We start from the raw sequence: 57120 nt of genomic DNA, 5'->3' as shown, positions 1-57120 counted from the left end.
ACGCCCGCTTTGACGAGTCCGTCCGCGGCGACGACGTCTTCTTCATCCAGTCCCTCTCCGGCGCGAGCGTGAACGACCTCCTCATGGAGACGCTCGTGGTTGCAGACGCCGCCAAGCGCGCCTCGGTCTCCAAGTTCACCGCCGTCCTCCCCCACTACTGCTACGCCCGCCAGGACCGCAAGGCTGCGGCGCGCGAGCCCATCACCGCCCGTCTCGTGGCCAACCTCCTCGAGGCCGCGGGCGTTGACCAGGTCATCACCGTCGACCTCCACCAGGGCCAGATCCAGGGCTTCTTTGACGTCCCCGTGACGCACCTCACCGCCCTCTACCTCATCGGCGACTACTTCAAGGGCAAGGACTTCGACTGGGACAACACCGTCGTGGTCTCCCCCGACATGGGCCGCGCGAAGGTGGCCAAGCGACTCTCCGACTACCTGGGCTGCGAGGTGGCCATCGCCCACAAGAGCCGTCCCAAGCACAACGCGTCCGAGGTCATGGGCATCATCGGCAACATCGAGGGCAAGACCTGCATCGTCAACGACGACATGATCGACACCGCGGGCACCCTCTGCAACTCCGTCCGCAAGCTCAAGGAGATGGGCGCGGGCGACATCTACGTCTCCGCCACGCACGGCATCTTCTCCGGCGAGGCCATCCAGCGTCTCCAGGACGCCCCGCTCGTGGAGTGCGTGGTCACCGACATCATCCCATGCGAGGCCGCCAACAAGCCGGGCTCCAAGATCAAGACCGTCTCCGTTGCCAACGAGCTCGCCGAGGCCATCAACAGCGTCTACATGCGCCGCTCGGTCTCCGAGATCTTCGGTGGCACCGGCGCCGAGATCTAGTCTGTAAATTGGGGACAGTCCCCAATTTACAGAAACGTTCGATGTTGCAGCGGGGTCGCCTTCGGGCGGCCCCGTTTTCTTGTGCGGCGGGGCGGAAGGCGCCGCGTCACGCTATTTCGACCGAGGGCAGATAATCGGCCCGCCCCGTTGCGGATAATCGAGCCAGGGCAGCCTGGGCGGCCGCGCCGTCGCCTACGAAGCCCCGAGCGTTGTGGAAATCCCGGCTGGGGCAGGCGCGAAGGGCACCGCAGCCCTTCTCGCCACACCCACGCTCACCGCAGCGCTGCCCTGGCTCGCGTTTTCACAACGCCCTCCGGCAAAATCGTGCCCTGTCCCCAAAATGCGCGACGCATCCTCCCGACCGCTCCGACCGTCCGCAGCCCCGCAAGCCCTACAATGGTGCGCACGCCAACGTCAAAGGAGGCCCATGCCCGCCCAGAAGCCCGCGGCCAAGCCCGCCGTCATCAAGATCGTCTGCGGCCTCGGCAACCCCGACGCCGAGTACGCGCGCACCCGGCACAACGCCGGCTTTGCCACCATCGACGCCGTGGCGGCGCGCCAAGGCGTGCGCTACTGGAAGTCCGAGGCCGGCGCCCAGGTCGCCGCGATAACGGTTACGGACAAGGACGGCGAGAAGCGCGAGGTCCTTCTCGCCAAGCCCATGAGCTACATGAACACCTCGGGCGGGCCGCTCTCCAAGCTGGCGCGCGCCCACCACGTGCGTCCCGAGGAGATCCTCGTGGTCCACGACGAGGTGGACCTGCCCGCAGGCGAGGTCAAGCTCAAGCTGGGCGGTGGCCTCAACGCGCACAACGGCCTGCGCTCCATCGCCGACAAGCTCGGCAGCCGCGACTTCGCGCGCGTGCAGTTTGGCATCGGACGGCCTCCCGGACGCATGCAGGTCGCCGACTACGTGCTCCGCGAGCTCAAGGGGAACTTCCTCGAGGACTTCGAGCTCACCGTCGAGCGCGCGGCGGACCTCGTGGAGCAGACCCTCTAGGTGCGGTCCGCCCCCTGTCGCGCCCGCCACAACCGCCCGCCGCTCTTCTCGTCTGCCCACGTTGGAATGCACCGGCACTCGGGTACAATGAGGGGTGTTGGAAAGGCCCTGTTCGGGGCCACCAAACCTTGAGAGGGAATGCAGGAGAGGAGTGCTGTTAATGTACAAGATCCTCGAAAAGACGCAGTTCTCGGAGAAGGTGTTCAAGTTCCGCATCGAGGCGCCCCGGATGGCCAAGCACGCTCACGCCGGCCAGTTCCTGATGGTGCGCGCCAACGAGACGGGCGAGCGCGTCCCGTTCACGCTCGCGGGCTGGAACGCCGAGGAGGGCTGGGTCGAGTTCATCTTCATGGTGATCGGCAAGACCACGGAGATGCTGTCCACCTACAACGAGGGTGACTCCATCAAGGACGTCACCGGCCCGCTGGGCGTCCCCACCGAGATGGCGGACGGCCCCTGCGCGGTCATCGGCGGCGGCGTCGGCCTGGCCATCGCCTTCCCGGTTGCCCGCCACCTGGTGGAGACCGGCCACGAGGTCCACGCCATCATGGGCGCGCGCACCAAGGACCTGCTGCTCCTCGAGGACCAGTTCCGCGAGATCCTCCCGGACGACCACATCCACATCACCACCGACGACGGCTCCTACGGCGAGAAGGGCGTGGTCACCGCACCGCTCGAGCGCCTGCTCCAGGAGAAGGCGGTCAGCCAGGTCTTCTGTGTCGGCCCCGTTCCGATGATGAAGTTCTCCGCCCTCACGGCCGAGAAGTACAACACGCCGATCACCGCATCGCTCAACCCCATCATGGTCGACGGCACCGGCATGTGCGGGTGCTGCCGCGTGGAGGTCGACGGCCAGACGAAGTTCGCCTGCGTCGACGGCCCCGACTTCGACGCCACCAAGGTCGACTGGAACGACCTTCGCGCGCGTCAGGCCGCGTATCTCACCGAGGAGGGCCAGTCCCTCAAGGCCTATGAGGAGGCGAACTGCGCATGCCACAGGTAAACGGTCGCTTTGTTCCGGACATGAAGTCCCCGCGCACGCCGGACAACGAGGAGCCGGCAGCCGAGCGCGCGTGCGACTTCCGCCCCGTCGACAAGGGCTTCACCAAGGAGATGGCGCTGGCCGAGGCCGAGCGCTGCATGGACTGCAAGAAGCCGTTCTGCGTTGACGGCTGCCCCGTCAACATCAACATCCCCAAGTTCATCGAGAAGATCCGCGAGGAGAAGTTCGGCGAGGCGCTGGACATCATCCGCGAGGACTCGATGCTCCCCGCAATCTGCGGTCGCGTGTGCCCGCAGGAGAACCAGTGCGAGGGCAAGTGCATCCGCGGCAAGAAGGGCGACCCGGTGGCCATCGGCCAGCTGGAGCGCTTCCTCGGCGACCAGCCCGAGCTTGCCTCCAAGCCCAAGATGGCCCCCAAGAACGGCAAGAAGGTCGCCGTCGTGGGCTCCGGCCCGTCCGGCATCACCTGCGCCGGCGAGCTCGCCCGCAACGGCTTTGACGTGACCGTCTTCGAGGCCTTCTTCACCGGCGGTGGCGTGCTCGTCTACGGCATCCCCGAGTTCCGTCTGCCCAAGGCCGTCGTCAAGCGCGAAATCGACGGTCTGGAGGAGATGGGCGTCAAGTTTGAGTACAACTCGGTCGTGGGCCGCATCACCGACGCCGAGGAGCTCTTTGAGGAGGGCTTCGACGCCATCTACATCGCCACGGGCGCGGGCCTGCCCAAGTTCCTCAACGTCCCGGGCGAGAACCTCCCCAACGTCTTCTTTGCCAACGAGTACCTCACGCGCGTGAACCTCATGAAGGCCAACCGCTTCCCTGAGTACGACACCCCCACCAAGCACGGCAAGAACGTCGTGGTCTTTGGTGGCGGCAACGTCGCCATGGACGCGGTGCGCACCGCCAAGCGCCTGGGCGCCGAGCGCGCGATCATCGCGTACCGCCGCACCGAGGACGAGATGCCCGCCCGTCGCGCGGAGCTCCACCACGCCAAGGCCGAGGGCGTCGAGGTCATGCCGCTCGTGGCTCCGCTGGAGTTCGTGAAGGGCGAGGACGGCGCCGTCTGCGCGGTGCGCGTCCAGAAGATGGAGCTCGGCGAGCCCGACGCCTCCGGGCGCCGTCGCCCGGTGCCCATCGAGGGCGCCGTCGAGGAGATTCCCTGCGACGTGGCCATCTCCGCCATCGGCACCAACGCCAACCCGTTTGCCAAGATGATTGGCGACATCAAGCTCAACAAGTGGGGCTACATCATCGCCGACGAGGACGGCCGCACCTCCGACCCGCGCATCTGGGCCGGCGGCGACATCGTCACCGGCGCGGCCACGGTCATCCTGGCCATGGGCGCCGGCAAGACTGCTGCGGCAAGCATCACGAGGACGCTCGTCGGGTAGCGAGAAGAACGTCTGGTCGTAGCTGACGGCCCTCCCGGTTTCCACGCGGAAGTGCGCTTCGCGAAACTTCCGCTTAGGAAACCGGGAGGGCCTTTTGCTGCCGAGGTTGAGATTCTTCTCGTCTGGGACCGCCGAAGGGCGTCTACCGGGTTTGGCGGGGTGTCGCCCGCACTTGGCGGCGCCCGCCGAAGCGCCCCGCCATCGAGTGCGGGCTAGAGCGCACTCGATGCGCGCACTTGAGCACAAGACTCGAGAGGCAGGTCGCACTCCCCAGTCCATCACCGAAATACTGCCCGCACTTGATGCCCGCACTTATGAGTGCGGGCCGCATAATCCGTCACTCCCAGCCGAGGTCCTCGAGGTTGCGGAGGCGGAGACACTCTGTCAGGCGATGGGTCGCGGCTCCCCCGAGTCGAGCCCCTCGCAGAACTCCTCGTATGTGTGCGGGCTCGTGATGGGCGCATCGACACTCAGCACGTTGCCGCGCTCGGCAAAGAGCAAGGCGCCGAGACCCTCCCTGGCCCACGTGAGAAAACGCGTGTCCAGCTTCGGCACGAGGCCGTTGTCCGCGTTGGCGAGAAACGCGTCGAGGACGCCGAGGATGGTCTGGGCCGCTCCCGGGAAGTTGCCGCACCCAAGGCTGGCATAGACGTCCTCGAGAAGCCGATAGTCCTCAGCCGGAATCACCTCGTTGATCTTCTTCAGGCCGAGAAACGCGTAGCGCCGGTCGTAGAGGCTGCGCACCAGAACCGAAAGCTCCCCCACCGCGTCGCTCATGATCTTTGCGGCCCAGGCGTCGTTCCCGCGACCGTACGCTGAGCTCGCCTCCACAAGGCAGTAGAGCACAGACGAGAAGTGCCGGCAGAGCTCCTCGTCCGTCACGTCGGAACGCACGGGCGCCACGTCCGCGAAGAGGCTCGCCGGGTCGTACGCCGCAACGACGGGGTCAAGGCTGCCGACCTGCTTGGGCTCGGCCACGTAGAGGTCCACGTGGAGGGCGTCGGAGAAGATGGCCACCTTCTGCGGCAGGCCGAAGTCGACGTCCTCGACGAACACGACGTCACCATAGGCGCTGAGGTACTTCTCGCGCCGCTCCAACACGGCATCGCGGTTCTGGGGAGAGACGACGAGGTAGAGATCGATGTCGGAGAACTCGTCCGCGTCTCCGCGGGCGATAGAGCCCTTGAGAAGAACCGCCTCGCATAGGCCGTCGGCGACCGCCGCGCCAGCAATACGCGTAATTGCCACGTCAAGGCGTGCGATGCCCGTGATGCGCTTCTCGTCCAACGTCGCTCCTCCCCTAGGTCCGTGCGCTACTCCAGCGAGATGACAACGTGGTCGCCGTCACCGCCGTCGACCTCGATGAGCGTGCCCTTCTCGCCGTGCTTGATCGCCTCCGCGACGAGCGTCATGTCGACGTCGGCGTCGTTGAGGTTCAGGTTGACGACGCCGGGAAGCTTGGAGCTGGCACCGAGCACGGCGCTCGCCATGCCCAAGGGGACGTTGTTGTTCACCACGTCACCGTCGCTGCTGTCCACCTGGATGTGGAGCTTCTTGGGCTTGGAGCCATCCGTGCGCGACGGCTCCGGCTCAGGCTCCGGCGCGGGCTCCGCCAGCGCAATCTCCTGACTCTTGCGACCCTCCAGCAGCTCGTCCACGGTCACGCCGAGCGTCCGCGCGAGCTCCGGCAGCAGCATGATGTCGGGCGCGCTGAGGTCGTTTTCCCACTTGCTCACCGCCTGCGCCGTCACGCCCATCTTCATGGCGAGGCGCTCCTGCGTCATGCCGTACTCCAGGCGCAGCCGCGCGATGCGACGTCCCAGCGTCTCGTTCTTCTCGTCCATTGATGGTCCTTTCCTCGGGTTTCTGCGCGCGGCTCCCACTGTGACATCCCCCTCGGTTGAGTTCCACCAACCATCCGACGAGTTACGATTCTACCCGTTTACCAGCAAGAACAACTGTTGGTTGCGCGGCGTGCTATCGTTTTGGTAGAGCCGAGGTCAGGAGGACGCATGGGTGAGACGACCCCGAAAAAGCCCGACTGCAGGGAGTGCTACGAGAAGCAGATGCGCGAGCTTGCCGTGCTCTGCGGGCTTGACGACGCGACGCTCGACAGGATGCTTGCGATAAAGGACGAGGTCCTCGCCGGCATGGGCGGCGAGCGCATCCGCCCGGACCGCATGGGCGAGCTGCTCGGGCGCGTGACTCCCCTCCTGGGCACGGACGACCCCTACCGCGACATCAAGCGCGAGTACAACCAGCTCATGCTGGACCGGGAGCAGGAGTGCGTCGCGCGCATCGAGGCGGCCGGCGAGCCCTTCCAGCTTGCCCTGCGCTACGCCGTGGCCGGCAACCTCGTGGACTTTGGCGGAAAGAACGCGTTCACGCGCGACGACGTGACCGCGCTCATCGACCGCGTGCCCGAGATCTCATTTGCCGTGGACGACTCCGCGGCCCTGCTGGATGCCGTGCGCTCCGCCCGCGCGATCATGTACCTGGGGGACAACTGCGGCGAGATCGTCCTGGACAAGCTCATGATCAAGGAGATTGCGCGCGAGAACCCCGACGCGCAGGTGACCTACGGCGTGCGCGGCGGCCCCGCCATCAACGACGTCACGCTCGAGGATGCGGCGCAGGTGGGCATGGCGGACGTCGCCCGCGTGCTCTCCAGCGGCGTGGCAACCCCCACAACCGTGCTCTCGGCCAGCACCGAGGAGTTCCGTCGCACGTTCTATGACGCGGATCTCGTCATCAGCAAGGGCATGGGCAACTTTGAGGTGCTCGTGGACGGCTGCGGACGCGAGGACGTCTACTTTCTCCTCATGACCAAGTGCGGCCACGTTGCGAGCCTCGTAGACGCGCCCCTCATGTCCTTCGTCTGCAAGCGGGGGTAGCAACTCGGAAATCGGGCTCCGCTCGCGAGTTCAAGCGCGTCCCGCGCTTGCGACTGGAAGACTGGGACAAGATCGTCGCCTAGGTGTCCCGCCGCAAAACACGCCACCCAACTCCAGCTTTTCTGTACATTGCGAGGGCACTCGATGGGGCGAGAAGAACGTGCGGTCGTCTGACCTGCGCAGATGTGAGGTTCTTCTCGGCCCCTCCCATGAGGCGGGGCAACAATGTACAGAAAGCCCAGCCTTTCAAAACGCGGTCGAGGCCGCGCACGTGAACCAACGAGAAGAGGCCCCGGGTTTCCAAAGAGGAAGTTCCGCATAGCGCACTTCCTCGTGGAAACCCGGGGCCTCGCCGAGTCAGGTTAGTTCAGGCGCGATCCTAGTACATGCCGCCCTGGCCGCCCTGAGCAGCCGCCGCGGAGATGGCCTCCTCGATGGTGGTGTTCTTGGGCTCGTCGGAGACGGTGGCCTCGGTGATGAGGATGAGCGACGCCACGGAGGCGGCGTTCTGCAGGGTCACGCGGGCAACCTTGACCGGGTCGAGCACGCCCATCTCGATCATGTCGCCATACTCGCCGGTGGCGGAGTCGAGGCCCTGGCCGGCGGGCAGGCTCTTGATCTTCTCGGCCACGACGGAGCCCTCGTAGCCAGCGTTGTTGGCGATGGTCTTCACGGGAGCCTCGAGGGCCTTGCGGACGATCTCAACGCCGATCTTCTCGTCGGAGTCGACGGTCTCGACGGTGTCGAGGACCTTGGAGGCCTCGAGGAACGCCACGCCGCCGCCGGCGACGATGCCCTCCTCCACGGCCGCACGGGTGGCCTGGAGGGCGTCCTCGATGCGGTGCTTGATCTCCTTGAGCTCGACCTCGGTGGCCGCGCCGACCTTGATGACGGCCACGCCGCCGGCCAGCTTGGCAAGGCGCTCCTGGAGCTTCTCCTTGTCAAAGTCGGAGGTGGTCACGTCGTACTCGGCCTTGATCTGGGCGATGCGCTCGTCGATGGCCTCCTTGGAGCCGGCACCGCCGACGATGGTGGTGTCATCCTTGGAGATCTTGACGGACTTGCAGCGGCCGAGCATCTCGGCGGTGACGTCGGTGAGCTGGACGCCGAGCTCCTTCATGGCAACCTGGCCGCCGGTGAGGATGGCGATGTCCTCGAGCATGCGCTTGCGGCGGTCACCGTAGCCGGGGGCCTTGACGGCGCAGACGTTGAGGACGCCGCGGAGCTTGTTGAGGATGAGGGTGGCCAGGGCCTCGCCGTCCACGTCCTCGGCGATGATGAGCAGCGGCGCGCCCTGCTTCTGGACGGCCTCGAGGATCGGCAGGATGTCCTGGATGTTAGAGACCTTCTGGTCGGTCATGAGGATGTACGGGGAGTCGAGCTCGGCCGTCATGGTCTCGTTGTTGGTGGAGAAGTACGGGGAGATGTAGCCCTTGTCGAACTGCATGCCCTCGACGGTGTCGATGTCGATGCCAAAGGTCTGGGACTCCTCGACGGTGATGACGCCGTCCTTGCCCACGACCTCCATGGCGTCGGAGATCTTGTTGCCGATCTCGGGGTCGGAGGCGGAGATGGTGCCGACGGAGGCAATCTGCTTCTTGGTGGAGACGTCCTGGGCGTTCTTGCGCATCTCCTCCACGACGGCGTTCACGGCCTTGTCAACGCCGCGACGAATGGCGATGGGGTTGGCGCCGGCGGCCACGTTGCGCAGGCCCTCGTTGACGATGACCTGGGCGAGGAGCGTGGCGGTGGTGGTGCCGTCACCCACGGCGTCGTTGGTCTTGGTGGCGACCTCCTTCACGAGCTGGGCGCCCATGTTCTCGATGGGGTCCTTGAGCTCGATCTCCTTGGCCACGGAGACGCCGTCGTTGGTGATGGTGGGGGCGCCGTAGGAGCGCTGGAGCGCCACGTAGCGGCCCTTGGGGCCCATGGTGGTGGTCACGGCGTCAGCGAGGGTGTTGACGCCCTTGGCGAGCTTGGCACGAGCGTCGGTGCCAAAAAGAATGTCCTTAGCCATTTCTTGTTCCTCCAAGTTTCTGCGAATGATTCAAAAGGGGTCTATCCCCTTTTGGATCAGTTAGTCCTCGATGACGGCGTAGATGTCGTCGGCGCGGAGGAGCAGGAAGTCCTCGCCGTCGATCTTGACCTCGTTGCCGCCGAACTTGCCGTAGTAGACCTCGTCGCCGACCTTGACGTCGATGGCGATGCGCTCGCCCTTGTCGTTCATCTTGCCGGCGCCCACGGCCACGACCTGGCCGCGCTGCGGCTTCTCCTGCGCGCCACTCGAGATGTAGAGGCCCGTAGAGGTCTTCTCCTCCTTGGGGGCCGGCTTCACGAGAACGCGATCACCCAGCGGCTTGAGAGTCATGTTCAAGAACCTCCTTCTTGCGCCCGTTCGGGCGGGATTTCCGCGGTGCCGATGATGTCTCGCACCGCGCTAGCCAACGTTCAGAATCATACCCAGACAGGCGGACTTATACCACCTCGCGTAAAAAAATCTTCCAAGACGCACTTAGATTTTCTGAGGCGTGCCGGAGCATGCGAGCCGGGTTGACAGGGGGACAGTCCCTTTGTCATGTTATGTGGTCGCATAACATGACAAAGGGACTGTCCCCCCGTCAAGCAGCGAAAAACCTATGAGCCTCGCTTAAAGCCCGCTGACAAGGGGAACACTCTTACAACAGGGCAACCGACCACGGGAGGGCAGACCCATGACGAGCCGCAAGCCCACCGTTCTTCTCGCCACCGCGCTTTCCGCCGTTCTTGTCATGCCCCTTGCCGCGTGCTCCAAGAGCGAGCCGCCCACGGGCACCGTGCGCCTCGAGGCGGAGGAGGCCGTGGTCAACGCCGCTATGCTCACGCACGGCTACTCGTGGGACAACGCTGCCGTAGACCCGGTGCCGCCCACGGAGCTCGCCGATAACGACGTTCCCGACGTCGAGGTCTCGGGGGCGGCCGAGGTGAGCGCGTCCTTCTCGCAGCCGGCGACGGAGGTCGAGATCGTGCGCTACGCGGAGGACGGGACGCTCGAGGGCGTCGAGTGCTCGCTCGAGGACGGCGCCGCCTCCTTTGAGATCGAGCCCGGCTGGCGCTACTACGTGGGCGCCTGGTTCGAGGGCGGAGACGCCGGGTACCTTTTTGACGCCAAGGAGTATGTTTGACCCGGAGGGAGCCGGAATGAGCGAGGCGGGTGAGTTCGTCTCCACCGCGATGGTCGTAACCTTTGGTGACGGCGAGGTCCTCTTTGTGGACCAGGACACCGGGACCCCCTACTACCCCACCAGCCTGCCGGCAGACGCGCCCGAGCTCACGGTCGGCAACATCGTGCGCGTGACCGGCAACGGCATCATGCTGGAGAGCTACCCTGCGCAGTACCCGGGCATCACGCGCGTCGAGGTGATCGAGGAGGGAACGCCGGCGGATGCCGAGAAGTACGACGAGCTGGTGGCGGAGATCTGGCAGCCGAAGGACCCGACCGAGCCGCCGCTGGCCTCGCTCGACTACACCACGGATCTTGCCGCGACGTCCGTCATGCTCGAGACGTACGGCTACACGTGGAGCTACGAGGAGGGCGACGTGGGCCAGACCGTGACCGTGGACGCGCCGCACCCAACGCAGCTGGCGGCGGACGAGCTGCCCGACGCGCGCGTGGACGGCCCCACGGAGGTCACCGTGAGCTTTGACGTGCCCTGCACGGCAGCAGGCATCGTGCGCTGGCCCGAGGACGAGCTCGAGGCGGCGGCGGAGGCAGCGGGGTCTGCCCAGGCGGTCGAGATCGACAGCGTCGAGGGAGACGTCTGGACCGTCGACGATCGCAAGATCGTTGACGGCAACGTGGTATTCACCGTGGAGCCGGGCTGGCGCTACGCCGTCGAGGCGTACTTCGACGCCGGCGAGGCCACGTACGTCTTCACCGTCCGAAGCTGACGGAGGTTGACAGGGGGACAGTCCCTTTGTCATGTTATGTGGTCGCATAACATGACAAAGGGACTGTCCCCCTGTCAACCACCCTACAGCGTCTCGAGCTCGGAGAGCCAGAGGGCGGAGCAGGCGTCGGACGGCATGCGCAGGTCGCCGCGCGGGCTCACCGCCGCCGAGCCAACCTTGGGGCCGTCGGGCAGGCAGCTGCGCTTGAACTGCTGCGCGAAGTAGCGCCGGTAGAAGACCTTGAGCCAGGCGAGGATCGTGGCGTCGTCGTACTTCTCGCCAAGGGCGTAGCGGGCGAGGCGGTAGACCTTTGCCGGATTGGTGCCGCGGCGCAGGACCTCGTAGAGGAAGAAGTCGTGCAGCTCGTAGGGGCCCACGAGGTCCTCGGTCTTCTGCGCGATTTTGCCGTCGCCCGTGGCGGGCAGGAGCTCCGGCGAGACCGGCGTGTCCAGGACGTCCAGAAGGACCTCGGACTCGGCCGCGTTTCCGCAGGTGTCCGCCACATAGCGCACGAGGTGGCGCACCAGCGTCTTGGGCACGCTCGCGTTGACGGCGTACATGGACATGTGGTCGCCGTTGTAGGTGGCCCAGCCCAGCGCCAGCTCGGAGAGGTCGCCGGTGCCGATGACCATGCCGCCCTCCTGGTTGGCCACGTCCATGAGGATCTGCGTGCGCTCGCGGGCCTGGGCGTTCTCGTAGGTGACGTCGTGGACGGACTCGTCGTGCCCGATGTCGGCGAAGTGCTGGCGCACGGACGGGCCGATGACGATCTCGCGCAGCTGCACGCCGAGCGCCTGCGAGAGCAGCGTGGCGTTGTCGTGCGTGCGATCCGTGGTGCCAAAGCCCGGCATGGTGACGGCGATGATGCCGCCGCGGTCGAGGCCCAGCAGATCGAAGGCGCGCACGGTCACGAGCAGCGCGAGCGTGGAGTCGAGGCCGCCGGAGACGCCGATGACGGCCGTGCGCGAGCACGTGTGCGCGAGGCGCTTGGCGAGGCCGTGGGCCTGGATGGCAAAGACGTCCTCGCAGCGCTCCGCACGACGGGCGGGGTCGGACGGCACGAAGGGGTGCGGGTCCACCCAGCGCGTGAGCGGGGTCTCGCGGGAGGCGGCGTCCGCGCCCAGCGAGAAGGGCACGGTCACGTAGCCGACCTCCTCGGGCGCGGCGGCGCACTCGAAGGTGGACATGCGCGTGCGCTCCTGCGCGAGGAAGCGGACGTCGACCTCTGAGACCGCGCGGCCGTCGCCGAAGGGCCTGCCCTCCGCGAGCAGGCGCCCGTTCTCCGCCACGAGGTCGTGCCCGGAGAAGACCAGGTCCTGCGTGGACTCGCCGGTGCCGGCGCTCGCGTAGACGTAGCCGCACACGAGGCGAGCGCTCTGGCCGGTCACCAGGCTGCGGCGGTAGTCCGCCTTGCCCACCACGGCGTTGGAGGCGGAGAGGTTGCAGACGAGCGTGGCGCCGGCCTGCGCGTGCGCGACCGAGGGCGGCGCGGCCACCCAGAGGTCCTCGCAGATCTCCGCCGCCACCACGAGCTCGGGGAGCTCCAGGCACGAGAAGAGCAGGTTGGTGCCCATGAGCACGTCCTTCTCGCCGCCCGCGGAGACGAGCACGGGGTCCACCGGGCCGGAGACGAAGTGACGGCCCTCGTAGAACTCGTTGTAGGTGGGGATGTGGGTCTTGGGCACGAGGCCGAGGACCATGCCGCGCGAGACGACGGCGGCGCAGTTGTAGAGCTTGCCGCCCGCGCGCACGGGCACGCCCACCAGGAGGAGCGCGTCGAGGTCCGCCGTGCGGGCGGCGAACTCGCCGAGGCCGGCGTCGGCGGCGCGGATGAGGGCGTCCTGCCAGAAGAGGTCCTCGCAGGTGTAGCCGGTGAGCGCGAGCTCGGGCAGCACGATGACGACGGCGCCGTCCTTCTCGGCCGCCTCGCGCGCCGCGGCAACGCAGGCCTCCACGTTGAAGGCGACGTCCGCGACCCGCACCTCCGGCGTCACCGCCGCGACCTTGACGAACCCGTCTCTCATCTCTGCCTCCTCCTTGACAAGGGGACAGTCCCTTTGTCATGTTATGTCGCCCTGAATACTGAAATCGTATCATGCTGCTACCTCGACTTGACAAAGGGACTGTCCCCTTGTCAAGTTCTGACTGCGGCATGAACGGTTCCGCGGCCGATGCCCGTAAGGCGCTCGATCTGCCGTACCGAGAGCCCCTCCTCCCAGAGCCTCCGGAGAAACGCGTTGCGACGTCCCCTATCAAGCGCCTTGAGCTCAGACGCCGGCATCGCACCGAGCACGTCTCCCGCAACACTCCCGACCATGGCGTCGGGCACTCGGGGGCGACCGGGGAGACGGTACGCCCCCTCCCAGCCGCGCGCTGAGAACTCCGCAAACCTCTCCGGCCCTCCGAGCATCTCGAGCAGGAGCCCTGTGTCCGCATATTCCGACGTCCCGACATACTCGTGATAGCTGCTCCAGGGATACTCGTCCGCGGGGCATACGCCCGACTCGGCAGGATTGTCGTGAATGTAGCGCATGGCCTGAAGAAGATATGCTTCGTCCTCGATGGGATTGCTGTAGAAACGCTGCTGGAACACGTGGCCAGCATGCCCACCGCGCCTGTTGAAGCGCAGCGCGTAGCTCGTCGCGAGGGAGCGCATCATCTCGCTCAGATTGTCATCTCGATCCTCGAGCAGCAGGTGAATGTGGTTGGACATGAGACACCAGACCAGGACGCGCACGCCGAACCTCTCCGCGTCCCCTCGCAGGTAGGAAAGAAACGAGCGACGGTCGGCATCATCCTCGAAGAGGTTCTGCCGACCGTTTCCACGCATCACTACGTGATAGAAGCCAGATGCTGACTTTCTTCTTTCTGTTCTTGGCATAGCTATTCCCGTTCATAGTTCTATTAATGGGATAGTTATACCACAGCAAACACAACATAACATGACAAAGGGACTGTCCCCCTGTCAAGTTACCCCTCGAGATAGCGGGCGAGGAACTCGCGGGTGCGCGGGTGCTCCGGGGACGTGAAGAGCTTGGAGGGCGCGCCCTTCTCGGCGATGACGCCCTTGTCCATGAAGACGACCTCGTCGGAGACGTTCTTGGCAAACGCCATCTCGTGCGTGACCACGACCATCGTCATGCCCTCCGCCGCAAGGCGACGCATGACCTCGAGAACCTCGCCCACGATCTCCGGGTCGAGCGCCGAGGTGGGCTCGTCGAAGAGCATGAGGTCGGGCTGCATGCAGAGGGCGCGCGCGATGGCGACGCGCTGCTTCTGGCCGCCCGAGAGGTTGTTGACGTCCGCGCGCGCAAAGTCCGCCAGGCCCACGGACTCCAGGTGGCGCATCGCGACCTCCTGCGCCTCGGCCTTGCCCATCTTCTTGAGCGTCACGGGCGCGAGCGTGCAGTTGTCGAGCACGTTCATGTTGTTGAACAGGTTGAAGCCCTGGAACACCATGCCGATCTTCTCGCGCAGGCGGTTCACGTCCACGTGCTCGGCCGCGAGGTCGGCGCCGTGGAACCACACGTGCCCGGCGTCGGGCGTCTCGAGCAGGTTGATGCAGCGCAGGAGCGTGGACTTGCCCGAGCCCGAGGCGCCGATGATCGTGACCACCTGGCCGGGCATGACGTCGAGGTTGATGTCGCGCAGGACCTCGAGGTCGCCAAAGGACTTGCGCAGGCCCTCGATGCGGACCATGGGCTCGACGGAGCCGGGGGCGGTACCAGCGGAGCCGGGGGCGGCCGCGACGTTAAGGTTCTTCTCGCTCATGGCTTACTCCTCCACCTTCACGGGCGTGTCGGACGTGCTGCCCACGGCCTCGACCCTCACGTCAAACCTCCGCGCAAAGCGCCCGAGCAGCCACGACGCCACCATCGTGAGGATGAGGTAGGCCACCGTGGAGATGAGCGCCGTCTGGAACTGCTGGTAGTAGATGCCGGCCACGGTGGTGGTGGCAAACATGAGGTCGAACGTGCCTATGACGGAGAGCACCGAGGAGTCCTTGATGTTGATGACGAGCTCGTTGGAGAGGCCGGGGATCGAGTACTTGATGCCCTGCGGGAAGACGACCTTGGCCATGGCCTGCCACTGGGAGAGGCCCAGCGAGCGCGCCGCCTCGGTCTGGCCCTTGTCCACGGACTCGATGCCGCCGCGCAGGACCTCCATCATGTAGGCGGTGGAGTTGAGCGTGATGGTCACCAGACCGGCGAGGAAGGTCGTCCAGATGCCGTTGATCTGCGTGGTAGTGAGGCTCGTCATGCGGAAGATGCCAAAGACGCCGTAGTAGATGATCATCGCCTGGACCATCATCGGCGTGCCGCGCACCACGGTGGAGTAGACCTTGGCAAAGCCCGAGCCCACGACCTTCCAGAAGCGCACGAAGTCGTTGTCGGGCCGGTCGATGGTCTGGATGCGCGCGAAGACCAGCAGGAGCGCCAGGAAAAACGCGATGACGGTGCCAAAGACCGCCAGCTCGACGGTGGTGACAAGACCGGTGAAGAAGGTGTCGCGGCCCTGGTAGAGGATGTAGCACATGCTCTCGAGCATGGGCTCGGGGCGCTTGGGGTCGGCCATGCTTGCCGCCGCCACCGCCACGTTCCAGGCCGAGGCCACGCCCATGACCGCGCGGTCGACAAAGAGCACGAGCACGATCGCCCACACCACGTACGAGGCGTAGCGCAGCGCGCGGCGGACGGCGGGCTTGGCAAAGGGCGAGAAGGACGCGTAGTCGCGCCACTTTGCGAGCTTGGTCACGAGGGCGACGGCGCTCACCACGAGCCAGGCGACGAGCAGGTAGTACATCACGAGCTCGACGGTGAACGCCTGAGAGAGGAAGCTCATCGCCGGGCGGGGCGAGCTCGAGAGCAGCATGCCCACGAACGCCGCAGCGCTCGTGCCGAGAAGAACGTAGCGATGGTCGTCGAGGAAGAACGAGGCCACGCGACCACGCGTCATTCTCGCCGTCTGCTCGCCGGAGGGAGCGGAGCTCATCTTGTATCTCCTTTGTATTTCATGCGTGCGGGCGCGCGCCCTCGTATGCGGCGCGCGCCCCTATCTTACGCAACGTTGCGGGGGACTACCCCTTCTTCACATTAGGCCGGCTGACGGTCCATGCAGTCGTTCCACATCTGCTGGCGCTCGTCCTCCGGGATGGCGTTGATGACCTCGTTGATCTCTTCGAGGATCGCCTCCTGGCCCTTGGCGATGGCGGCGTTGTCCGGCATGACCGAGCCCTCGAACTTGTCGGTCATCTCGAGCTCCACGAAGTCGGGGTAGGTCTCGAGCAGCTTGGGCACGGAGAGCATCGAGTAGGTGATGACGTCGCTCGTGCCGGAGGCGAGGCTCTCCACGACCACGGGCACGGTCTCGCCCGGCGTCATGTGGTTGATGTCGGGGATCTGCTCGATGACGTTGTTGAACATCGTGGCCGCCTGGCCCATGATCGAGGCGCCCGCGAGGTCGGCGAACGTGGTGGCGCCGGCGTACGGGGAGTCCTTGGTGCTGATCATGACGATGTCGTCGTCGATGTAGGAGTCGGAGAAGTCCGCGGACTGGGAGCGCTCCGGGTCAACGGACATGCCGGCGCAGACGATGTCGATCTGGCCGTTGTTGAGGGCGTCGATGAGGCCGGTGAAGTCGAGCTTCACGGCCACGGGCTCCATGCCCAGGGCCTCGGCGATGCGCTTGGCGACCTGCACGTCGTAGCCGTCGGCATAGGCGCCGGAGACGTTCTCGATGGGGATGGTGAACTCGGACTCCTCGGAGACCTGCCAGTTGTACGGGGCGTAGGCGGCCTCCATGCCAACGCGGAGGGTCTTGCCGTCGCCGAGCGTGGCGGCCTCGGTGGTGTCGGCGGCGTCGTCGGCCGCGTCATCGGCGGTGTCCGTGGTGGAGTCCTGCGCGGCGGGGCCGCAGCCGGAAAGGACCATCACGCCTCCCATGCCCGCCACGAGGCTCGAGAGCTTGAGGAAGTCGCGGCGAGAGACTCTGTCAGATACGTACACGTGCGGGGTGGCCTTCATGGTGGTTCCTTTCCCTTTTTGAGTAATCCCCTTCCGCGCGACGCAACCGGAGGGGACCCATTCCCCTCCCCCTTGCAACTTAATGCGAGAAAGTTACGCGCACGTCGGCAGGATACCGCGGGGCGAGAAGAACCACAAGCTGCTACCATTCTGGAAACACCGCCGTAACGGGTGGGACGGTTGACAGGGGGACAGTCCCTTTGTCACGTTATGTGGGTGCATAACTTGACAAAGGGACTGTCCCCCTGTCAACCGACTGCCCGGAAGAGGGAGCGCCATGGACCAGGAGACCTACGACGCCTACGTCGCCATCCTCGAGGAGGAGCTCGTCTGCGCGATGGGCTGCACCGAGCCCATCGCCGTGGCCTACTGCGCCGCGCTCGCGCGCCAGACGCTCGGCGCGCTGCCGGAGCGCGTGGACGTGGCGGCGTCCGCCAACATCATCAAGAACGTGAAGAGCGTCGTCGTGCCCAACACGGGCGGCGCGCGCGGCATCGAGGCCGCGGCGGCGGCGGGCGTGGTGGCAGGAGACGCCGAGGCCAAGCTCGAGGTCCTGGCAGGCGTGACCGGCGAGGAGATTGCCGAGATGCGCGACTTTCTCGCCACGCACGAGGTCACCGTGGTGCCGAGCGAGCGCCCGTGGATCTTTGACATCCAGGTGCGCGTCTCGGGTGCCGGCCACGCCGCCTTCTGCGAGATCGCCGGCTCGCACACCAACGTCATCCACGTGGAGCGCGACGGCGAGGTTCTTCTCGATACGCCCTTCGAGGATGCTGCGGGCGAGAGGGACGCTGGCGTCGACCGCAGCTGCCTCTCCATCGAGAAGATCGTCGAGTTTGCCGACGAGGTGGACCTCGAGGACGTGAAGCAGCTGCTCGGCCGCCAGATCGCCTGCAACATGGCCATCGCGCGCGAGGGACTGGACGGAGCGTGGGGCGCAGGCATCGGCAAAGTGCTGCTCGAGGCGTACGGCGACGGCGTGGCCAACCGCGCCAAGGCCTGGGCGGCCGCCGGCTCCGACGCCCGCATGGGCGGCTGCGAGCTGCCCGTGGTCATCAACTCCGGCAGCGGCAACCAGGGCCTCACGGCCAGCGTGCCCGTGATCGTCTACGCCCAGGACCTGGGCGTCTCCCACGAGGAGCTGCTGCGCGCGCTCGTGGTGTCCAACCTGGTGACCATCCATCTCAAGACCGGCATCGGGCGCCTCTCCGCCTACTGCGGCGCCACGAGCGCAGGCGCGGGCGCGGCGGCCGGCATCACCTACCTCTACGGCGGGCGCGCGAACGAGATCGCGCACACCGTGGTGAACGCCATCGCCATCGACTCCGGCATGGTCTGCGACGGCGCCAAGGCAAGCTGCGCGGCCAAGATCGCGAGCGCGGTGGAGGCGGGCCTGCTGGGAATGCAGATGCAGAAGCAGGGCAAGCAGTTCTATGGCGGCGACGGCATCGTGGTCAAGGGCGTGGAGAACACGATCCGCAACGTGGGCGTTCTGGCCGCTCAGGGCATGCGCGAGACGGACCGGACGATCATCGAGCTCATGTGCGGGTCCGGCGCGTGCTAAGGCTCCCTCCGGCGCGAGGACGGTTAGGGACGAGTTGTGGACGGCCCCGTCTCGGACCGACCACAACTCACCTAGAGCTATGCCAAATCCGCTCCGCTACTAGCAATGACCTTCTGATACCAGTAGAAACTGTCCTTGCGATAGCGGTTGAAACTGGGCTCTTCGGAACTTTTAGTGGGTAGCGCACCCAGCCCCTCGTGACCGCGTGACCCCGAGCGGTACCATTCTGTCGTCGGGCGGCGACGGGAGGTGCCCACATGGACGCGCAGGCCGGGATGCTGGCGAGGCTCTTCGAGCGCTCGATGGGCCTGGGGCCCGAGTGGCGGGTCGAGGACGTGTGGTTCGAGTCGACCGAGTCCGGCGACGAGGAGCCGCACATCCGCGTGGGCAGGGCGCCCGGGGCGGCCGTGGCGTGCCCGGAGTGCGGCGCCCGCCGCGGCGTCTACGACGCGCGCGAGCGAACCTGGCGCCACCTCGACATCTGGCAGCTCCGCACCGTCGTGCACTGCCGGGTGCCCCGCGCCGACTGCCCGGAGCACGGCCCCGGGACCGTGAGGGTGCCCTGGGAGGTGCGCCCGAACTCGCGCTTCACGGCGCTCTTCGAGGCGCGGGTCCTCGTGATGGCGATGTCGGGGATGGCCGTCAGCGCCATATCGGCGCAGGTGCGCGAGTCGGACTCGCGCGTGTGGGCGATGCTCGGGAGGGCCGTGTCCGAGGCGCGCGAGGGCGCCGACCGCTCCGGCGTGACCGGGGTCGGCGTCGACGACACGGCCCGCGCCGGGGGCCAGCGCCACATATCGGTGATGGCCGACGTCGACGGCAGGCGCGTGGCCGCCGTCACCGAGGGCGGGGACCGCGGCGCGCCCGGCAGGCTCTGCGGCCGGCTCGAGGCGCGGGGCGGCGACCGCCCGGCGGTCGCCGAGGTCACGCGCGACATGGCGAGCTCCTGCTCGCTGGACTGCGCCGAGGCGATGCCGGGCGCGGCCCAGACCGTGGACCGCTTCCACGTGATGCAGCTGCTGACGAGGGCGCTGGACAGGACGAGGCGCGCCGAGGCGAAGAGCTGCGAGGAGAAGAGGCGCCTGCTCGGGGGCACCAAGTACGTGTGGCTCAAGCGCCCCGAGAACCTCGCCGGGCGGCAGGCGGCCAAGCGCGCGCCGCTCGTCTCCGAGCACCTGCTGACGGCGCGCGCGTGCGCGATGGTCGAGGCGGTGCGCGCGGTCTACTCGTGCGAGACGAGGGAGGAGGCCGCCGCCGGGCTCGACCGGGCGCTCTCCTGGATCACGCACTCCGACGTGCCCGAGACGAAGAGGGCGGCGAGGAGCATCGGGGCGGAGCGCGAGGGGGTCCTCAACTGGTTCCCGGCGCGCGCCACCAACGGCTTCCCGGAGGGCATGAACTCGGTCATCCGGTCGCTCAGGCGCGCCTCGAGGGGCTTCGGGAACGTCGGCTACTTCACCACGATGGTATTCCTCAGGCTGGGGAGGCTCGACTTCTCGGCCCAGCTGGCGTCAGGATGTGCTGCCCACTAGAAACGCCGAAGAGCCGAAAAAGGGCGGGAGGGGCAGACTTCTCCCGCCGTGGAGCTAGCCGCGCCGATACGCGCGAGTCATGAGCTCGGCGTGGCGCTGCAGCGCGTCGAACGCGCCCAAATGATCGCCCGCGGAGATGGCGTCGAGGATGGCCTGGTGACAGTCGAAGACCGCGCGCCGAGTGACCTCGCCGTCCGCGCGCTGGAGCTCCGGGTGCCCGTAGAAGCCCAAGTGCGAGCTCTTGAAGCCGCTGAATTGCGCGTCCCCGAGAGAGTCCAGCAGCTCCGCATGAAAGCGCTGGTCAAGCGAGAAGTACGCCGAGAAGTCCGAGGCTTCGTCGAGCAGCTCCGCCATTGCGGCCTGGATGCTCGCGAGGCGCGCCACGCACTCGTCGCCCTCGCCCGCCGCTTGGCGCTTGGCCAGCTGGCAGGCGCAATAGCCCTCGACGGCACTACTGAAGTGATAGTGCTGCGTGAGCTCGGCCTCGCTCATCTCGTGCAGGCGGATGCCACGGCTGGGCAGCACGTCCACGCGGCTCTCGTCCGCGAGACGCTGAACCGCATCGCGAACGGGCGTGCGGGACATTCCCATATCTGCCGCGAGGGCGTTGAGCGAGTAGGTGACTCCTGGCTCGAGCGCTCCGCTTTTGATGAGCCCGGAAAGGCGCTCGTAGGCTTCATCTCGCAGCAGGTTTGCCATCGTGCGCTCCCTCACGTCCCGGTATACCGCCTTGTACCAACCATTATTTCACGACGCTGCCGCCCGGACAACGGGGCCGCAGGGCGGCCTTCCCGGGACGCGGCGGAGGATGGCCGCGCCCCGGGCGGGCACGCGAGGGCTACTCGTGCCCCCAGGACTTCACGCCAGGCTCGTAGCCCTCCTCCTTGAGGACCTCCTTGAGCTTGCCGATGCAGCTTTCGTCCCACTCGCCGTAGACGGTCACCTTGGAGAGCGACTCGTCCACACGGGCCATGTCCTCGGGCGTGAGGACGATGCTCGGAATCTCGAAGTTCTGGCGCACGATCTCCTCGCTCATCATGCCGGGGATGGGCACGATGAAGTCCTCCTTGTGCATGAGCCACGCGATGGCGAGCTGAGCGTAGGAGTATCCCTTTTCCTTGGAGAGGGCGTCCAGGATCTCCAGAATCGGCTGGTTGCGACGGATGTTCTCGTCCGAAAAGCGTGCGGCGAAGCGCTTGGCGTCATCGTTCTTGTACGTCATGCCTGGCTTGTATTTGCCCGTGAGGAACCCGAGGGCCAGCGGCATGTACGGAACGAAACCGATGCCCAGCTCCTTGCAGGTGGGCAGCACCTCGGCCTCGGGGGCACGCTCCATCATGGAGTACTCGTTCTGCACGGCGGCGAGCGGCGTCACTGCGTGCGCGGTGCGAACCTGCTCCGCGGACGCGCGCGAGACGCCCCAGGCGCGAATCTTACCCTTGGCAATGAACTCGCCCATGTAGCCGGCGACCTCCTCCAAGGGAACGTCATCGGTGATGCGGTGCATGTAGTAGAGGTCCACGTAGTCCGTGCCCAAGCGCTTGAGCGAGTCGTCAAGGCGACCCTCAATCTGGTCCTTCACCGGACCGTTGGCGGGGTCGGTCACCGGGCGGAGCTCCGGGTTGTACTTGGTGCAGATGCACACCTCGTTGCGGATGGGCGCGAGGGCCTCCCCCACCAGCACCTCGTTGTGGCCGTCGGCGTAGGCATCGGCCGTGTCGTAGATCGTGCAGCCCAGCTCATGCGCAAGGCGCATGAGGCGGATGCACTCCTGACGCGGGGGCGGATCACCGTGTCCGTGCGAGAAGTCCATGCAGCCCATGCCCATGGCAGAGACCTCCAGGGTCCCCAGCTTCCGTGTTTGCATCGTTCCTCCTTCGTGGTCCGGGCATCTGCTGTCCCGTTGGTGTTCCAGTATACCGGTATGTCGATTGAGAAGCCGACGATTGGCGGAGCATCGGCGAGCGGGACGCTGACGGTCGCGAGCGGTTAGGCCATGAAAAGGAGCAGTCCTCCTTTACGGCTAACAGAGCCAAGAGGGGCTATTTCCCTTTTGGCCCACTCTTCATGTAGAGCAGGCAGCTCTCCTCATTGCTGCGGTTTGTCTGAATCTGGCTGCTCAGACTCATCATGTTGGGCTTGAGCGGGGCAAACGTACTGATGACTTTAATGAGTATCTTGAGCTTTCTGCCCGTCGCTGCGATCGTGCTGGCGTACTGGGGAATGTCCGTCTCGAGCGCCCGCGTGATATTGCACTGTCATAGTGCGATATTCCAACTGAATCGCACTATGACAGTGCAAATTAGACTCTTCGGATATGCGTCGAAATCCCCCGAGGCGGCACGCCAGCCAAGTCCACCCGTCAGGTCCATGTGTCCTCCAGCGCGAGCAGCGCCTGCTTGCGCTCGAGGCCACCGGCGTAGCCGGTGAGGGAGCCGCCCGCGCCCAGGACGCGGTGGCACGGGACGATTACACTGACGGGATTCTTGCCCACGGCGGCTCCAACGGCGCGCGGTGAGGAGCACAGCACAGCTGCAAGCTCGCCGTACGTGCGAGTCTCTCCGTACGGAATGGCAAGAAGCACGCCCCACACGCGGCGCTGGAAGGCAGTGCCGCGCAGAGCAAGTGGGACATCAGTCACGGACGGACGGCCGCCGGCAAAGTAGGCATCCAACCAACGGCGTGCGGCGAAAAGAACCGGCGAGTCAGCAGAGGCATCTGTCTCCGCGCTCTTCTCGGCGTCCTCCAGTCCAAACGCAAAGTAGCGCTGACCGTAGAACCACGCGCCCGCCAGACCGGCGTCGTCGGCAGCGAGCAACATCCTCCCGAGTGGAGACTCGTAGTCGCAGGTGAACACCCTGCCTCCCTTCTGCGGAGCGAGCGGTCCTGTCATGCGAGTCCGCAGATCTGCGCAAAATCGCCCCTCGTGCCACAAACGGACGACTCGCTGTGCAGAAACCTCACTCGTGCCACATGTTTTGGGGGTCCGACCGAGTAGCCTGGCAAGGTTTTCCCAGTTAAGTATATAAGTTATGGAATCGGAAATCCATTTTCACGCTATTTGATGTGGCACGAGCGGCCATTTTGCACAACAGCTCGTCCGTTTGTGGCACGGACGCCGCTTTTGCGCAAAACAGACGCTGCGCCAAATCAACCCAAAAGCAAAATGTTACGAAGGGACTGTCCCTTTGTATCATTCCCAGGTGGGAGGGACGGGGGCGTTGGGGGTTGACCAAGTTCCCAGGGCGGCGTTGGGGTCGGCGTCCAGGGTGAGCGGCGAGAAGGACCCGGCGTTGTAGCTGCGCAGCGCCGCAATGCCAATCATCGCCGCGTTGTCGCCGCAGGCGCGCATGGGCGGCACGGTCACGCGCACGCCACGCTTCTCGAGCGCCTTCTTGTACGCCGCGCGCAGACCCGGGTTGGCCGCCACGCCGCCGCCGACGCAGAAGTCCGTCACGCCGGTTTCCTCCACGGCCGTCACGGCCTTGGCCACCTGCACGTCGATGACCGCGGCCTCGAAGCTCGCCGCCAGGTCGGGCAGGTTGATCGCGCGGCCGGCGCGGTTCTCGCCCTCGATGTAGGTGATGACGGCGGTCTTGAGGCCGGAGAGGCTGAAGCTGTAGTCCCCGCTGTGCATCATCGCGCGCGGGAAGTGAACCGCGCGCGGGTTGCCCTGGGCCGAGAGCTTGGAGATCACGGGGCCGCCGGGATATCCCAGGCCCAGAGCCTTGGCAACCTTGTCGAAGGCCTCGCCCACCGCGTCGTCAATTGTGGCGCCAAGAAGCACGTAGTCGCCCCAGGCGCGCACGTGCACGAGCATGGTGTTGCCACCGGAGACGATGCTCGCCACGAAGGGCGGCTCGAGGTCCGGCGTCTCGAAGAGGTTGGCCATGAGGTGACCCTCGAGGTGGTGCACGGCAATGAGCGGCAGGTCAGCGGCCGCGCAGAGACCCTTCGCAAACGCCACGCCCACCACGAGCGCGCCAACGAGACCCGGTCCTGCAGTGACGCCAACGGCGGCCAGGTCAGACGGCGTGAGCGTGTCCACGCCGAAGTGCTCGCCGGCGCGGGCGAGCGTCTCCTCGAAGACGCCCACGATGGCCTCGGTGTGCTTGCGCGAGGCGATCTCGGGCACCACGCCGCCGAAGCGCGCGTGGAAGTCGATCTGCGTGGCCACGACGCTCGCGCACACCACGCCGTGGGAGTCGGTCACGGCCATGGCGGTCTCGTCGCAGGAGGACTCGATCGTGAGGATGAGCGGGCCGGCGGCAGCGAGCGCGGCCGCGGCCTCGGGCGTGCGCTCGCCGGGCACAATCGGCCACGGGCGGATGGAAGGCGCCGGCTCCGGGCGACCGGTTGCGATCACGGCGTCCGCCGCGAGCGGCAGCGGGGCGCGCAGGATGAGGGCGTCGTGCGCGGGCTCGCCGGCAGCCGCCGGGTAGTAGCCGGGGCGCCGCCCCTCCTCCGCGAGGCCGAGCGCACCGTAGAGGGCGCGGGCGCCCTCGTTCTTCTCGTCCACCTCGAGCGAGATCGTCTGCGCACCGAGCATCTGCGCGTCGTAGGCCACGCGGGCCACGAGGCGCGTGGCGATCCCCTCGCGCCGGCGCGCCGCGTCCACGACGACCTCCTCGACCTCGAAGTCCGCTCCCGCGAGCACGCCGCCCGCAAAGCCGATGACGGTCCCCTGGTCGTGGGCGACCCACCAGCTGCGGCCGGGCTGGGAGAGCTCCTCGTAGAACATCTTCTCGGTCCACGGCGTGTGCGCCGCGCCCTCGTAGGTGGCCGCCTCAAGCGCGGCCACGGCGGCGGTGTCGTTCACCGTCATCGGACGCAGCTGGAGGTGAATGCCTGCGAGCGCGTCGTCGACGCCGGTGAGCTCCACGGATGCCGGCTTCTTGAGGCCAAGGCGCGTGCGCTCGGCCTCCTCAGCGTCAGAGAGGCGCGTGTAGATGGGAAGAACCAGCGCCGGGTCGCCGGGCTGAGCGTCGGACCCGTCAAAGACCCCGGCCTCCACGGCCGCGCGCAGCAGCCCCTCGCCCGTGGGATACCACGCCTCCTCGGGCGAGAAGGACGCGAGCCCAGCGACCTCGAAGCGTGCGCAGTACTTGACCAGGCCGTTGCCCGAGAGCGTGAGCTCGTCCGCGTCCGCCCGCTCGGCCCATGCCGCAACGCAGGCATCGGCCTTGAGGACGGTCTCGGCCGGGAACATGCGGTGCGCGCCGGCGTCGTCCAGCTCGTAGATGCCCGGGTAGACCTCGCCGCGCATGGCGTCGCCCGCCACTGCGAGCGTGCCGTGGGCGCCCGCGTCCCACGCGGACCATGCCATCGCGTCGAGCGCCGAGGTGCCGTACAGCGGCAGCCCCGCCCCGCAGGCGAGGCCCTTGGCCGTGGCGATGCCAATGCGCACGCCCGTGAACGAGCCGGGGCCGCGCCCCACGAGCACGGCGTCGAGGTCGCCCATGGCAAGGCCCGCCTCGGCGAGCGCCTCCTGCGCCGTGGTCACCAGCTCAACGTTGGCCTGGCGGCGGCACATATGGTCGCGCGCGGCCAGCACCGTCACGGCGCCGTCCGCGCCCACGCGCCCCACGGCGCACGCCAGCATGTCCGTGGACGTGTCTACGGCAAGGATGATCTTCTCGGCAGATGCGCTCATGACGGCCCTTCTCGCTTGTGATGCAACCTTTTTAGTGTAGCGCTCGCAGGGCGAGAAGGACGCGCCGTTAACGTGACAAGGGGACAGTCCCTTTGTCACGTTATGCGAGCTCGCCGATGAGGCATGCCGCATACAGGGGGGACGTTTCGCACCTCTCCCATGGCGCCAAAGTTCTTTCCGGTGACGCGCAGCACGTACGGGCACCCGTACTTCTGGGCGAACCTCTTTGCGCTCGTGGACCTGACGTGCGTCCCGCTCTTTACCTCGATGGGCACAATGCCGTCGCGCAGGCGCAGCACGAACTCAACCTCGTAGGTCGACTGCGCGCCCCAGTAGTACGGCCTCTGGCCCGAGGCCACGAGCTGCTGCATGACGTAGTTCTCCGCCATGCCCCCGCGGAAGCGCGCTGCGGGTCCCCCTGTCGTCCAGATCTGCCGGAACGGCGTCGTATGCGTTGGCGAGCAGGCCCGTGTCCGCAACGTACAGCTTGAACGAGGACTCGTTCTCGAAGGACCTGAGCGGAGACACGCCCTCGGAGACCTGCGTGCACTTGCTCACGATTCCGGACGCCACGAGCCAGTCGACTGCACTGCCGTAGCGCTCCGCCTTTGCCCCGCTCGCAACGTAGCGCCAGACAAACTTGGTCGAGCCGCTCTCCTTTGCCAGCTGCGCGGGAATGCTTTCCCAACAGGCGGATATCTTTGCAGCATCTGCGGAGGTCACGTATTTCACCATGTCCGCGGCGTACGCCACGCGAATGCCACGCTGCACGCCGGACACGTCCGCAATCCGGCGCTCCCGCGCGAACTCCCCCACCGCCTCGGGCATGCCTCCAACCAGCAGATGGTTCCGGTAGAGACCCATGAAGCGCTCGTGCAGCGCAAAGGGGAAGCCACCCTCTCTTTGAATTAATCTCCCTTGTAGGAGATTTTTTCTAGAAATAATCTCCGGTTTCAGAGACTTTTTCACACCACGATGACGCCGGCGAGAAGAACGCGCGGCCCGGGACTCACCCCGAACCGCGCGTTCTTCTCGCTATGGTGCAAAAGTGCCTGTCCCCTTAGGAGTTGGCGGCGTGCTCGGCGGCCACGGCCTCGATCAGCCGCACGAGCGGCCAGGCGCGGTTTGCTGGCGTGAGCAGCGCCTTGGGGCCCACCACGCACGAGGCCTCGCGGCTTCGCGCCAGAAACTCGTTCACCTGCGCATCCGTGAGCCCGCAGAGCAGCACGAACTCGTCGGCAGCGGGCGCGGGCCCCGCGTACGGCAGCGGCGCCGGCCTGAAGCCGGGCAGCCGCGCGAAGGCGCCCGCTGCGTCCCCCAGGCGCTCCGGCAGCGCCGTGCGAGCCACCACGCCCATCTCGCGCAGCACCCCGCGCACCGCCGTGCCCTTCTCGGAAGAGGGGTCAAGCCCCCAGAGCACCGCGCACGCCGCGGGCCCCGAGGGCTTGACCTTCTTGCGGGCAGCCTTTTTCTGAGGCTTGCCGGCCATTAGCCGAAGTAGCGCTCGAGCAGGCCCTTGAGAGCCTTGCCGTGACGAGCCTCGTCGCGCGCCATCTCGTGGACGGTGTCGTGGATGGCGTCGAGGTTGTTCTTCTTGGCGCAGGTGGCAAGCTCGACCTTGCCGGCGGTGGCGCCGAACTCGCAGTCGACGCGCCAGGCCAGGTTGTCCTTGGTGGTGGCCTTCATGTTGGGCTCGAGCTCGGTGCCCAGGAGCTCGGCGAACTTGGAGGCGTGCTCGGCCTCCTCGTAGGCGGCCTTCTCCCAGTAGAGGCCGATCTCGGGGTAGCCCTCGCGGTGCGCGATGCGCGCCATGCAGAGGTACATGCCCACCTCGGAGCACTCGCCGGTGAAGTTGGCCTTGAGCTGCTCGAGGATGTAGGCCTTGTCCTCGTCGGAGATGTCGGGGTTGTCCTTGACGGTCTTGTCGTAGATGCCGTACTCGTGCTCGGCGGCGAGCTTGAGCTCACCCTCGACCTTCTCGAACTGGCTGGCCGGGGCGTGGCAGACCGGGCACTCCGCCGGCGGCTCGGCGCCCTCGTAGATGTAACCGCAGACCTTGCAGACCCACTTGTCCATGGTGACCTCCTTGTTGTTTGTGTACGGCGGGGCAATGCGCCCCGCCGCCCTCTCCTATGCACTCGGCGCTAGGCCGGAGATGCCTCGTTCCTCTGACACGCGGGGCAGATTCCGTCGAACTGCAGCGAGTGACTGGTTATCTTGTACCCAGATGCCTTCTCGGCCGCCTCGTCGACGTTGTCCAGGAGCGGAATCATCACGTCGTCCACGCGCCCGCAGCTCGTGCACCGCACGTGGTAGTGCGCGAACGACTGGTGGTCGAAGCGGTCCGCGCCGTTGTTGATGCGCACCCGCCCGATCTCCCCCTCGTCCGCGAGCCTTCCCAGCGTGCGGTAGACGGTCGCTCGCCCCACGCTGGGATGCTCCTCGTGAACGGCGTCGTAGACCTCGTCCGCGGTGGGATGGTTGGCAAGCGTGCGCAGCGCGTCCTGGATGATCTGCCGCTGCACGGTGTTTCTCGCTGACATGTCCCACCTCCCTTGTGTCTGAGAGCATCATATCATATTGAGACTAAGTATCAACTGAGAATTTTTCTCAATTTTGGCGAGAGGATAGCACTCACGGTTTGCTTCGATATTCTATATGATCAGTTGGCGAAAACGCACTTTGCAAACTGTGAGTGTTATCCCCAGGAAGGGAGAACGGCGCACGGCGAGAAGGACCGGCGCGTTCTGACAAACCACCCTGTCCCTTTTGTCATATGGCGCGCTACAGCGCGGCAAGAAGCTCCTCGCCCCGCGCGTCGTGCGCGACCAGGCGCACCTCGCGCGGCGGCTCCTCGCCGGGCGCGGTCTCGTCGTCCAGGCGCGTCACGTAGACGTCCACGCGCGCGTCGCCGATCTCGTCCGCGAACTGCTCGCCCCACTCGATGGAGCAGACGCCGTCCGCCCCCAGCACGTCGAAGATGCCCGTGTCCTCCAGCTGGTCGGGGTCGTCCAGGCGGTAGAGGTCAAAGTGGTAGAGCGGCATCTCGGCGCCCTTGTAGACCATCTCGATGGTGAAGGTGGGGCTCGTGACGTCGTCGGTCACGCCCATGCCGGCGGCCATGCCCTTGGTGAGCTGGGTCTTGCCCGCGCCGAGGTCGCCCGTCAGCACCAGCACGTCGCCCGCGCGCAGCGCGCGCCCCAGGCGCTCCCCCAGCGCGATGGTCTGCTCGCGAGACGCGGTGCGGAAGCTCTTCTCGCTCACTGCGCACCTCCCTCGGCGGGCACGGGGTGGTCGGCCAGCCACGCGCCCACCATGCGCAGGTCCGCCTCGAGCAGCGGCTGCCAGTCGGAATGGTAGATGCAGGCGGCGGGGTGGAAGGTCGGGCACACCACAAAGTGACCGGTCTGGTAGAGCTGGCCGCGCAGCGACGTCACGCCCTTGTTCGTGCGCAGCACGAACTGCGAGGCGAAGTTGCCCAGGCACACGATGACGTCCGGCCAGATGGAGCGGATCTGCTCGCGGAGGAACGGCGAGCAGGCCTCGATCTCCTCGGGCTTGGGGTTGCGGTTCCCGGGCGGGCGGCACTTGACCACGTTGGCGATGTAGATCTCCTCGCGCGTGAGGCCGGCGCAGGAGAGCAGGGCGTCGAGCTTGTGGCCGGCGGCGCCCACGAAGGGCTCTCCCTGGAGGTCCTCGTTGCGCCCGGGGCCCTCGCCCACGAACATCACGCGGGCGTGCGGATTGCCCACGCCAAAGACGAGGTTGGTGCGTGTGGCGCCCAGAGGGCAGAGCTGGCAGTTGCCCATGAGGTCGCGAATCTCCTGCAGCGTGACCTCCCTCGGCCGCTGGTGCTCGTGGCCGGGAATGTGCATGACGGACATGAGGTCGAGTCCCCTTCTCTCTGCCGCGCTCGGGCGGCCGGCGGAGCCGCTAGGTGTAGATCTTCTCAAGGCGCATCCCAAAGTCGCAGACGACCTCGTAGTTGATGGTGTTGCGGCGCGTTGCCATCTCCTCGACGTAGATGTGCTCGTCGCCGTCCTCGCCAATGAGTGTCACCACGTCGCCGTACTCCACCGGGCGGTTGGGCCGATAAGAACGGGCGCTGTTCACGTCCACGGCAAACATGAACTGGTCCATGCAGATGTTGCCGACCTGGCGGCAGCGGAAGCCGTTCACGAGCACGTCCATGTTGTTGGAGAGCTCGCGCGCGAGACCGTCCGCGTAGCCAATGGGCACCGTGGCGATCTGGATGTTCTGCTTGGGCACGCGATACGTGAGCCCGTAGCCCACGCCGTCGCCCACGTTGGGGTAGAGGGCGCGCACCACGCGGCCGCGCACGCTCATGACGGGCTCGAGGTCGATGCGCGGGCGCGTGACGTCGGCGGGGTGGAGGCCGTAGAGGCCGATGCCCACGCGACACATGTCGAAGTGGCACTCCGGGTGCATGATCGTGCCCGGCGTGTTGTCGCAGTGGACGAGGCCCGTGTCCAGACCCGCGCCGCGCAGCGCCTCGATTGCCTCCTCGAAGCGGTTGAGCTGCAGGGCGAAGTCCCAGTCGTCGAGCACGTCCGCCGTGGCGAAGTGCGTGAAGGTGCCCGCGCACTCGAGGCCGCGGTGGAAGTCGATGGTGCGCCTGAGCTCGACGACGTCCTGCCTCCGCACGCCGATGCGCGTCATGCCGGTGTCGATTGCCAGGTGGTAGCGGGCCACGCGGTTTCGCGCGGCAGCAGCCTCGCCAAGGGCGAGCGCGAAGTCGGCGGTGTAGACGGCGGGCATGAGGTCGTAGGCCACGAGCGTGTCCACGCAGTCCACGGGGGGCTCGGAGAGGATGAGGATGGGCCACTCGATGCCCGCCTCGCGCAGGGCGACGCCCTCGTTCACGGTTGCCACGGCAAACTGGTCCGCGCCCGCCGCGCGCATGGTCTTCGCGCACGGGACGGCGCCGTGACCATAGGCGTCCGCCTTGATCACGCACATCATCTGGACGCCCCGGCCGATCTGCCTTCTGAACGCGGCCGTGTTCCTCCGCAGGGCGGCGAGGTTCACCTCAACCCACGACCAGCGCGTCTCCGGGCTCTCGACTCTTCCTCTCTCCACCATGGTCACCTCCACGCTACCAACTCTACGCCCTACGCGACGTCCTGGTCGCCCTGATACGTCACGTGCTCCTCAACGGCGTCAACGGAGAGGCCGATGACGTCTATGAGGTCGCAGGCCATCACGGCACGGGACCCCACGCGCTCGGCGGCGAGGGTGCCCGCGTAGCCGTGGACCTCGCACACGTACGCAGCGAGCAGCGTGAGGTCGGTCTCCTCGCCGTGGCGCTGGGCAAGAGCCGAGGCCATCATGCCGGCGAGGACGTCCCCGGAGCCTGCGGTGGCCAGGGCGGCCGGTCCCGGCTTGGGCAGGACCGCCTGCTCGACGCTCACGCACCCCGTTGCCGTGCCCTTGGTCACGATGACGAGCTCGGAGCCGCCGTCCGCCCAGACGATCTTGCGAGCCGCCTCAAGCTGGTCGACGAGCGAGGCGGGCGGGTTGTCCGGCTGGCCCACGAGCCTGCCGAGCTCCCTGCGGTGCGGGGTGAGCACGAGGGGCGCGTTGCGGCGCGTGACCTCGGGAAACTCGGGCAGTCCGCCGTTGGTGAGACGCGCGAGGCAGTTGAGCCCGTCCGCATCCACGACGAGCGGGACCTCGGTGGCGAGAAGCGCGGAGACCACGGAGGCGGTGGCAGTGGAGACGCGCATGCCGGGGCCCACGAGCACGGCCGACTTGCCCTCCGCGAGCTTGAGGACGACGTCCGCCGCCTCCGCGGAGAGGGTTCCGTCGGAATCCTCGGGCAGGGGCACCACGGGAATCTCCAGCAGGTGCGACTGCGCGACCAGGGCTGCGGAGGCGGGAACGGCGAGCGTCACGTAGCCGGCGCCCATGCGCGCCGCTGCGCGCGCCGCCATGATCGCCGCGCCGGGGAAGCGGCGGGAGCCGCCCACCACGAGCACGGACCCGCGGGAGAACTTGTCGACGGACATCGTGGGCGCGGAGAGCACGTCGAGGTAGTCGGCGAGGTCGGTGCGCCACGCCACGGGGTCGGCCTCGACCACGAGCCGCTCGGTCTGCTCCGCGAGCGGGGCCACCACGATGGCGCCGCAGACGTCGCGCCCGTCGTCCGCGAGGAGACCGGGCTTGAGGGCGAGCATGGTGACCGTCATGTCCGCGATCACGCAGGCGCTCCCGGCGTGGCCCGTCTGGCTGGACAGGCCGCTCGGGACGTCGACGGAGATCACGCGCGCCGGGCACGCGTTGACGCACTCGATCCATATGTCAAAGGGGGCGCGGACGTCACCGTGGAAGCCCGTGCCGAGCATGCAGTCGAGCACCACGTCGCAGGTGGCGAGCAGGGTCTCGAGCTCGTCGCGGGAGGGGCCCACCACCGTGGGGACGCCGGACTTGATGGCCGCCTGGGCCACCTGCCTTGCCAGGTCTCCGGCCAGGCCGTCGGGCTCGATGGGCGTCACCACCTTGACGTTGGCGCCCCGCGAGCGCAGCGCCTCCGAGGCGACCCAGCCGTCGCCGCCGTTGTTGCCCAGGCCGACGAGCACGACGACGTTGTCCACGTCACCCAGCTCCAGCACCTCCTGCGCGGCGGCGTACCCGGCGCGGTGCATGAGCTCGGACACGCTCACGCCCTCGCGCGTGAGGGCAACCTCGACGCCCTTGACGTCTTCGTTGTTGAGTACGGGCTGCATATGCGATCACTCCTCGGAAGAAGGTTGTCCAGCGGTGTGGTCCGTAGCCCCCGACGGGGCCGACGCGGCGGGGCCCAGCCCCTCGAGGGCCGCCTCCTGCACGCGCTCGAGCTCGTCGAGAACGGACCTGGCCTCCTTGAAGGAGGTGGCGAGCGCCCGCGCGGCCTCGTCGCGCGCCGGCGGGGCCGGACGGACGTCGTCGGTCACCGCAAGGGCGTTTGCCACCGCTACGTCGTGGGTGTGCGAGATGGAGAGCGCAATCTCGCGGACGCCCTGCTCGCGCGCCACCTCCGCCGCGCGCCCCGTGAGAAGCGCCCGCGGCCGGCCGGACTCGTCGCGCGTGACCGAGACGTCCCTCAGCCCGATGCCGCCCGAGAAGCCCGTGCCCAGCGCCTTGAGAACGGCCTCACGCGCCGCGAAGCGCGCCGCGTAGTGCTCCGCCGGTCGCGCGGTCCTGTCGCAGTACGCGCGCTCCTCATCCGTGAAGACGCGCCGCGCAAAGTTGGGGCGCCTCTCCAGCACGCGCTCCATGCGCGCGATCTCGAGCATGTCAACGCCAATACCAGCTGCCATGGCTACTCCACCGTCACAGACTTGGCCAGGTTGCGCGGCTTGTCCACGTCGCAGCCGCGCGTCCGCGCAACGTAGCGCGCGAGCATCTGCAGGTGCACGACGGCCACGATGGGCACGAGCAGCTCGTCTCCCACAGGCGGAATCCAGAGCACGTGCTCCACGAGCGAGGCCACATCCTCGTCTCCGTCCGTGGCAACCGCGACGCAGACGGCGCCGCGGGCGATGACCTCCTGGATGTTGGAGACCGTCTTGTCGTGGACCCGGTCCGCCGGCACGATGGCCACGACGGGGAAGCCGGGCTCGAGAAGGGCGATGGGGCCGTGCTTCATCTCGCCCGCGGGATAGGCCTCGGCGTGGAGGTAGCTGATCTCCTTGAGCTTGAGGGCGCCCTCGGAGGCAGTGGTGGCGTTGACGCCCCTGCCCAGGAAGAGGGCGGAGTGTGCGCGGCGGAAGACCGCGGCGGCGCGCTTGTCCTGCCAGGAGCGGGAGATGACCTCGCGAATGAGGCCCGGGAGCGCGCAGAGGTCGCGGTAGTGCCGCTCGACCTCGGGACGGCCCATCTCCCCCTTGGCCTGCGCGAGCCGCAGGGCCAGAAGCGCGCTCGCCACCATCTGCGCCGTATAGGCCTTCGTGGAGGCGACGCACACCTCCGGGCCCGCCTGGACGTAGAGCACTCCGTCAGCCTCGCGCGCGGCGGTGGACCCGAGCACGTTGGTGACCGCAAAGACCTTGCAGCCCATCCCCCTCATGCGCCGGGCGGCCGTGAGCGTGTCCGCCGTCTCGCCGGACTGCGTGATGACCACGCAGAGGGTGTGCGGCGTCACCAGGACGTCCTGCTCGTAGTTGAACTCGGAGGCAAAGTCGCAGATGACGGGCACCTTCGCCCAGGTCTGGATGAGGGTGCGGGCGATGAGGCCCACGTGATAGGACGTCCCGCAGGCAATGAGGTAGACAAGGTCGACGTCCGCGAGGTCCTTCTCGCTCATGGAGAGCTCGTCCAGGAGGATGCCCTTCTCGCCCAGGCGCCCGGAGAGCAGGCGCTCGAGGGCCTCGGGCTGCTCGGCGATCTCCTTGGCCATGAAGTCCGCGTACCCGCCGAGCGTCGCCGCCGAGGCGTCCCAGTCTATCTCCATGACGGCGGGGGCGTCTACGGGGGCGCCCTCCTCGTCGAAGACCGTCACCTCCCCGGACGCGCGGAGCCGGGCGAGCTGCCCGTTCTCAAGCTGGATGACGCGGGACGTGACGCCGGCGAGCGGGGTCACGTCAGAGGCGGCAAAGGCGCCATCGGGCGTGGACGCCACCACGAGCGGGGAGCCGTTGCGGGCGCAGACGATCTCGCCCGGGGCGTCCGCGCAGACGACGGCGATGGCCCAGGAGCCCCGAAGCCTGCGCACGGCATGACGGACAGCGGTCACCAGGTCGCCCCTGCAGGGACCCGCCCAGGCGTCCTCGATGAGGTGGGCGATGACCTCGGAATCCGTGTCCGACGCCAGCGCGTGGCCGTTTCGAGCAAGATAGGAGCGCAGCTCGCGGAAGTTCTCGATGATGCCGTTGTGCACGATGGCTATGCGCCCCGTACAGTCGCGGTGCGGATGGGAGTTCCTGTCCGTGGGGGCTCCGTGCGTGGCCCAGCGCGTGTGCGCGATGCCCGTGGTCCCCACGAGGTTGGCGGTCTCGCAGCGCTCCCTCAGCACGGAGACGCGGCCCGCGCACTTGACGCCGTGGAGGGCGCCGTCGGTCCCCACGACCTCGACGCCGGCGGAGTCGTAGCCGCGGTACTCGAGAGCCGAGAGGCCCTCGAGAAGATAGCCGACGGCCTGGTCCCTACCGGTATAGCCAACGATTCCGCACATGCGGCCCTCCTCAAGACGGGTACGTTTGAGCTGCGCTTGAGTCACGTGCTCTGATTGTACCAGTGCGGGCGACGCGGCCCCTACGGCCCGACCGGAAACCACGACATGTTGTAACCCTTGCCGAGACTTGGCAGTCTGCCCGCATGACAGTTTGCCCGGGTCAAATTGTCAAGTTGCTGACTTGACAATTTGACCCGGGCAAACTGTCATGCGGGCAAAGAGGGCGCGGAGCCGAGAAGAACCCGGCCCCGCGCCCGACGCTCAAAGGGAGGCTGGCCCCGCGCGCTATGCCTTGTAGGGCTCCAGGGCCTTGAGGACGAAGGCGTTCGCCTGCTTGCAGAGCTCCTCCGTGGGGGCCTCGGCGAGCGTGCGAACCAGGGGCTCGGTGCCGGACGCGCGCACGAGCACACGGCCGCGCCCGGCGAGGAACTCCTCCGCCTGCTTGGCGGCGGCGAGGACCGCCTCGTCGCCCATGGCGGCGTCCTTGTCCGTCACGCGCACGTTGACGAGCTCCTGCGGGTAGAGCTTCACGGGCGCGCAGAGCTGGGAGAGCTTCTCGCGCTCGGCTCGGTAGACCTCCATCACGCGCAGGGACGTCATGATGCCGTCGCCGGTGCGCTCAATGTCGCCGAAAATGATGTGGCCGGACTGCTCGCCGCCCAGGCTGTAGCCGTTCTCGCGCATGCAGGCGTAGACGTTCTTGTCGCCCACCGCGGTGGTCTCGTAGGAGAGGCTCGCCTCGTCGAACGCCTTGAACAGGCCGTAGTTGCTCATGACTGTGGGAACCACGGTGCCGGCGGAGAGGCGACCGTGCTTGTTGAGGTAGACGCCGCAGATGTAGAGGATGAGGTCGCCGTCCACCACGTTGCCGGCCTCGTCCACGGCGATGCAGCGGTCCGCGTCTCCGTCATAGGCAAAGCCGACGTCAAGACCCTGCTCGACCACGTGGCGACGCAGGCGGTCGATGTGCGTGGAGCCGCAGTCGACGTTGATGTTGAAGCCGTCCGGGCTGTTGTTGATCACGCGCACGTCAGCGCCAAGCGCGTCGAAGACGGGCTTGGCGACGGAGGAGGCGGCGCCGTTGGCGCAGTCCAGGCCCACCTTCACGCCCTGGAGCGAGAAGTTGGCGCTGGCGATGAGGTGCGCGATGTAGCGGTTGCGCCCCTGCATGTAGTCAACGGTGGCGCCGATGGCGTCTCCCGTGGCAAGCGGCACCTCGATCTCGCCGTCGATGTAGGACTCGATGAGCTCGAGGACGTCCTCGTCCATCTTGTAGCCCTCGCCGTTCACGAGCTTGATGCCGTTGTCCGTGTACGGGTTGTGGCTCGCGGAGATCATGATGCCGCAGTCGAAGCGGCCGTCCACGGTCTCGTACGCCACGCCCGGCGTGGGGATGACGTGCAGCATGTAGGCGTCGGCGCCGGAGGCAACGAGGCCCGCCACGAGGGCGGACTCGAACATGTAGCTGGAGCGGCGGGTGTCCTTGCCCACCACCACGCGAGCCTTCCTCTCCTGGCGCGCACCGTAGTACCAGCCCACGAAACGGCCGATCTTGAAGGCGTGCTCGACGTCGAGGCCCTCGTTGGCGCGACCGCGGAACCCGTCGGTGCCAAAGTACTTCATCTTGGTTCCCTCCCGTGCGAATGTGGGGACAGGCTTCTCACACACCATCCTACTCGCGCGGCCCGGGTCGCGCGAATACGGTTGTGTAAATACTAAAAAAGGACCCGTCGTGAAAGCGACGGGTCCGAGGGTGCGAATATCTCGCGAAAGCCTTAGCGCTTGGAGAACTGCGGACGCTTGCGGGCCTTCTTGAGGCCGTACTTCTTGCGCTCGACCGCACGGGAGTCACGCGTGAGGTAGCCGGCCTTCTTGAGGTCGTCACGGTACTCGCCGGCGTCGAGAAGGGCGCGGGCAATGCCCAGGCGAAGGGCGCCGGCCTGGCCGGTGATGCCGCCACCGTCGCAGTTGGCGAGGACGTCAAAGCGCTCGGCGGTCTCGGTGAGGCGCAGCGGGGCAACGGCGTTGTCAACGAGCTGCTGACGGCCGAAGTACTGGATGGCCTCGCGGCCGTTCACGACAACCTTGCCGGTGCCGGGGACCAGGCGGACGCGGGCGACGGCCTCCTTGCGGCGACCGGTGCCGGTGTAAACAACGGTGTTCTCAGCCATCGGTTAGGCCCTCCAATCGATCTGGACGGGGTTCTGGGCCGTGTGCGGGTGCTCGGGGCCGGCGTAGACCTTGAGCTTCATGCCCTGCTTGCGGCCGAGGGTGGTCTTGGGGAGCATGCCCTTGATGGCGTGCTCGATGACGCGCTCGGGGTGCTTCTCCATAGCCTCGCGGAAGCTCTCGAGCTTGAGGCCTCCGAGGTAGCCGGAGTAGCGCCAGTACTGCTTGTGATCAGCCTTGACGCCCGTGAGGACGACCTTGTCGGCGTTGATCACGACGACGAAGTCACCGGTGTCGGCGTTGGGCGTGTACTGGGGCTTGTTCTTGCCACGAAGAATCATGGCAGCCGTGGTGGCCAGACGGCCGAGCGTGGCGCCCTCGGCGTCGATGAGCACCCAATTGCGCTCGACTTCGCCGTTCTTGGCGAACTGAGTCGACTTCTTCACTTGACTCCTCCTACGTACCTGCTGAAATGGCGGCTTCTGGACAAACCGCCGCTGCTTTTGTGTCAGAGATTACGGGGCTCTGTGGAAAAGCTGTAAGAGTATAGCGCATCGCAGCCGCTGAGAGCGGGTGTTTTTCTCGTCCACACCGCATTCAAATTGTGTGCACAGGGCAGCTTGCGCGAAAGGGGACGTGCCTGAAACGTGCAAGAGTTTGCACGTTTCAGGCACGTCCCCTTTCGCGCAAGCCCCTCAGTCGAGAAGGACCACGCGCTGGGAGAGCTCCGCCACGTTGGCACGCGGGAAGCGCACGCTCACGCGCGGCGCCCCGTGAGTGCCGGCCACCATGTCGGCGAGCGCGCGCTCCTCCTCGGGAGCGAACGTCTCGACGGCAGGAGCCTCCTCGTAGAGCCACGCAGCCGTGCCGGGCGCGGGCTCCGCCGCCAGCGCCGCGGCGTCCGCAACCTCAACGAGCTCGAGCTCCTCGTCCCCAAGCCAGGCGCTCACGCGCGCCGGTCGAGAGCGCACCGTCGCGCGGAAGGTCGTGACCCGCAGCGGGTCGAACCCGTCGCAGTCGTCGCGCCAGGGCTCCGCCAGAAGGGTCACCTCTCCCCCGGCCCAGCAGCACGAGTACGCGGTCGTCACGTGCCCGCCTCCCACGCGGCCGTCGTCCTCGTATGCCGCGAAGCGACTCTCGCCAGGCGCGGGCCAGAACTCCACGACGCGGCGCGTTCGGTCCAGGCCACCGGGGTTGAGCGGCCCCGCCGGCCGGGGATTGTTGTGAGCCTCGTAGCAGGGGACGATCGCACCCTCTCGCACGAAGAGCGGAAGCTTCCAGAGCGGTGCGTCAAAGCCGTCGAGCACCTGCCCGCCAACGTGACGCTCCCCGGTGAACCAGTCGACCCAGACGTCATTCTCGGTGCCGGGGAGGTAGATGCCGTCGCGGACGTCGTTGCCCGCCGCGTCGGCGCTCACGGCGCGCCAGACCGGCGCCACGAGGAGCGCATCTCCCAGGAGAAACTCGTACTTCTCGGCGTCCTCGCCCCTCGCAGAACCGTCCTCCAACAGCACCGAGCGCACCATGGGCAGGGCAAGGTCGTCGTTGCCCTGCCAGCCCTCGACGCACGAGGCGGACGCGGCGCAGGTGAGGATGTACGGCATGAGGCGGCTCTTGAGCTTGAGGTACATGCGACGGATGCCGGTGTGGGGGTCGCCGGCGGCATACGGCAGCTTGGGAAGCGTGCCCCAGCCGTCCATGTCCAGCATGATGGGCGTGAGGGCCTTCCACTGGAAGTCGCGCGTGGCCACGACCTCGCTGCCGCCGAAGATGCCGTCCACGTCCGACCCCACGTTGGGGTTGCCGGAGAGGCCCTGCCCCACATAGGTGGGGACGTGCATGCGGATGTACTCCCAGTCGGAGCCGTCCTGGTCCCCGGACCACACGGCGGCGTAGCGCTGCGTGCCGGCCCAACCGTCCAGCGTGAGCACGAAGGGGCGTTGACCCGTTAGGTCCGACAGGATCTCGTGCCCCTGCCGCGTGGCGTTGAGGCCAAAGGAGTAGCCGTCGCCCACCCACTCCTCATCCGTCTTGAGGGCGCGGACACCGGCACGGGAGACCTCGGCGTGGAAGTCGCGCAGGTTCTGCCAGGTGACGGAGGGGTCGGACGAGGGCGTGATCTGGGACTGCGCCCAGAGGCCCACCTCCACGCCCCGCTCGTTGGCATAGGCCGAGAAGGACGCGAGGTTGTCCACGTTTGCCGCGATGGCAGCAAGGCGCTCGGGCGAGCTCTGGCCGGCGTCGTCCACCCCGCCCGTCATCTCGTAGCCGTTGTGCCCGTAGCCCGCCCCGTAGCCGTCGTTGGGGAGAATCCATCCGAGCGGCATGTCGTAGCGCGCGTGCTCGTCCACGATGGCGCGAGCGGAGAACTCGTACGGGGTGTGTCCGCGATACCTGTGGGCGGAGGAGCGCAGCACCTCGTCCTCGCCGTTGAGCGACTCGGCGTCGTGGCCCTCAGGCACCACGTAGCCGCGGCGGCGCCCCAGCTCGTAGCGCGTGACGCCCGGCGAGCCCGCAGGGGCCGACCCCCGCACCGTCCAGGCCTGGGCTCCTCCCTCCGGCTCGCGAGACCACGCGTCGCGGTTGTAGGCGTTGAGGTGGCCAAGGTAGAAGGCGAACTCGGGGAGAAGGGCGGGGGCGCCCGTGACCCTGTAGTACGCGCGCAGGATGGACTGCGCCGTGGAGCGCAGGTCGCCGGGCTCGGCCAGGAAGACGTAGGCGTCGAAGACCGGGTCGTCGTGCTCCGCGACCACGGCGTCGCCCGTGGCGCCAAAGTCATAGGAGCCGGGGGCAAACGTGTTCCTGAGCACGCCGTATCCCGCGCTCGACCAGAAGAACGGGCTCGGCGAGGCGACGCCGCCATCTCCCCACTGGTTGCTGTTCATGGGCGTGGTCACGATGCGCACGACGCTGCCGGCATGGTCGACGCGGCCGTTCTGCGTGCCGCCGCCGAAGAACCGCTCGCCAATCGTGAGCTCGAGCGTCTGGGTGGACCCCCGCGACGTCAGGCGCACGGGCGCCGTCTCGCGCAGCACCGTGCGTCCGCCGAGGCAAAACGCCATCATTCCCGAGGACGGGTCCACGCGGACCGAGGTCCCGCCCGCACGGGCAACGAGCTCGCCGCCCTCCTCCGTCGCAACTGCGGCGGGACGCGCGTAGGCGTCGGAGTTGTCCGGCTGCGCCTGGATGCGCGCCAGGTGGTCCGGGGAGAGCGGTCTCGCATAGGGCGCGAACTCGCCGGTGGGGTCCAGCGTCACGCGGACGATGCCCTCGTCGAGAAATGCGATGCGACCCTCGACGCTCTTCTCGCCAGCGGGCATGGAGAGGAGCACCTGGTTGGGGCGCTCCGAGTCAATTCGCATGTCACTCTCCTCTGTATGTAAATTGGGGACAGTCCCCAATTAGCACAAATCTTTTATGTGTGCGAGGGAGGTCTGCCCCCCGCACGCCCTACAGGCCCTCGCAGAGAAAGGCGTCGATCTCCGCGAGACGGGCCTCGGTCTGGCGGCGCCCCGCGATGTAGAGCGAGAGCAGGGACTCGCCGTCGCGCGTGGAGGACCCCACGGTCACCGGCTCCTCCGGGGCAATGACGAGGCAGCGGCCCTCGCGCTCGAGCTCCCAGAGGCGCTCGCGCTGCGCGTTGTAGCGCTCGGCGCGCGTGCGAAGCGCGTCCAGATAGTAGGGGTAGCGATCGTAGCGGTGGGACTTCAGGGCGATTGCCTCGGAGCCGGCGCCGCGCTCGTAGGAGCGCTCTCGCGTGAGCACCACGAGGGCGCGCTCGGCCGGCACGTGGCCCTCGACCTCGCGCGCGCCGGGAAGGCCCATCGCGGTCTCGTACGGGATGGAGTCCGTGGTGCCGCCATCGAGGTAGCGATGCCCGTCGATCTCCACGATCTGCGAGACCGTGGGCAGCGACGCGGAGGCGCGGACCTTGACGAGGTCATCGGGGTAGCGCCTCACGGGCAGGTAGTCGGGAGTGCCAAAGGTGACGTCTGAGGTCACCACGAAGAAGGGCGTCTCGGACTCGTTGAAGGTGTCCAGGTCGCACGGGTCCAGCCGGTCCTGCACCTCGCCGTACATGAAGTCAACGCCCGCGACGTTGCCCGTCTTGGCAAACGACCAGAGCGACATGAAGCGCTTGTCGTCGCGAAAGGCGAGGATGTCGCGCATCGTGCGACCGATCTGGCGCGCGCGAAAGTTGGAACCGTTGATGGCGCCCGCCGAGACGCCCCAGATGCTCGAGAAGCCGTAGAGGCCCCGCTCCTGCAGGACGTCGAGCACGCCCGCCGTGAACATGCCCCTGAATCCGCCGCCCTCGAGCACGAGCGCCGGCACGTTGGTCTTCTCGGTTGGCACGGCATCCCCCCTTCTTCGTTCTTCTCGCCCCACTTTATACCCCATGCGCCATCTCGCGTGTCCGCGGCCACGGCCCGAGCTCGCGCGGCGAGAAAAACCTCGCGTTGTCGCCCGCGCCAAACGGGTAGAATACCCCCACGGCCGCGAGAGCGGCGCGTACGTTGACAGCCGCATGGTGGCAGTCCTTCCATTCCACTCGTGGGGGTGACTGGTTTCGACAGGGTGGGTCTGAGATGGGCAGCAGGCCGTGGTCTCCTCGCCACGTTAAACAGGGGTACCGTCAAATTGAATTGACGACAACAACTCTTTTGAGCCTCAGCTGGCTCTCGCCGCTTAATTACTAGCAGGCGCGCCAATCCGGGGGTCGCTCCCGTCCCCGGTGCGGTGTCATCTTAGGGAGATGCTCGGGCGGACGTAGCCGGTATGCCGCCCGAAAAGACCGAACCGGCTGGGGCGCCAAGCGCGGGTAACCGGGTGCGCGGCGCCCGAGATCCAACCGGTAACTGAGCCTGGAGACACCTGTCAGGGGTCTGCTTTGGACCGGAGTTCGACTCTCCGCACCTCCACCATGCACGCTTCGCGGCCGTCGGCCCCTCCGGGTCGGCGGCCGCTTTTCGCACCTGACAGCTTGACAGTTTGCTCAGGTCAAACTGTCAAGTCTGCGGCGCTTGCGTGACAGTTTGACCTGAGCAAACTGTCAAGCTAACACGAGAGTGGGGCGGCCTCCCGCAGAAGGCCGCCCCACCGGCGGTTTCATGACAAAGTACCCTGTCCCTATTGTCAGGTCGTAGGGTTACTCCTCGACGAGCTCAAACATGTCGGGGCCAACGCCGCAGACCTCGCAGACGAAGTCCTCGGGCAGCTCGGGGGTGTCGACGGTGACCTCCCAGCCGCAGACGGTGCAGCGGAACGTGTACTTCTTCTCCTCGGCCATGCCAATCTCCTTTCGATGTCTGAGGGGCGCCTCTCGCCCCGACCTACCTTATACCCCCAACATAGGAGGAAGCCTTCGGCGGCGTCTTGCCCTTGAGCGTACCGTGGTAGTAGGCATACGTCATGGGCGTCACCTCGGAAAGGTTGCCCGCGTCCACGACCTCGCCCACAAAGGTGAGGTGCGTCCCCACGTCGACGGTCTGAACCACGTTGCACGCAACGAACGAGGCCACGTGCTCGGTGGGGTACGGGTCCCCCGTGGCGGCCACGGCGCTGCCGATGCCGTCGAACTTGTCCTCGCTGGCGGAGGTGCGAAAGCCAAAGCGCCCCACGAAGAGCATGTCGGCGGACTCGTCCACCACCGCGAGGGCAAAGTGACCTGCGCGCTGGATGACGCCGCAGGTGAAGTTCTCCTTGTTCACGGTGACGGAGACCTGCAGGGGCGAGGAGGTGACCTGGAGCCCCGTGTTCACGAGGCAGGCGCCGGGACGCTCCCCGTCATCCGCCGAGACCACGTAGAGCCCTGATGAGAACTTGAACAGTGCCGTTGCGTCCATGCTCTTCTCCTTTCCCGACAGGCCAAAAGCCACGCGCCCCCTTTGACCCGTCCCCTTTTGCGGCCTAGCGGTTCATCTCCTTGAGGGCGCGGGCGATCTCGCGGTCGGAGTCCCGCCGCGCCATGTCCGCGCGCTTGTCATAGAGCTTCTTGCCCCGCGCGAGGCCGATGGAGAGCTTCACGCGGTTGTGCTCGTCGAAGTAGATCTCCAGCGGAACGAGCGCCAGGCCCTTCTGACGGAGCTTCCCGTCCAGGTAGTCGATCTGCCTGCGGTGGAGCAGGAGCTTGCGCTTGCGGTCCGGGTCCACGTTCCAGACCCCTCCGTTGGAGTAGGGGTGGATGTGGACGCCGTGGAGCCACACCTCGTGGCCGCGCACGAGGCAGAAGGCGTCCGTGATTTGGCAGGCGCGCTCGCGGAGGCTCTTGACCTCGGTTCCGGTGAGAACCAGGCCGGCCTCGAACGTCTCGTCGATGAAGTACTCGTGACGGGCGGAGCGGTTGCGTGCGACGGTCTTCTTCTCCGGCCTAGTCTGTCGCATCGTCCGCCCCCTCCGCGTCGCTCTCGTGGATGAGCTCGAGAAGGGCGCGGGCCGCGGGCTCTCCCACCAGGTCGCGAGCCCTGAGCGTGAGCGTGGCCGCCACGTCGCGCTCCCCGTCCCTCATGGCGTCTCCCGCGCACATGAGCAGGCAGACCGCGATGTCGGCGTTGGCGCCGTCGGGGAGGCCCTCTTCCGCGAGGAGCTCGCGCATCTCCGCATCCGTGACCAGATCGGGGTCGCGCTCCGTCCCCGCCGCCTGGTCGAGCGCAGCCTCGAGCGAGGAGTCCCGCGCGTCAAGGGCGCGCGCCGCACGCAGCGCCGCGGCGGCCGTGCGAGGCTTCTCCGAGGCGGCGAACCAGCCGGAGAAGTTCACGAAGGCCCGCGCGAGATGGCGGGCGTCGCTCGCGCGCTCGAAGACGGTATAGGTAAGCGCGAGGTACTCCTGCATGTCCCCCGCCACGCGAAAGAGATCAGCGAGATTGAGGCGATAGCTGCAGTCCATGGGGTTCCAGCGCACCGCGCGCTTGAGGGCCTCCATGGCCTCGTCGTAGTCCCCAGCGTGAACGTTGGCGAGGGCGAGGTCGTTGTAGAGCCTGTCAAGGGGCTCGCCCACGTCACGCAGCTCGCGCGGGTCCTTCTCCACGCGACGGTACGCGAGGCGCTCGAAGAGCGTGGGGAAGCTGAACCACTGGACCTCCTCGGTGGTGGGGCAGTTCTTGTCCACGTACTCCTCGGCGTCCTCCGCAAGGCGCGCGAGCAGGTCGGCCGCCTGCTCGGGCTGTCCCTGGAGCATGAGCCCCTCGGCGCGCTCGAGCTCGTCTGTCAAATCGCTACGTTCCATGCAACCTCCTGGCGGCGGCAGCCGCGCTCTCCCTAGGCCTTTCGTCTACCCATTATCCATCACGACCAACGCGAGGACGAGAAGAGCGGCGAGAAGGACGGCGCGACCGACGCCGAATTCGATCAGGCGCGAGGCCGCCGCCCCGCCACTCCGCCCCGCGCGAGGGCGAAGTCTATCTGCCCGCGCGCCACGTTGATGTCCGTGACCTCCACCGCGACGCGGCGCCCGAGCCGCCACACCGTGCCCGTCTCCTCCCCCGTGAGCGTCATGCGGGCCTCGTCATAGGTGAACCACTCGTCGCCCAGCGCCCTCGTGGGGAGGAGCCCCTCGGCATACGTGTCATCGAGGGTCACAAAGAGGCCAAAGCGCTCGCAGCCGGAGACGGTGCCGGCAAACCGCTCGCCCACGCGCTCGGAGAAGAGCTCGGCCATCTTGATCTTCTGCGAGGCGCGCTCGGCGGCATCGGCCGCGCGCTCGCGCTCCGAGCACGTGAAGCAGAGCTGCGGGAGGGCCGCCGCCTGGGCGCGCATCTCCCTGCCCCCGAGGCGGCCGGCAAGAAGCGCCTTGAGGGCGCGATGGACAAGAACGTCAGGGTAGCGCCTGATCGGCGAGGTGAAGTGACAGTAGGCCCCCGCGCCAAGCGCGTAGTGCCCGTCGTTGTGCGGCAGGTACACGGCCTTTCTCTGGGCGCGAAGCAGCAGCGCCCCGGCCATGGGGGCGGCGGAGGTCCCATGCGCCCGCTCGAGGATGCCCTGCACGGCAAAGGGGTCGCCCGCAAGAAGGCCCGAGGTCGTCTCACCGTCGAGAAGCCCGAGCTCTCGCAGGGGCTGCACGCAGGCGCGCAGGTCCTCCGGGGTGGGCCGCTCGTGCACGCGGTAGGCGGCCGGGGCCTCGACCTCGGAGAGGCGCTTCGCCACGCACTCGTTGGCAAGGAGCATGGCCTCCTCGATGAGACCGGTCGCGCACGTGCGCCGCCGCACCAAGACGCCCGTCGGACGGCCCTTCTCGTCGAGCTGCACCTTGGCCTCCACGGTCTCGAAGTCGATGGCGCCGCGTTCCCTGCGGACGCGCTCCCGCAGGGAACGAATCTCGTCGAGGACGCGGAGGAGCTCAGCCACCTCCTGCGCCGTTCCGGGCGCGCACGGAAGCCCGCCCGTCTCGAGCGAGCCCTCCAGAAGGGCGTCCACCTGGTCATAGGAGAGCCTCGCCGCGGAGCGGATCGCGGAGCTGCACATCCGTGCGCGAACGACCTTCCCGCGCGCGTCCAGCGTCATGATGACGCTCATGGCAAGGCGGTCCTCCCCGGGGCGCAACGAGCAGACGTCGTTGCAGAGGCGCTCGGGCAGCATGGGGATGACGCGGTCCACGAGGTAGGCCGAGCACGTCCTGCGCTTGGCCTCGTTGTCGATGGGTCCGTCGGGGCATACGTAGTGGCTCACGTCGGCAATGTGGACGCCCAGCTCAAAGCCTCCATCGCCAAGCCTGCGCGCGCTCACCGCGTCATCGAAGTCCCGGGCGTCCGCGGGGTCAATGGTTACGCAGAGGAGCTCTCGAAGGTCGCGGCGGCCCCGGTCCCCCTCCAGCGCCTCTCCCACACGGGCCTCGATCCCCTCCGCCTCCTCGAGGGCGGAGGCGGGAAAGTCCCCGGGGAGCCCGTAGGAGGCCATGACGGCCTCGACGTTGAGGTCGAGCTCGTCCGAGGAGCCAACGCGCCGGTCGAGGGTCACGACGGCAGAGCTTCTCCTCGTTGGGTATTCGGTGATGCGGGCGACCACGACGTCCCCGTCCCGCACGCCCAGGCGCTCCGGGCTGGGGTCCTCGGGCACGACGAAGAAGTCGTGCCCGATGCGGGCGTCCAGCGGCGTGACCGCACCGAGCGGGCCCGCCGGCGAGAAGCGCCCGAGAAAGGTGGTCACCGCGCGGGAGAGCACCGAGCGCACCACCGCCCGCGCCGGAGAGCCGCGCCGCTCCACGAGCGCGACCTCGACCTCGTCTCCGTTCATGGCCTCGCGCTGGCCGTGACGGACGAGCTCGAACGTACCCTCGGGCGTCTCCACGCGCGCCGAGCCCGGGCGCGTCACCACGAGGATGCCCGTCAGCGTATGGCTCTGGCTCCGCGGCCCTCCCGAGCGCCCGCGGCGCCTGTTCCCGCGATGCGGCCTCTTCCGACCCATCGGCCACCCCGTTCTTCTCGCCCTCAATCACCCAAGATTGTAGTTTGCACGGCCAGTCGCGCGCCACCTCAAGGCCCAGGCCATACGCACCCATACGAAAGGCCCCCGGGATTGCTAAGCGGAAGTTTCACGAAGTGCACTTCCGCGTGCAATCCCGGGGGCCCACCCGTTGCATGTGCGTATGGCCTAGACCTTGAGGTAGCGCCCCATTGCGATGGCCGATCCAAACAGTCCGATGAGGACGCCGATGACCAGGAGCGCCGCATAGGTGGCGTAGAGCGTCATCGGGGCGATCTCGAACGAGAGGAACGAGAGGCTCTCCGCCAGCGTGGGCAGGAGCGTGTGAACGCCCACGGAGAGCGCGACGATGGCGAGGATGGCTCCGAGGATGGCCTCGATGGTGCCCTCCGTGATGAACGGCCCGCGAATGAAGCCGTTGGAGGCGCCGACGAGGCGCATGATGCCGATCTCGCGCCTGCGCGCGGTGATGGCAAGGCGAATCGTGTTGTTGATGAACACGAACGCCACGAAGGTGAGCAGGGCGACGAGCGCGATGGCGGCGATGCGGATGTACACCGTGACGCTAAAGAGGCGCTCGACGGTGCCCTGGCCGTACTGGACGTCACCAGCGGGGTTGCTGGAGTCGTCGCAGATCTCCGCGAACGCGGGGTCGCTCATGATGCGCTCGGCCGTGGCCTCGACCTGCTGGGGGTCGACCATGCGAATCACCAGGGAGGCCGGAAGCGGGTTCTCGCCGTCCAGCGCCGTGACCGCGTCCGCGGCGTTGCGGTTGGACATGGAGGTGCGGAACTCCTCGAGCGCCTCGTCCTTGGACTTGTAGGTCACGGACTCGACGTTGTCCCAGCCCTCGATCTCCGCCTGATAGGCGTCGACGTCGGCCTGGTCCGCCTCGTCGGAGAGGAAGGCCTGGATGGTGACCTGGTCCTCGACGCCACCGAGCATGCTGTCGAGCATGGCGGAGCCGAGCACGAAGACGCCGATGATGAAGAGCGAGAGGAAGATGGTGACGACGGCGCCGAGCACCGTGGTCCAGTTGCGGCGGAAGTGGTGGCCGCACTCGCGCAGCGAGTATCCGATGTTAGAGGGCGCCATAGTAGCCGTAGCCTCCCCTCTCCTGGTCGCGGACGACATGGCCGGCCTCGAGCGCGATGACGCGCCTGCGCATGGAGTCGACCATCTCGCGGTCGTGGGTGGCCATGACGACGGTGGTGCCCGCGCGGTTGATGCGGTCGAGCAGCTTCATGATGCCGAGCGAGATGGCGGGGTCGAGGTTGCCCGTGGGCTCGTCGCAGACGAGCAGGGGCGGGCGGTTGACCATGGCGCGGGCCACGGAGACGCGCTGCTGCTCGCCGCCAGAGAGCTGGTCGGGGAAGTGCTTCATGCGCTCGCCCAGGCCAACGAGACGAAGGACCTCGGGGACCTGCGCCTTGATGATGGACTTGGGCTTGCCGATGCACTCGAGAGCAAAGGCGACGTTCTCGTAGACCGTCTTGTCCGGGAGCAGCTTGAAGTCCTGGTAGACGGTGCCAATCTGGCGACGCAGGTACGGAACCTTGCGGTTGCGCATCTTGGTGAGGTCCTGCCCCGCCACGATGACCTGGCCCTTGGAGGCGCGAAGCTCGCGCGTGATCAGGCGCAGGAGGGACGACTTGCCGGACCCGGAGTGGCCGACGACGAAGACGAACTCCCCGGGATAGATGTCGAGGCTGACGTCGTCAAGGGCGGGCTTGTTGGGCTGGGCCGGGTAGATGAGTGTGACGTTTTTGAACGACACGGTGGGGGTGCCGGTGCGGGGGACCGCCGGCGCGCTGTCGTCCGCGAGGGGCGCAAACACGCTGTTGAATCCCGGCTGCTCGGTGGATTCCGCGGGCTCGGAGGCGGTCACGACGTGAACCTCCTCCAGAGGGGCTGGCTCGACCGTCTCCTGGACCTCGGCGGGCTCGGGCGCGCTCACGCCCTCGTCCACGGGAACGTCCAGGGCATCGACCGGAGCGGGCTGCTCAGCCTGCGGAGCCTCCTCGGACGCGACGAGCTCGGGCTGCTCGTCCTGAGCGAGCGGCTCGGCCTGCTCGAGCTGCTCGACGTCCTCGGACCCCTGTCGCTCAGCGCTGCGAAAGTGACTGGCCACAGAAGCTCCTTCTCTTGTCTCGCAAGTGACAGATACGTACGGTAGTCTAGCAAAAGCCCAGCTTCTCGCCTCTTGACCCCGGCCAGACGGCCATATTTAGCAAAACCTCACCACACGTTGGGGGATGCGGGGCCCGGACGAGGCGCGTCTGTGAGGGACTTGTTCAAGTCCACGTTGAGGCGAGCCCGCGCACCCCGGCAGGACCCGCTACTCGCCCCCGGTAATCTGCCTGAAGCCCTCGCCAAACGCCTCGTGAACCTCGGAGATGATGACGATGGCCTCCGGGTCGACCTCCGCGACGATCTGCTTGAGACGCACCGCCTCGGAGCGCCCGAGCACGCAGAAGAGGACGGGACGCGGGTTGCCGCTCCACACACCGCGTGCCTGGAGCTCGGTGCACCCCCTGTTGAGCGTGTAGAGAATCTCGTTGGCGATCTTCTCGTGCTCGACGGAGATGATGTAGGCCGCCCGCTGCGTGCGGGGGCCGTCCACGACCATGTCGATGACCTTGCCGCAGATGAACATCGCAACAGCGGCATAGAGCGCCTGCTCTATCGAGAAGACCGTGGCGGAGAAGGCGATGATGATGCCGTCCACGATGATGATCGCCGTTCCCACGGGCATGCCGGTCTTTCTGGCCAGGAGCTGGGAGACGATGTCCGTGCCGCCGGTGTTGCCGCCGGTGCGGAACACGAGCCCAAGACCGAGTCCCGTGACGACGCCGCCCCAGAGCGCGCACAGCAAGAGGTCGCGCTCGTTGGAGAACACGGGCACCACGGGGGCCAGAAGGTCGGTGAGGATGCCGCAGGCGACGATGCCCGCCACGGTGCGGACGATGTAGCCCCTGTCGCCCGAACGGATGACCAGGGAGAGCAGCGCGACGTTCATGACGATGGTCTGCAGGCCCACGGGCAGGTAGAACCCGGCGGCGTCCGCCATGGCGTAGAAGACGGTGGCAAGGCCGGTCACGCCGCCGGCTGCCAGCCCGTTGGGAATCTCGAAGCTGTCGACTCCCACCGCAAAGACGAGCGACCCAAGAATGATGAGAAGGGCGTCCCGAGCAGCGACGCGCCACGAGACGCGGCTCACTGCTCCAGTCCCCCGCCGACCGCCCAGCGGTGATAGCCCACGACAAACTGGTCGAGGTCACCGTCCGAGAGAACCGCGTCCACGTTACCCGTCTCCACGCCCGTGCGCAGGTCCTTGACGAGCTGGTAGGGGTAGAGGACGTAGCTCCTGATCTGGTTGCCGAAGCCGATGTCGTGCTTGGGGCCGCGCAGCTCGTCGAGCTCCTCCGCGCGACGCGCGAGCTCCATCTCGTAGAGGCGACTCCTGAGGACGCTCATGGCAAACGCCTTGTTCTGGAGCTGGCTGCGCTCGTTCTGACACGTGACCACGATGCCCGTGGGCAGGTGCGTGATGCGGACGGCGGAGTCGGTGGTGTTGACGCCCTGACCGCCGTGGCCGCTCGCGTGATAGACGTCGATGCGCAGGTCGTTCGGGTCGATCTCAACCTCGACGTCATCAGGAAGCACCGGCAGCACCTCGACGCCGGCAAACGTGGTCTGACGGCGCTTCTTCGCGTCGGTGGGCGAGATGCGCACCAGGCGGTGGACGCCCTGCTCGGCGCGCAGCATCCCGTAGGCGTTGTGGCCGCTCACGGTAAACGTGGCGCGGTCGAGGCCGATGGCCTCTCCGGGCACGGCGTCGTTGACGGTGACCTTCCATCCGCGACGGTCGCAGTAGCGCTGGTACATGCGGAAGAGCATCTCGCACCAGTCCTGGGCCTCGAGCCCGCCCTGACCGGGCGTGACCGTCACGATGGCGTCGCCGTGATCGAGGTCGTCCGTGAACCAGCTCGAGAGCTCGAGCTCCGAGAGGTCGTGCTCGAGGCCGGAGGCAAGCGCGTCCGCCTCGGCGAGAAGATCGGGGTCCCCCGTCTCCTCGCCGAGCTCGAGCGCCGCGCGGGCGTCCTCGAGCTTAGAGCGCGCCGCCTCGATGCCATTCACGTCGTCGCGTGCCGCGGCAAGGCGCTCCATCAGCGAGCGGGCGCGCTCGGCGTCGTCCCAGAACCCGGGCTCGGCGCTCTTTGCCTCAAGCTCGGCGACCTCGTTGCGGCGCTCCTCGATGTGGAGGTAGCCCTCGACCTCGACGAGGCGCTTCTCGAGGGCCGCTATGGCCTGCGAGCCGTTCTCGGCCATCTAGTGGTTCCTGCCGTGGCAGTTCTTGAACTTCTTGCCGCTGCCGCAGGGACAGGGGTCGTTCCTGCCCACACCCACATAGGGATCGGGGTCGTCGGACTTGCGGTACGTCGCCACCTTGGAGGCCCCGGGGTTGGCGCCCTGCGGGGCCGGAGCGACGGCCGCGCGCACGCGGCTCGCGCCCTGGGCGCCGTCGGCCTCGGCGGGGCCCGAGTAGCGGGCGCCGCGGAGCTCGTCGGGCTCGTCCTCGGAGGCGGCCTGCGGGGCAGCGGGCTTGACCATGATCTCAAGGCGCAGGATGGTGCGCAGGAAGTCCTCGTACATCGTGTTCACGAGCTCGGAGAAGGCGGCGTACGCCTCGCCCTTGTACTCCACGAGGGGGTCGCGCTGGCCAAAGCCGCGCAGGCCGATTCCGGTCTTGAGGTAGTCCATCTCCTGGAGGTACGCCATCCAGCGCGTGTCGATGACGCGCAGCATGACCTGGGCGGTAAGCGCCTGCATGGCCTCGTCTCCGAGCCTCTCCGCCTTATCGGCAAAGCACTCGCGTACGAACTCGGTGACCCTGTCCACGACCTCGTCCGGCTCCGGGTCCTCCTCGGGGTCGACAACGGGCACGTCCTTGCGGCCGGTGAGCTCCTCGAGCCACCTTCCAAGGCCGCGGGCGTCCCAGGACTCGTCATGGTCCTGCGGGGCAAAGGTCATGACCTCGCGCTGGACGGTGTCGTGCGTCACCTCGTCGATGTGGGCGGTCAGGTCCTTGCCGTCGAGGATCTTGTTGCGCTCCTCGTAGATGACCTGGCGCTGCGTGTTCATCACGTTGTCGTAGTCGAGGACGTTCTTGCGCATGGCGAAGTTGACCTCCTCCACCTTGCGCTGGGCGCTCTCGACGGCCTTGGTGACCATCTTTGCCTGGATGGGCATGTCGTCGGGCATCTCGTAGCGCTGCATCATCTGGGAGATGCGGTCCATGCGGTCCCCGCCGAACAGGCGCATGAGATCGTCCTCGAGGGAAAGGTAGAACTGCGTCTCGCCCACGTCTCCCTGACGGCCGGAGCGGCCGCGGAGCTGGTTGTCGATGCGTCGGCTCTCGTGGCGCTCGGTGCCGATGACGCAGAGGCCGCCTGCCGCGATGACGCGCTCGCGCTCGCTCGCACAGGCCTCCTTGGCCTTGGCGAGAACGGCCGCGCGCTGCTCGGCGGTGGCCTCCTCGGGCTCGACGCCCTGCTCGCGGAGGTCGTCGTCGGCAATGAGGTCGGGGTTGCCGCCAAGCAGGATGTCCGTACCACGGCCGGCCATGTTGGTGGCGATGGTGACGGCGCCCTCGCGGCCGGCCTGGGCGACAATCTGAGCCTCACGCTCGTGGAACTTGGCGTTGAGGACGTTGTGCTTCACGCCCCGCTTGTCGAGAATCCTCGAGAGCTTCTCGGAGTTCTCGATGGAGACGGTGCCCACGAGGACGGGCTGGCCCTTGGCGTGGCGCTCGACGACGTCTTCCGCCACCGCCGCGAACTTCGCCTCGATGGTGCGGTAGACGAGGTCGTCGTGGTCGACGCGCGCAACGGGCTTGTTGGGCGGGATGACCTGAACGGGAATGTGGTAGACCTCGCGGAACTCCGCGTCCTCCGTCATGGCGGTACCCGTCATGCCGGAGAGCTTGTCGTACATCAGGAAGTAGTTCTGGAGGGTGATGGTGGCGAGGGTCTGGTTCTCCTCGCGAACGATCACGCCTTCCTTGGCCTCGATTGCCTGGTGCAGACCCTCGGAGTAGCGCCTGCCCTCCATGATGCGGCCGGTGAACTCGTCGACGATCTTGACCTCGCCGTCGATGACCACGTACTGCTGGTCGCGGTGGAACATGTACTCGGCCTTGAGCGCCTGCTGCAGGTGGTTGACCAGCTGACCGGAGACGTCCGCGTAGATGTCCTCGATGCCAAGAGCACGCTCGACCTTCTTGAGGCCCTCATCGGTGGTCGCGATGGTGTGCTTCGCCTCGTCCATCTCGTAGTCGACCTCGGGGGTGAGGCCGCGGACCGCGCGCGCGAAGTCCTTGTACGTCGTGGCGGACTTGGTGCCGGCGCCAGAGATGATGAGCGGCGTGCGCGCCTCGTCGATGAGGATGGAGTCCGCCTCGTCGACGATGGCGTAGTGGTGCCCGCGCTGGACGCGCATGCTCGCGCGGGTGACCATGTTGTCCCTCAGGTAGTCGAAGCCGAACTCGGAGTTCGTGCCGTACGTGATGTCCGCCTGGTACGCGGGCTTCTTGAGGTTGAGTCTCATGCCGTTCTGGATGAGGCCAACGGTCATGCCGAGGTACTTGTAGACCCTGCCCATCCACTCGCTGTCTCGCTTGGCGAGATAGTCGTTGACGGTGACGACGTGCACGCCCTTGCCCGGGATGGCGTTGAGGTAGGCGGCGAGCGTAGCCACGAGCGTCTTGCCCTCGCCGGTCTTCATCTCGGCAATCGTCCCGCGGTGAAGCGCCATGCCGCCGATGAGCTGAACGTCAAAGTGCCTCAGCCCAATCGTCCTCTTGGACGCCTCGCGCACCGCGGCAAAGGCCTCGGGCAGCAGGTCGTCGAGGGTCTCACCCTGGTTGTAGCGCTCACGGAACTTCTCCGTGCAGCCGCGAAGCTCCTCCTCGCTCATGGCCTCGAAGCTGGGCTCGAGCTCGTTCACCTTTGCCACGAGCCGCTCGAACTCCTTGAGCTCGCGATCAGAGCCCAGCGAGAGCAGCTTGGAGAGAAAGTTAGGCATGTGACTCCCTTATGAATCCGGGGGCTCCGCCCCCATGACACACTCACGTTCACAACTTTACTCGCTACCCCTGGGCCAGGCCCCTACAGTTGCCCGCTCTCACCAAAAGCGCACCCAAGCGCCCGCACATGCCTCAGGCCATCACCGCGTCACTGATGACGGTGCGTCGGGAGCCTCCCGATGCGTCGCCCACCGCCCGGCGCAGCTGCTTCGAGGGAGGCATGCCGGAGGCCCTGATGAGCTTGCCCGCGTACCTGCGATATCTCTGCTCGGCTTCGGAGTTTCTCCCGCTTGCCTTGAGCGCGCGGACGAGCGCCAGGACGGCGTCCTCTCGCATGTCGTCAATCGAGAGCGCATTGCTTGCCAGGCGCACCGAGGTGCGCCCCTTCCCAAGCCTCAGCGCTGCCTCCGCACCCGCCACCATGGCATCGGTGTAGAGCAGCCGCAACTCGTCGCGCGCGGCGGCAACAAAGCCCGTGGCATCCACGCTCGGCATGTAGAGGTCCCCCGCATAGAGCCTCTCTGCCCGTCTGGCCATCTCGAGAACCCTCTCGTCGCCCGTCCCATCCGCCGCCTCTCGGGCGCACAGTCTGAACTCGTCGACGTCGCAGCCCATGAGCCCTCTGTTTAGAGTAATCGCCTTTGTCGAGCGGCCAATCACAAAGGGGTCGAGGCCGGGCCTCATCTCCCCAATCGCAGCCCTAAGAACGCTCGTCGCCTGATAGATCCTGTTGAAGCCCGTCGTATAGTCGCATTCGGGCCAGACCTGCTCGACGATTTGGTAGCGCTTTGCCGTGGCCCCGCGCTGGAGGGCGATGTACTCGAGCATGGGCTTGGCGTTCCTGTGCTCCAGCCTGCCGTCAAGGACGGGAACGCCTCCAACCAGCAGCTCAAATCCTCCCAGCAGCTGCAGCTCGATAGGGGGCGCACCACGCCCTCCCCCAAGCCTCCCCAGGGAGAGACGCCCCTCCGCGAAGCCGCCGCAAAGATGGAGCTCGCCCTCGCCACCAGACGTCAGACGCATCCGCATCGCGGAGACGGCCCTCTTCCATTCAAGGGGAGCCGCCTCCTCGAGCCTCATCGAGAGCGTCCCCATGCCCTCGGTCAGCACAAGCAGAACCCAGAGGGCTTCCCTAGGCGGACGCTCCGCCGGCCTAGCCCCCATGACCATCGCGTCCTCCTCGGGAAGCGTCACCTCGTCCACCAGCATAAGGACCTCCTCAAGGTCGTCGCACCTCGCACCGCCCTCCCGCATGGCAAGCGTCTCGCCAAGAAGAAATCTTGCCACCCTGCTCAAAAGCGTCGCTATGCGTGCAAGGTAGTCGAGAGAGAACCTTTTCGCCACCGCCAGCGCCAAAGTAGCCCTGACGCCGGCTCGCGCGACCGCCCCGGTCCGGAGATCCGTCACGCACCCCGCCAGAAGCGCGATGAGCTGCACCAGTGAATCGCCTCGACGCTCCGCCTGAGAAATGAGCCGCCCCGCAAGGACGCCAACCTCCGCTGCGCCCACGAGCACCGCCCTGACCAGCCCCAGGCAGTCAACGTACCCGCTCAGCCCCGCGACGCCCTCCGAGGAGAGCAGCTTGGAAGCCGCCTCCACCTCCTCTCGCTCGGCAGCCGGGGCATCTCCGAGAAGAAGCCTTGCGAGCTCAAGGTCCAGGCAGAGCAGGGCGGAGGACACTCTGGCCTCCACAGCATTCACGGGATTGGCAACGAGCAACCTCGTAGCTGCAGAGAAGCGCCCCTCGACCATCAGGTCGCATACCTCTCGATGCGCGAGGAGGCGCCGTCCCAAGGCCGTCCAACCGGACTCCTCAAAGCGAGTTAGGGACCCCTTTGCCCCAAGGACCCGCTTTGCCTCGAGGAACAATTGAAGGTCGCGGCAACGCCCCGTTCGGTCGGAGGATTCCCCTCCCAAACATAGATTCGAACCAGCGTCAGCGGCCCTTCCGCCCAGCTCGAGAACGGCAGACCTCAGAACAGACCTGTAGTCCGGCGCAAGCGCATCGGCAAACGGGATGTTTTCGAGCGCTGCCCCCAGAACTTCGGTGTTGCCAATATCAATGAGCTCCGTCGCATGAAGGAGGGCAAAGCCGTGGGCCAAATCCGAGTGCGGGAGCGCAAATAGGCTCGCGGCTCTCGCCATAGCTCCCCTGTCGAGAAGAACGCCTATGCAGGCCGGGCAAACTGAGTCAAGCATCGCGCAAGAGGCCGACAGCGAGGCCAGACATGCATCGAGGGCATCCGAACAAACATCCGTCAGGCAACGAAAACGGGAGAAATCGGTGCTGAAAGAGACGAGAGGAACATTGTCGCGAACCATGTCGAGCAGCTCCCCGGGATCACATCCGAGCGCTGCAATCAGGTCCTCCTTTGACCCGCTGCCCAACAGGTAGAGCGCCAACCTAAGGCGCAGCTCCTCGTCGGGCAGAGAAAGGCGCAGAGAGGTCTCAACGAGGTTTCCAAGCTGCTCATAATATGAGGAGGGCACCAAGGGGATCTCGCCAAAAGAATCCATAGACGGCGAAAGGGCCCTGACAAGCGAAGGGATGCCCCAAGACAGCTCCCCAAGACGGTGAAGGGGTGAGCTCCTTCCGAGACCCATAACAGATTCCAGCAGCAAATCGTGCGATCGAATCACGGCACATTCTGGAAGGGGCTCAAGAAGCTGGATGCCCTCCGGAGGCAGAGACAGAATAACGGAAACGCCCGCTTCCCACATCTTTCTCAACGCACGCACCTGACGCCGGACCTGAGACTCATCAGAGGGCGGAATGTGCTCGAAAGCAACAGCAACGCAAGATCCCAGACGGGAGGTACGGCGAGCCACGCGAACCATCAAGTCAGTAGCAGAGGTGCATTCCTTAAGTCGCAGATCATATCGAAACACCTTATATCCTCTGCAGAGGCAGTCGCTAAGAAGCGCAGTAACGACCTCCTCCTGGCAAAGACCAGGCTCTGCACACAGCGCAATCATTCCAGCAACGTTACGACCGTCAAAGAAGAGAGAGGAAAAGCTGCGCTGGGACAGCGAGGCTGCAATGGCAGCGAGCGATTGGGCTTCAGGTCGAGAAACAATCTGCGAACCCGTCGTCTCCGACATAAGACCCTCCAAGCACTAAGCGGTTATTAAGTACATACAAAGTAACTCTCTAGTGCTCGAATTCAAGTTAATTATTCGGTTTCTTCAACTTTTGTTTTGTGTGCGTAAGGGATGATAGAAAGAAGCTTCGGGGAAGAATGCGAAACAATTTGGAAATATAGTCTGACGACTAGAGTGAGATCACGGCGCAGTCGAACAAATTTGCATACGAAAAGGGGGCGCCGACCCCGTCGGCGCCCCCCGTCACAGGAAAATGCCCCTTGTTGGTCAGCGACGTCCTGCTCTCCCACGGACTGACTCCGCAGTACCATCGGCGCTCGGGGGCTTAACTTCCGGGTTCGGAA

The 57120-nt window shown here is 66.8% G+C and carries 49 protein-coding genes, 1 rRNA gene and 1 other RNA gene (1 of these 51 only partly in view); 10 read left to right on the top strand and 41 right to left on the bottom strand.

Translation table 11 applies throughout. The annotated features are described in order from the left end of the window. The 4 genes from B5F79_RS04650 to gltA form a co-directional block, all read left to right on the top strand. Nucleotides 1-845, top strand: the 3' portion of a protein-coding gene (locus B5F79_RS04650; RefSeq protein ID WP_087218063.1) for a ribose-phosphate diphosphokinase. 154 nt of this gene lie to the left of the window's left edge; 845 of the gene's 999 nt are visible here — the last part of the coding sequence; its start codon lies off the left edge, out of view; the stop codon is at nucleotides 843-845. Between the two features lie 427 nt (nucleotides 846-1272). Further along, complete coding sequence (pth, locus tag B5F79_RS04645; protein WP_087218060.1) at nucleotides 1273-1845, top strand: aminoacyl-tRNA hydrolase; 573 nt, start codon at nucleotides 1273-1275, stop codon at nucleotides 1843-1845. Between the two features lie 160 nt (nucleotides 1846-2005). Beyond that, complete coding sequence (locus B5F79_RS04640) at nucleotides 2006-2848, top strand: sulfide/dihydroorotate dehydrogenase-like FAD/NAD-binding protein (RefSeq protein WP_087218057.1); 843 nt, start codon at nucleotides 2006-2008, stop codon at nucleotides 2846-2848. Beyond that, the gene (gene gltA, locus B5F79_RS04635; RefSeq protein ID WP_087218053.1) at nucleotides 2836-4236 is read left to right on the top strand and encodes an NADPH-dependent glutamate synthase; all 1401 of its coding nucleotides are present in this window, start codon (nucleotides 2836-2838) and stop codon (nucleotides 4234-4236) included. Before B5F79_RS04640 ends, gltA begins: the two co-directional genes overlap by 13 nt. A 384-nt stretch (nucleotides 4237-4620) precedes the next feature. Here the strand turns inward: gltA and B5F79_RS04630 are convergent, their stop codons facing one another. Then, on the bottom strand, nucleotides 4621-5523 hold the full coding sequence (locus B5F79_RS04630) for a nucleotidyltransferase domain-containing protein (RefSeq protein ID WP_087218049.1): 903 nt from the start codon (nucleotides 5521-5523) through the stop codon (nucleotides 4621-4623). A gap of 26 nt (nucleotides 5524-5549) precedes the next feature. Then, the gene (locus tag B5F79_RS04625; RefSeq protein ID WP_087218046.1) at nucleotides 5550-6080 is read right to left on the bottom strand and encodes a helix-turn-helix domain-containing protein; all 531 of its coding nucleotides are present in this window, start codon (nucleotides 6078-6080) and stop codon (nucleotides 5550-5552) included. Between the two features lie 168 nt (nucleotides 6081-6248). Between B5F79_RS04625 and B5F79_RS04620 the strand changes: the two genes are divergently transcribed. After that, complete coding sequence (locus B5F79_RS04620) at nucleotides 6249-7130, top strand: damage-control phosphatase ARMT1 family protein (RefSeq protein ID WP_087218043.1); 882 nt, start codon at nucleotides 6249-6251, stop codon at nucleotides 7128-7130. 379 nt (nucleotides 7131-7509) lie between these two features. Here B5F79_RS04620 and groL read toward each other — a convergent pair whose 3' ends face one another. Both groL and groES read right to left on the bottom strand, forming a co-directional pair. Further along, nucleotides 7510-9147: a chaperonin GroEL gene (gene groL / locus B5F79_RS04615; RefSeq protein WP_087218040.1), complete on the bottom strand. Its 1638-nt coding sequence runs from the start codon at nucleotides 9145-9147 to the stop codon at nucleotides 7510-7512. 60 nt (nucleotides 9148-9207) lie between these two features. Further along, a complete protein-coding gene (gene groES / locus B5F79_RS04610; RefSeq protein ID WP_075278909.1) occupies nucleotides 9208-9498 on the bottom strand; it encodes a co-chaperone GroES in 291 nt (96 codons plus the stop codon). Nucleotides 9499-9841: 343 nt separating this feature from the next. Here groES and B5F79_RS04605 point away from each other — a divergent pair, with 343 nt between their 5' ends. Together B5F79_RS04605 and B5F79_RS04600 are read left to right on the top strand one after the other, a co-directional pair. After that, complete coding sequence (locus tag B5F79_RS04605; RefSeq protein ID WP_087218037.1) at nucleotides 9842-10291, top strand: hypothetical protein; 450 nt, start codon at nucleotides 9842-9844, stop codon at nucleotides 10289-10291. Nucleotides 10292-10307: 16 nt separating this feature from the next. Then, a complete protein-coding gene (locus B5F79_RS04600; RefSeq protein ID WP_087218034.1) occupies nucleotides 10308-11057 on the top strand; it encodes a hypothetical protein in 750 nt (249 codons plus the stop codon). An 83-nt stretch (nucleotides 11058-11140) separates the two neighbouring features. On the opposite strand, the gene B5F79_RS04595 is transcribed toward B5F79_RS04600, so the two are convergent. The 5 genes from B5F79_RS04595 to B5F79_RS04575 form a co-directional block, all read right to left on the bottom strand. Then, nucleotides 11141-13081, bottom strand: coding sequence for an NAD(+) synthase (locus B5F79_RS04595; RefSeq protein ID WP_087218031.1), 1941 nt, complete (start codon nucleotides 13079-13081; stop codon nucleotides 11141-11143). A gap of 110 nt (nucleotides 13082-13191) precedes the next feature. Then, complete coding sequence (locus B5F79_RS04590; protein WP_087218028.1) at nucleotides 13192-13938, bottom strand: transposase; 747 nt, start codon at nucleotides 13936-13938, stop codon at nucleotides 13192-13194. An 89-nt stretch (nucleotides 13939-14027) separates the two neighbouring features. Beyond that, nucleotides 14028-14756 carry an amino acid ABC transporter ATP-binding protein gene (locus B5F79_RS04585; RefSeq protein ID WP_087218358.1) on the bottom strand — a complete coding sequence of 243 codons (729 nt, stop codon included), beginning with the start codon at nucleotides 14754-14756 and terminating at the stop codon, nucleotides 14028-14030. 75 nt (nucleotides 14757-14831) lie between these two features. After that, nucleotides 14832-16049 (bottom strand): amino acid ABC transporter permease, encoded by a 1218-nt coding sequence (locus B5F79_RS04580; RefSeq protein ID WP_087218025.1) that lies wholly within the window; start codon nucleotides 16047-16049, stop codon nucleotides 14832-14834. A 101-nt stretch (nucleotides 16050-16150) separates the two neighbouring features. Then, nucleotides 16151-17080 carry a transporter substrate-binding domain-containing protein gene (locus tag B5F79_RS04575; RefSeq protein ID WP_143786243.1) on the bottom strand — a complete coding sequence of 310 codons (930 nt, stop codon included), beginning with the start codon at nucleotides 17078-17080 and terminating at the stop codon, nucleotides 16151-16153. 277 nt (nucleotides 17081-17357) lie between these two features. On the opposite strand from B5F79_RS04575, the gene B5F79_RS04570 reads away from it, so the two are divergent. Both B5F79_RS04570 and B5F79_RS04565 read left to right on the top strand, forming a co-directional pair. After that, entirely contained in the window at nucleotides 17358-18644 is a 1287-nt protein-coding gene (locus tag B5F79_RS04570; protein ID WP_087218022.1) for an L-cysteine desulfidase family protein, read from the top strand. Nucleotides 18645-18901: 257 nt separating this feature from the next. After that, nucleotides 18902-20176 carry an ISL3 family transposase gene (locus tag B5F79_RS04565; protein WP_087218019.1) on the top strand — a complete coding sequence of 425 codons (1275 nt, stop codon included), beginning with the start codon at nucleotides 18902-18904 and terminating at the stop codon, nucleotides 20174-20176. Nucleotides 20177-20230: 54 nt separating this feature from the next. Here the strand turns inward: B5F79_RS04565 and B5F79_RS04560 are convergent, their stop codons facing one another. The 20 genes from B5F79_RS04560 to B5F79_RS04470 all read right to left on the bottom strand — a co-directional run bounded on the left by B5F79_RS04560 (nucleotide 20231) and on the right by B5F79_RS04470 (nucleotide 41526). Then, nucleotides 20231-20875 carry a GntR family transcriptional regulator gene (locus B5F79_RS04560; protein ID WP_087218016.1) on the bottom strand — a complete coding sequence of 215 codons (645 nt, stop codon included), beginning with the start codon at nucleotides 20873-20875 and terminating at the stop codon, nucleotides 20231-20233. 139 nt (nucleotides 20876-21014) lie between these two features. Beyond that, nucleotides 21015-22043, bottom strand: a complete 1029-nt coding sequence (locus tag B5F79_RS04555) for an aldo/keto reductase (protein ID WP_087218013.1) — start codon at nucleotides 22041-22043, stop codon at nucleotides 21015-21017. Nucleotides 22044-22538: 495 nt separating this feature from the next. Next, the gene (locus B5F79_RS11265; RefSeq protein ID WP_275083690.1) at nucleotides 22539-23033 is read right to left on the bottom strand and encodes a methylated-DNA--[protein]-cysteine S-methyltransferase; all 495 of its coding nucleotides are present in this window, start codon (nucleotides 23031-23033) and stop codon (nucleotides 22539-22541) included. A 336-nt stretch (nucleotides 23034-23369) separates the two neighbouring features. Then, on the bottom strand, nucleotides 23370-25829 hold the full coding sequence (gene tsaD / locus B5F79_RS04545) for a tRNA (adenosine(37)-N6)-threonylcarbamoyltransferase complex transferase subunit TsaD (protein ID WP_087218007.1): 2460 nt from the start codon (nucleotides 25827-25829) through the stop codon (nucleotides 23370-23372). Nucleotides 25830-25924: 95 nt separating this feature from the next. Then, nucleotides 25925-26200: a DUF4143 domain-containing protein gene (locus tag B5F79_RS04540; protein ID WP_158094840.1), complete on the bottom strand. Its 276-nt coding sequence runs from the start codon at nucleotides 26198-26200 to the stop codon at nucleotides 25925-25927. Then, a complete protein-coding gene (locus B5F79_RS10820) occupies nucleotides 26133-26693 on the bottom strand; it encodes a DUF4143 domain-containing protein (RefSeq protein WP_143786241.1) in 561 nt (186 codons plus the stop codon). The genes B5F79_RS04540 and B5F79_RS10820 overlap by 68 nt, the downstream gene beginning before the upstream one ends. A gap of 196 nt (nucleotides 26694-26889) precedes the next feature. Next, nucleotides 26890-27318, bottom strand: coding sequence for a DUF3783 domain-containing protein (locus B5F79_RS04535; RefSeq protein ID WP_087218001.1), 429 nt, complete (start codon nucleotides 27316-27318; stop codon nucleotides 26890-26892). After that, entirely contained in the window at nucleotides 27318-27905 is a 588-nt protein-coding gene (locus tag B5F79_RS04530; RefSeq protein WP_075577164.1) for a rubredoxin-like domain-containing protein, read from the bottom strand. The genes B5F79_RS04535 and B5F79_RS04530 overlap by 1 nt, the downstream gene beginning before the upstream one ends. Nucleotides 27906-27973: 68 nt before the next feature. Then, complete coding sequence (locus tag B5F79_RS04525; RefSeq protein ID WP_087217998.1) at nucleotides 27974-28372, bottom strand: Fur family transcriptional regulator; 399 nt, start codon at nucleotides 28370-28372, stop codon at nucleotides 27974-27976. Nucleotides 28373-28613: 241 nt separating this feature from the next. Further along, a complete protein-coding gene (tsaE, locus tag B5F79_RS04520) occupies nucleotides 28614-29093 on the bottom strand; it encodes a tRNA (adenosine(37)-N6)-threonylcarbamoyltransferase complex ATPase subunit type 1 TsaE (RefSeq protein WP_087217995.1) in 480 nt (159 codons plus the stop codon). After that, nucleotides 29090-29713, bottom strand: a complete 624-nt coding sequence (locus B5F79_RS04515; protein WP_087217992.1) for a uracil-DNA glycosylase — start codon at nucleotides 29711-29713, stop codon at nucleotides 29090-29092. Before B5F79_RS04515 ends, tsaE begins: the two co-directional genes overlap by 4 nt. A 49-nt stretch (nucleotides 29714-29762) precedes the next feature. After that, nucleotides 29763-30929 carry an alanine racemase gene (alr, locus tag B5F79_RS04510; protein WP_241147251.1) on the bottom strand — a complete coding sequence of 389 codons (1167 nt, stop codon included), beginning with the start codon at nucleotides 30927-30929 and terminating at the stop codon, nucleotides 29763-29765. Between the two features lie 32 nt (nucleotides 30930-30961). Next, complete coding sequence (locus B5F79_RS04505; protein ID WP_087217986.1) at nucleotides 30962-32575, bottom strand: NAD(P)H-hydrate dehydratase; 1614 nt, start codon at nucleotides 32573-32575, stop codon at nucleotides 30962-30964. Between the two features lie 6 nt (nucleotides 32576-32581). After that, nucleotides 32582-33148, bottom strand: coding sequence for a holo-ACP synthase (gene acpS, locus B5F79_RS04500; protein WP_087217983.1), 567 nt, complete (start codon nucleotides 33146-33148; stop codon nucleotides 32582-32584). Nucleotides 33149-33150: 2 nt separating this feature from the next. After that, the gene (gene glmS / locus B5F79_RS04495; protein ID WP_087217980.1) at nucleotides 33151-35001 is read right to left on the bottom strand and encodes a glutamine--fructose-6-phosphate transaminase (isomerizing); all 1851 of its coding nucleotides are present in this window, start codon (nucleotides 34999-35001) and stop codon (nucleotides 33151-33153) included. Nucleotides 35002-35286: 285 nt separating this feature from the next. Continuing rightward, nucleotides 35287-36624 carry a phosphoglucosamine mutase gene (glmM, locus tag B5F79_RS04490; protein ID WP_087217977.1) on the bottom strand — a complete coding sequence of 446 codons (1338 nt, stop codon included), beginning with the start codon at nucleotides 36622-36624 and terminating at the stop codon, nucleotides 35287-35289. 152 nt (nucleotides 36625-36776) lie between these two features. Continuing rightward, nucleotides 36777-37172, bottom strand: coding sequence for a 30S ribosomal protein S9 (gene rpsI / locus B5F79_RS04485; protein ID WP_087217974.1), 396 nt, complete (start codon nucleotides 37170-37172; stop codon nucleotides 36777-36779). 3 nt (nucleotides 37173-37175) lie between these two features. Next, a complete protein-coding gene (gene rplM, locus B5F79_RS04480; RefSeq protein WP_087217971.1) occupies nucleotides 37176-37616 on the bottom strand; it encodes a 50S ribosomal protein L13 in 441 nt (146 codons plus the stop codon). A 249-nt stretch (nucleotides 37617-37865) separates the two neighbouring features. Further along, nucleotides 37866-40532 carry a TIM-barrel domain-containing protein gene (locus tag B5F79_RS04475; protein ID WP_087217968.1) on the bottom strand — a complete coding sequence of 889 codons (2667 nt, stop codon included), beginning with the start codon at nucleotides 40530-40532 and terminating at the stop codon, nucleotides 37866-37868. An 88-nt stretch (nucleotides 40533-40620) separates the two neighbouring features. Next, nucleotides 40621-41526 carry a patatin-like phospholipase family protein gene (locus B5F79_RS04470; RefSeq protein ID WP_241147250.1) on the bottom strand — a complete coding sequence of 302 codons (906 nt, stop codon included), beginning with the start codon at nucleotides 41524-41526 and terminating at the stop codon, nucleotides 40621-40623. A gap of 200 nt (nucleotides 41527-41726) precedes the next feature. Here B5F79_RS04470 and ssrA point away from each other — a divergent pair. Beyond that, nucleotides 41727-42095, top strand: a transfer-messenger RNA (tmRNA) gene (gene ssrA / locus B5F79_RS04465). Between the two features lie 224 nt (nucleotides 42096-42319). On the opposite strand, the gene B5F79_RS04460 is transcribed toward ssrA, so the two are convergent. The 12 genes from B5F79_RS04460 to rrf all read right to left on the bottom strand — a co-directional run. Then, nucleotides 42320-42460, bottom strand: a complete 141-nt coding sequence (locus B5F79_RS04460) for a rubredoxin (protein WP_087217962.1) — start codon at nucleotides 42458-42460, stop codon at nucleotides 42320-42322. Nucleotides 42461-42503: 43 nt separating this feature from the next. Further along, nucleotides 42504-43016: a flavin reductase family protein gene (locus B5F79_RS04455; RefSeq protein ID WP_087217959.1), complete on the bottom strand. Its 513-nt coding sequence runs from the start codon at nucleotides 43014-43016 to the stop codon at nucleotides 42504-42506. Nucleotides 43017-43080: 64 nt separating this feature from the next. Next, the gene (gene smpB, locus B5F79_RS04450; protein WP_087217955.1) at nucleotides 43081-43554 is read right to left on the bottom strand and encodes an SsrA-binding protein SmpB; all 474 of its coding nucleotides are present in this window, start codon (nucleotides 43552-43554) and stop codon (nucleotides 43081-43083) included. After that, nucleotides 43541-44395 carry a tetratricopeptide repeat protein gene (locus B5F79_RS04445; protein WP_087217952.1) on the bottom strand — a complete coding sequence of 285 codons (855 nt, stop codon included), beginning with the start codon at nucleotides 44393-44395 and terminating at the stop codon, nucleotides 43541-43543. Before B5F79_RS04445 ends, smpB begins: the two co-directional genes overlap by 14 nt. A gap of 122 nt (nucleotides 44396-44517) precedes the next feature. Then, nucleotides 44518-46569, bottom strand: coding sequence for a ribonuclease R (gene rnr / locus B5F79_RS04440; protein ID WP_087217949.1), 2052 nt, complete (start codon nucleotides 46567-46569; stop codon nucleotides 44518-44520). 186 nt (nucleotides 46570-46755) lie between these two features. Then, nucleotides 46756-47682, bottom strand: coding sequence for a permease-like cell division protein FtsX (gene ftsX, locus B5F79_RS04435; RefSeq protein ID WP_087217947.1), 927 nt, complete (start codon nucleotides 47680-47682; stop codon nucleotides 46756-46758). After that, entirely contained in the window at nucleotides 47669-48718 is a 1050-nt protein-coding gene (ftsE, locus tag B5F79_RS04430) for a cell division ATP-binding protein FtsE (protein WP_087217944.1), read from the bottom strand. Before ftsE ends, ftsX begins: the two co-directional genes overlap by 14 nt. A 207-nt stretch (nucleotides 48719-48925) precedes the next feature. Next, entirely contained in the window at nucleotides 48926-49807 is an 882-nt protein-coding gene (locus B5F79_RS04425) for a YitT family protein (protein ID WP_087217941.1), read from the bottom strand. Next, nucleotides 49804-50919, bottom strand: coding sequence for a peptide chain release factor 2 (prfB, locus tag B5F79_RS04420; protein ID WP_087217939.1), 1116 nt, complete (start codon nucleotides 50917-50919; stop codon nucleotides 49804-49806). The genes B5F79_RS04425 and prfB overlap by 4 nt, the downstream gene beginning before the upstream one ends. After that, a complete protein-coding gene (secA, locus tag B5F79_RS04415; RefSeq protein ID WP_087217936.1) occupies nucleotides 50920-53673 on the bottom strand; it encodes a preprotein translocase subunit SecA in 2754 nt (917 codons plus the stop codon). A gap of 133 nt (nucleotides 53674-53806) precedes the next feature. After that, complete coding sequence (locus tag B5F79_RS04410) at nucleotides 53807-56278, bottom strand: AfsR/SARP family transcriptional regulator (protein ID WP_158094839.1); 2472 nt, start codon at nucleotides 56276-56278, stop codon at nucleotides 53807-53809. A gap of 763 nt (nucleotides 56279-57041) precedes the next feature. Continuing rightward, nucleotides 57042-57120, bottom strand: a 5S ribosomal RNA gene (gene rrf / locus B5F79_RS11320); the annotation flags it as partial.

The organism is Olsenella sp. An285 (assembly GCF_002159625.1).
Classification (GTDB): Bacteria; Actinomycetota; Coriobacteriia; order Coriobacteriales; family Atopobiaceae; genus Thermophilibacter; species Thermophilibacter avicola.
This window is presented reverse-complemented; position numbering and strand designations above follow the sequence as displayed.

Bases quoted from the DNA above. Each gene is read 5' to 3' on its own strand.
- glmS (WP_087217980.1), bottom strand. From the start codon at position 35,001: ATGTGCGGAATCGTTGGCTATACCGGTAGGGACCAGGCCGTCGGCTAT.
- B5F79_RS04580 (WP_087218025.1), bottom strand. From the start codon at position 16,049: ATGAGCTCCGCTCCCTCCGGCGAGCAGACGGCGAGAATGACGCGTGGT.
- B5F79_RS04535 (WP_087218001.1), bottom strand. From the start codon at position 27,318: ATGGCCGGCAAGCCTCAGAAAAAGGCTGCCCGCAAGAAGGTCAAGCCC.
- smpB (WP_087217955.1), bottom strand. From the start codon at position 43,554: ATGCGACAGACTAGGCCGGAGAAGAAGACCGTCGCACGCAACCGCTCC.
- tsaD (WP_087218007.1), bottom strand. From the start codon at position 25,829: ATGAGCGCATCTGCCGAGAAGATCATCCTTGCCGTAGACACGTCCACG.
- rnr (WP_087217949.1), bottom strand. From the start codon at position 46,569: ATGGGTCGGAAGAGGCCGCATCGCGGGAACAGGCGCCGCGGGCGCTCG.
- pth (WP_087218060.1), top strand. From the start codon at position 1,273: ATGCCCGCCCAGAAGCCCGCGGCCAAGCCCGCCGTCATCAAGATCGTC.
- B5F79_RS04540 (WP_158094840.1), bottom strand. From the start codon at position 26,200: ATGCAGCAGCTCGTGGCCTCGGGCCAGAGGCCGTACTACTGGGGCGCG.
- B5F79_RS04530 (WP_075577164.1), bottom strand. From the start codon at position 27,905: ATGGACAAGTGGGTCTGCAAGGTCTGCGGTTACATCTACGAGGGCGCC.
- B5F79_RS04475 (WP_087217968.1), bottom strand. From the start codon at position 40,532: ATGCGAATTGACTCGGAGCGCCCCAACCAGGTGCTCCTCTCCATGCCC.
- groES (WP_075278909.1), bottom strand. From the start codon at position 9,498: ATGACTCTCAAGCCGCTGGGTGATCGCGTTCTCGTGAAGCCGGCCCCC.
- B5F79_RS04560 (WP_087218016.1), bottom strand. From the start codon at position 20,875: ATGGCAAACCTGCTGCGAGATGAAGCCTACGAGCGCCTTTCCGGGCTC.
- B5F79_RS04600 (WP_087218034.1), top strand. From the start codon at position 10,308: ATGAGCGAGGCGGGTGAGTTCGTCTCCACCGCGATGGTCGTAACCTTT.
- B5F79_RS04585 (WP_087218358.1), bottom strand. From the start codon at position 14,756: ATGGTCCGCATCGAGGGCCTGCGCAAGTCCTTTGGCGACCTCGAGGTC.
- B5F79_RS04445 (WP_087217952.1), bottom strand. From the start codon at position 44,395: ATGGAACGTAGCGATTTGACAGACGAGCTCGAGCGCGCCGAGGGGCTC.
- prfB (WP_087217939.1), bottom strand. From the start codon at position 50,919: ATGGCCGAGAACGGCTCGCAGGCCATAGCGGCCCTCGAGAAGCGCCTC.
- secA (WP_087217936.1), bottom strand. From the start codon at position 53,673: ATGCCTAACTTTCTCTCCAAGCTGCTCTCGCTGGGCTCTGATCGCGAG.
- acpS (WP_087217983.1), bottom strand. From the start codon at position 33,148: ATGGCAGCTGGTATTGGCGTTGACATGCTCGAGATCGCGCGCATGGAG.
- B5F79_RS04595 (WP_087218031.1), bottom strand. From the start codon at position 13,081: ATGAGAGACGGGTTCGTCAAGGTCGCGGCGGTGACGCCGGAGGTGCGG.
- B5F79_RS04620 (WP_087218043.1), top strand. From the start codon at position 6,249: ATGGGTGAGACGACCCCGAAAAAGCCCGACTGCAGGGAGTGCTACGAG.
- B5F79_RS04575 (WP_143786243.1), bottom strand. From the start codon at position 17,080: ATGAAGGCCACCCCGCACGTGTACGTATCTGACAGAGTCTCTCGCCGC.
- groL (WP_087218040.1), bottom strand. From the start codon at position 9,147: ATGGCTAAGGACATTCTTTTTGGCACCGACGCTCGTGCCAAGCTCGCC.
- B5F79_RS04565 (WP_087218019.1), top strand. From the start codon at position 18,902: ATGGACGCGCAGGCCGGGATGCTGGCGAGGCTCTTCGAGCGCTCGATG.
- B5F79_RS04625 (WP_087218046.1), bottom strand. From the start codon at position 6,080: ATGGACGAGAAGAACGAGACGCTGGGACGTCGCATCGCGCGGCTGCGC.
- B5F79_RS04570 (WP_087218022.1), top strand. From the start codon at position 17,358: ATGGACCAGGAGACCTACGACGCCTACGTCGCCATCCTCGAGGAGGAG.
- glmM (WP_087217977.1), bottom strand. From the start codon at position 36,624: ATGAAGTACTTTGGCACCGACGGGTTCCGCGGTCGCGCCAACGAGGGC.
- B5F79_RS04455 (WP_087217959.1), bottom strand. From the start codon at position 43,016: ATGGACGCAACGGCACTGTTCAAGTTCTCATCAGGGCTCTACGTGGTC.
- B5F79_RS04525 (WP_087217998.1), bottom strand. From the start codon at position 28,372: ATGTCAGCGAGAAACACCGTGCAGCGGCAGATCATCCAGGACGCGCTG.
- B5F79_RS04515 (WP_087217992.1), bottom strand. From the start codon at position 29,713: ATGTCCGTCATGCACATTCCCGGCCACGAGCACCAGCGGCCGAGGGAG.
- rpsI (WP_087217974.1), bottom strand. From the start codon at position 37,172: ATGGCTGAGAACACCGTTGTTTACACCGGCACCGGTCGCCGCAAGGAG.
- B5F79_RS10820 (WP_143786241.1), bottom strand. From the start codon at position 26,693: ATGGGTCTCTACCGGAACCATCTGCTGGTTGGAGGCATGCCCGAGGCG.
- B5F79_RS04590 (WP_087218028.1), bottom strand. From the start codon at position 13,938: ATGCCAAGAACAGAAAGAAGAAAGTCAGCATCTGGCTTCTATCACGTA.
- ftsX (WP_087217947.1), bottom strand. From the start codon at position 47,682: ATGGCGCCCTCTAACATCGGATACTCGCTGCGCGAGTGCGGCCACCAC.
- B5F79_RS04640 (WP_087218057.1), top strand. From the start codon at position 2,006: ATGTACAAGATCCTCGAAAAGACGCAGTTCTCGGAGAAGGTGTTCAAG.
- gltA (WP_087218053.1), top strand. From the start codon at position 2,836: ATGCCACAGGTAAACGGTCGCTTTGTTCCGGACATGAAGTCCCCGCGC.
- B5F79_RS04555 (WP_087218013.1), bottom strand. From the start codon at position 22,043: ATGCAAACACGGAAGCTGGGGACCCTGGAGGTCTCTGCCATGGGCATG.
- B5F79_RS04605 (WP_087218037.1), top strand. From the start codon at position 9,842: ATGACGAGCCGCAAGCCCACCGTTCTTCTCGCCACCGCGCTTTCCGCC.
- B5F79_RS04410 (WP_158094839.1), bottom strand. From the start codon at position 56,278: ATGGGTCTCGGAAGGAGCTCACCCCTTCACCGTCTTGGGGAGCTGTCT.
- B5F79_RS04460 (WP_087217962.1), bottom strand. From the start codon at position 42,460: ATGGCCGAGGAGAAGAAGTACACGTTCCGCTGCACCGTCTGCGGCTGG.
- B5F79_RS04505 (WP_087217986.1), bottom strand. From the start codon at position 32,575: ATGCAGCCCGTACTCAACAACGAAGACGTCAAGGGCGTCGAGGTTGCC.